We start from the raw sequence: 53,557 nt of genomic DNA on the forward strand, positions 1-53,557 counted from the left end.
GAAGCAGGTCCAGGTGATCCGCGGGGTCGGCAAACCCAGCGAGGCCCAGCGCGCGCCGCCTCTGCCCTCGTCGCCCGGCTGCGAGCCGCCGCGCGAGTTCGTCGAGCGCTAGGCAAGACAAAGGCGGGCGCCGCGAGACGCCCGCCTTCTTCATGCGATCGGACCGGCTCAGGCCTTGATGAAGGCCAGCAATTCGGGGTTCACGATGTCCGGATTGATCGTGCACAGGCCGTGGCCCAGGCCCGGATAGCTCTTCAGCGTGCTCTTCTTCAGCAGCTTGACCGAGAGCGGGGCGCTGTCGGCATAGGGGACGATCTGGTCGTCCTCGCCGTGCATCACCAGGGTCGGTACGGTGATGGCCTTCAGGTCCTCGGTGAAGTCGGTCTCCGAGAAGGCCTTGATGCAGTCGTAGTGGGCCTTGATGCCGCCGGCCATGCCCTGGCGCCACCAGTTCCAGATCACGCCCTGGTCGACCTTCGCGCCTGGCCGGTTGAAGCCGTAGAACGGGCCGGCGGGGACGTCGTAGAAGAACTGGGCGCGGTTGGCGGCCGTGGCGGCGCGGAAGCTGTCGAACACTTCGATCGGCAGGCCGCCCGGGTTCTTGTCCGACTTGACCATGATCGGCGGCACCGCGCCGATCAGGACGGCCTTGGCGACGCGGCCCGGCTTGGCGCGGGCGACGTAGCGGGCGACTTCGCCGCCGCCGGTCGAGTGGCCGATATGGACGGCGTTCTTCAGGTCCAGGTGGTCGGTCAGGGCCGCGACGTCGGCGGCGTAGGTGTCCATCTCGTTGCCGGTCTCGGTCTGGGTCGAGCGGCCGTGGCCCCGGCGGTCATGGGCGATGACGCGGAAGCCCTTGGCGTAGAAGAACATCATCTGGTTGTCCCAGTCGTCCGCGCTCAGCGGCCAGCCGTGGTGGAACACGATCGGCTGGGCGGTCTTGGGACCCCAGTCCTTGTAGTAGATCTGGACGCCGTCCTTGGTGGTGACGAAACCGCTGCTCATGGTCGAAGCTCCTGATACCGGGGCGGCCGTCGCGATGGCCGGGTTGGCAAGCAGGGGCAGGGCCGTGAGCGCGCCCAGGGTCAGGCCGCCGGCGATGACGCCGCGACGCGAGGTTCCGGTGTGGTCGTTGGCGCTCATGGTCTTGCCCCTCGTGATGACGAGGCGACCATGACGCGAACGGGCCGACGCGGCTTGGACCGCGCCCGCGCCGTTTGAACGTTCCTGAGGTTAGCGCGCCGTATCGTCCAGGAAGGCCGCGACCCAGGCCAGGGGCGCGTTCCAGTTGATGGCCACCTCGTTCTGGGTGAAGGCGCGGTAGTCGTCGACCCAGCAGGTCTGGGGCTTGCACTTGCCCTTCATGTCCTTGGCCACCGTGTCGCCCATGCTGGTCGAGTTGGGGCCGCCCGACAGCACGCCCGCCGGCGGGGCGGGATATTTGGCGTCGGCCTGTTTGGCCCAGAAGCGGTGGTGCGGGTTCCGCATCGGCCGCGCGCCGAAGCCGGTGACGTAGGAGCGGTCCAGCGGGTTGCGGCCCAGCACATAGTCCATCGCGTCGACCGCGCCGTAGCGGTAGCCGATCTCGCCGGTGAAGTCGTAGGCCACGCCCAGCACCAAGGCGTGGTTCAGCACCGAGCTGTTCGAGCCCCAGGGATAGCCTTGGGCCGCATAGGGCAGGGCATAGCCCTGGCCGATGTCGTCGGAGAGGTACTTGCCGGCCGTGGCGGTCAGGTTCTTGCGAGCCTGCTCGACCTCGGCGGGTTTCAGGCCGTTCGGCGTCAGCGCCAGGGTGATCGTGCCCAGGGCGCCGACCGAGCTCCAGCCGATGTCGCCGGTCGGCCGGATGGCCCCGACAGTGGGGGAGGCCAGGAATATCGGCGAGGCGCGCACGACCTTCTCGTACTCGGCCTCGCCCGTCGTGGCGTAGAGCTCGGCGGCGGCCCAGTAGACCTCGTCGGTCAGGTCGCCGTCGCCATAGCCGCCTGAGCCGGTGAATGGACCGATCTGGTAGATCTCGGGATTGCGCTGGGCGGCCGCGAACGCGCGACGGGCGGCGTCCAGGCACTTGGCCGAGAAGGCCGGGTCGATCGTCTTCCAGACCCGCGCGGCCTGGGCGGCGACGGCGGCCAGGTTCAGGGTCGCGCCGGTGGTCGGATAATAGAGATAGCGCACCTGCTTGTCGTCGGCCGGCGCGGTCGGCAGTCCGGTCCAGTAGCGGTCGCCGATCTTCTGGTGCGCCATGCCCGACACATCGACGGCGGTCAGGATCAGCTTTCCGTCCGAGGGCTTCTGCTTGCCGACCGGGACCTGCTGCGTCTTGCCCTGCGGGGCCTGCATGGCCAGCAGGAAGTTCAGCTCGAAGCGAGCCTCGTCCAGGATGTCGGGCACGCCGTTGCCGTTCTCCGGCAGGGCCAGAGCGCCGTCGCCCAGGGCCTTGGTCGCGGTCGGGCGCTTCAGGATGGTGGCGCGCTCCCAGGCGTTGACCAGGGTCCAGAGCGAGATGCCGCCGTTTACGACGTACTTGCCGTGGTCGCCGGCGTCGTACCAGCCATCGCTGACGTCCAGGGTATAGTCGCAGCCCGGCCAGGTCTGGCCGCGCTCGTCGGCCTGGTCGAAGCAGGTCGCCTTGTCCGGCGCGTGACCGGCGGGGCGGGCCAGGTCCTTGCGTTCGACGAAGCGGGCCTCGATCGGGACGCTGGCGCGCTGCTGGTAGAAGAACGACAGGGCCGCGCGGGTCAGCTTGCCGTCCGGCTTGCCGCGCAGGGCGAACGGCCGGCTCTCGGCCTCGCCGACCTTCAGGCGATAGCCGTCGCCGACTTTGCGGGCGCTGGAGAAGTCGATCTGGTGGACATGCTCGCCCGAGGCGGCGTCGTCGCCGAACACCGTGGTCTTGCCCTGCGCGACCGTCGCCCCTTGCGCGTCGGTCAAGATCCAGTCCAGTGGCGCCTTTGAGGGATCGGCCAGCATGGCGCGCTTGGGGCCGAGCGCTTCGACACCCGTCTGGTTCAAGCGGATCGGGCGCGGCGCCTCTTCGGCCGAGGCGGCTCCGGCCAGCACAAGGGCCGAGGCGAACGACAGGGCGGCCAGACGGATCATCGACGCTTCCTCCACGGCGCGTCTTGATAGCCTTCGCGGCGCACGCCTTGCCGGTGAAGCTAGCGGCAACGAGACAGCGTTGTCACGATATTTGTTACCGGTACCTGTGGCCTCGTCCGCGCCGCTGCCGTGAAGTCAGGCCTGGACACGAAAACGCCGCCCGGCGGGCTGGCCGGGCGGCGTTCGAAACGATCCTGGAAGGAGCGCTTAGTTGCCTTGCGGCGGAGCGCCTTCCGGCGGCGGGCCGGGGGGCGGGCCGCCTTGCTGGGCGCGACGGGCGCGCATCTGCTCGAAGCCGGTCTTCAACTCGGCCAGGGTGATCTTGCCGTCCTTGTCGGCGTCGAGCATGGCGAAGCGGTCTTCCGGACGGCCAGCGCCGGTCCATTCGGCCTTGTCGACGGCGCCGTCGCTGTTGGTGTCCCAGCGCTTGAAGATATCTTCAGGGGCCGGCATCTGGCGCGGCGGTCCGGGCGGCGGACCTTCCTGCTGAGCCAGGGCGGCCGAGGCGCCCAGGGTGGTGAGCGAAGCCAGCGCAACGAGAAGCGTGCGGCGCATAGAGGGTGTTTCCTTCCGGGGTGAATGTCCCTGGTCGGCGTGGATGAGCCTGGATTGTTGCTGGCTTATTTCGAGATTGCGGCGGTATCGGACGCGCCGCGAACGCGAAACGCCGCCCGGTCTTGCGACCGGACGGCGTCCGCTAGCCCTTCACGCACACGACTTGGCGCAGGGTATGCACGATGTCGACCAGGTCGGCCTGGGCGGCCATGACCGCGTCGATGTCCTTGTAGGCCATCGGCGTTTCGTCGATCACGTCGGCGTCCTTGCGGCACTCGACGCCGGCGGTGGCGGCCACGTGGTCTTCGATGGTGAAGCGCCGCTTGGCCTCGTTCCGGCTCATCGCCCGTCCTGCGCCGTGCGAGCACGTGCAGAACGAGTCCGGGTTGCCCTTGCCGCGCACGATGAACGACTTGGCGCCCATCGAGCCCGGGATGATGCCCAGCTCTCCGTCCTTGGCCGACACCGCGCCCTTCCGGGTCAGGTAGACGTCCTTGCCGAAGTGCTTTTCCCGCGACACGTAGTTGTGGTGGCAGTTCACCGCATGCTCGGTCACGGCCAGGTCCGGGAACGTCTTCTTCAGCACGCCCAGCACCTGGTCCATCATCACTTCCCGGTTGGCGAGCGCGTACTTCTGCGCCCAGGCCACCGCCCGGACGTAGTCGTTGAAGCCGTCACTGCCTTCGGCGAAGTAGGCCAGGTCCTCGTCCGGCAGGTTGATGAACCACCGACGCATGTCCTGCTTGGCCCGTTCGATGAAGAACGTGCCCAACCGGTTGCCCACGCCGCGCGAGCCCGAGTGCAGCATCACCCAGACGTCGCCCGCCTCGTCGAGGCACAGCTCGACGAAGTGGTTGCCGGTGCCCAGCGTGCCCAGGTGCCCATAGCCGCGCGGGTGAGCCGCCTTCGGGTTGCGCGCCACGATGTCGTCGTACCCGTCCTTCAGGCCCGCCCACTTCTCGGCGGCGATGGCCGGCGGCTCGACTTGCCAGGCGCCCTTGTCGTTGCGCCCGCCATTGTCGGTCCGGCCGTGCGGCACGGCGGCCTCGATGTCCGACCGGATGCCGAACAGGTTGTCCGGCAGGTGCTCGGCCCGAATCGAGGTGCGCACCGCCATCATGCCGCAGCCGATGTCGACGCCCACGGCGGCCGGGATGATCGCCTTGTAGGTCGGAATCACCGAGCCCACGGTCGCGCCCATCCCCCAGTGCACGTCCGGCATCACCGCCACGTGCTTGTGGATGAACGGCAAGCTGGCGACGTTGCGCAGCTGCTTCAGGGCGGAGTCCTCGATCGGGACGCCTTGGGTCCACGCCTTGATCGGCGCGCCTTCGCTTTCGATGTGTGTGAAGCCGCTCATGGGCTTCTCCTTTCCAATCCGCCCCTCCTGGCGTCTTGGTCGAAGGCTTTCCCGCACAAAAACGAAGAACCCCTCCGGCCAGGCCAGGAGGGGTTCTCTTCGTACATCCCGAGTTCAGTCGAACCCTAGACCGTGATCCCCTCCAACGCGCACGCGCCCGTGTACTCGACCTGGCGGTCGAGCATGGCGGGCAACTGCGAATTGGTCAGGGCTTTGTGCGCCATGGTCCTCATCCTTCGGGAGGCGGCCGATTACAGCGTTACGCCAAGGCGCGCCAGAGGGGTGACGCGGAAGTTGTGCCGGTGTGGCGGAAAGGCCGCGGTCAGGGCTTCGGCGTCGGGATGTCTTCGTTGACGAGCCCGACCTTGCGCCAGCCGTGGCCTTGCAGGCTGTTCAGCACGGCCATGAAGCGATCGTAGGGCACGTCCTTGGAGGCCCGGATCATGATGCGCTGATCGTCCTTGCTGGCGACATGCGACCGGGCCGTGAGGTCGGCGACCAGCGTGTCGAGGTTGGACGGCGCGCCACCGATGGCGATGCGGCCGTCGTCGGCGATATCGATATAGATCGGTGCGACCGGGGCGGCCTTGGGGGCTTCAGCCGGCGGCAGCTCGATCTGGATCTCCACCAACCTGGTGGCGAACAGCGCGACGATGCCCAGCACGACCGCGACGAAGGCGCCGAAGACGATCAGCTCCTTTCGCTTCATCCTCAGTGCTTCCCGCGGTCGCGCCCGAAGTTCGGCTCGGCGCTCTCCTGGCCCGCCGCCACGATGCCGCGGCGGATGGCCCGCGTGCGGGTGAAGTGGGCGTGCAGGGTGTCGGCGTCGCCCCAGCGGATCGCGCGGCTCATGGCCTGCAGGTCCTCGGTGAAGCGGCCCAGCATCTCCAGCACCGCGTCCTTGTTGGCCACGAAGATGTCGCGCCACATGGTCGGGTCGCTGGCGGCGATACGGGTGAAGTCGCGGAAGCCCGAGGCCGAGTACTTGATGACCTCGTTCTCGGTGACATTCTCCAGGTCCGCCGCGCTGCCGACGATCGTGTAGGCGATCAGGTGGGGCAGGTGGCTGACGACGGCCAGCACCAGGTCGTGGTGCTTTTCCTCCATCAGCTCGACCTGGGCCCCGAAGGCGCGCCAGAAGGCCGACAGCTTGGCGACGGCGGCGGCATAGTGCTCGTCGTCGCTCTCGAAGGGGGTCAGGATCGTCCAGCGGTTCTCGAACAGCTCGGCGAAGCCGGCGTCGGGACCCGATTGCTCGGTGCCGGCGATCGGGTGGCCGGGGATGGCGAAGATCTTCGAGATGTCCTGGGCGCGGAAGGCCTCGGCGACATTGGCCTTGGTCGAGCCGACATCGGTCAGGGTCGCGCCGGGCTTCATGGCCGGGATCACGACAGCGGCGAGATCCGGGATCGACAGCACCGGCGTGGCGATGACCACCAGGTCGGCGTCCTTTACAGCCTCGGCGATGTCACCGGTGACGTGGTCCGCGACACCAAGCGCGACGACGCGGGCGCGGTGGGCCTCGCTGGCGTCAGCCACGGTGACCTCGCCGACGACGCCGTGCTCACGCGCCGCGCGGATGATCGAGCCGCCGATCAGGCCAAAGCCGATGACGGTGATCTTGGAATACAGGATGCCCGGAACCGACATCTAGCGCCCCATGAACTCGGCGAGCAGGTCCACGACGGCGCGGTTCTGCTCTTCGAAGCCGATGGTGACGCGGATCGAGTCCGGCAGGTTGTAGTTGGCCACGGCGCGGACCAGGTAGCCGCGCGACGCCAGGAAGGCCTCGGCCTCGCGGGCGGTCTTGCCCGGCGTGGTCGGGAAGGTGGCCAGGACGAAGTTGGCTGCTGAGGGCGTCACTTCCAGTCCCAGACCGCCCAGCTGTTGGGCCAGCCACGGACGCCACTGCTCGACCAGAGCCAGCGACTTGGCCTGGAACTCGTCGTCGAACAGGGCCGCGACGGCCGCTTCCTGGCCGGGGATCGAGGTGTTGAACGGCGGGCGGATGCGCTCGATCGGCTCGATGATGTGGCTGGGCGCGTATCCCCAACCCACTCGAAGCGCGGCCAGGCCGTGGATCTTCGAGAAGGTCCGCGTGACGATCACGTTCTCGGCTGTGCGGGCCAGGTCCAGGCCGTCCTCGAAGCGCGGGTCGCTGCAGAACTCGGCATAGGCGCCGTCCAGCACCAGGATCACCGACGGCGGCAGTGCCGCGTGCAGGGTGCGGATCTCCTCGCCCGTCAACCAGGTGCCGGTCGGGTTGGCGGGGTTGGCGATGAAGACCAGGCGCGTGCGCTCGTCGACCTGCTTCATCACCTCGTCGACGTCGATGCGGTGATTGATTTCCTTGGCCATCCGCACCTCGCCCTGGCAGGCGCGGGCCCCGATGGCGTAGGCGGCGAAGCCGTGCTCGCCCTGTACGATATTGTCACCGGGCTCGAGATAGACCTGGTTCAGCAGGGCGAAGATCTCGTCGCTGCCGTCGCCGAAGGTCAGGCGCTCGGGCTCGAGCTTGAAGCGCTCGGCCACGGCGGCGCGCAGGATGTTGGCCTTGCCGTCCGGATAGATGTGCAGGCGGTCGACGCCGTCGCGATAGGCCTGCTTGGCCTTGTCGCTGCTGCCCAGGATGTTTTCGTTGCTCGACAGCTTCACCGGATGGGCGATGCCTTCGACCTTCGACTTGCCGCCGACATAGGCGTGGATGTCCATGATGCCGGGTTTCGGGACAGGACGGGGCGCAGCGAAGCGGTCGGTGGTCATCTGGATACTCGGTCTACGGACGGGCGTCTCTTACACGTCGAACTGTTCGGGCGCAGCCCCGATGACGCCGGTCAGCTGGCCGGGCGCGCGGGCCAGGCGCTCGTCGTCGGCCTGGAAGAAGCCCGACAGCGAGAACAGCTTCAGGCCACCGGCGTCGGCAATCAGCTCGGCGGCGACGTCGGTCTGGCTCAGGGCCTCGACGATGGCGGCGGCGCTCTTGGGCGAGTCGGTGACCCAGAAGGTCTGGTCGCCGCCGGTGGGCTCGACATCGACCTCGGCCACGGCCAGGGCGGCTTGCGGGCCCCAGGACGCCAGGCAGGGCAGGGCGGCGAAGACCTTCAGCTTGGGCTCGGCCAACAGGCGGCCCCACCAGGGCGTGTCGGCGGCCAGCGGCAGGACGGCGACGCCCCAAGGCGCGCGGGCGACGGCGAGGGCGTCCTGGGCGGTCGGCACGATGGACAGGCGCGGGGCGGTCCCAAAGCGCAGGCGGGTCAGCTCGACCGTGCGGGCTGGCTCCCGACCGCCAAAGACGCCCAAGTGATAGGGACCCTGGCGCGCTAGGTTGTCGGCCATGATCTCGCGCCAGATGCGGATGACCAGGGCGCTGGAGGCGGCTTTGCGTGGGGTCTGCAGCAGCTTGCGGACGATCTGGGCCTCTCGGCCGGGGCGCAGGCCAAAGCCCGTGTCGCCCGAGGCGCGCTTGGCCGCCGCGACGGCGCTGGCCAGGCTGGCGCGCTCGTCGAGCAGTTTCAGCAGTTCACCATCGATGGCGTCCAGTCGCCATCGGACCTCTTCGAGAGACGGTGTGGCGTCCGTCGCGTCGCTGCCCATGTTTTTCCCCGAAATTGGAGGGCGGACCATAGTCTTTGCCGCCGAACACGCAATAGCCAGCCCGCACGGGAAGAAAATTGCGTGTTTGGCGATCGTTGCTCGATCAATAAACGGTTGGCGCGGGTCCGGTGTCGATCACGCCCAGATAGGTGCGGCCCTCATGGAATTTGAGGTCCGCCTCGATCACCGGCTCCTGGCCCATGGCCTGGGCGGCGGCGGCCAGGGCCTGTTCCGGCGTCCGGATCGGCTGGCCGGGGACGGCGCGTTCCTTGAGCGCCACGTTCAGCGAGCCGGTCACCCGGCCCTGCGAGTCGACGCCCAGCACGCCGGACTTGGCCTTGCCCTCGGCGTCGCCGGCCAGGAGCTGGCTCTGCTGCACGCTGATCTCGCCGCCGGCCTCGCTCCAGCGCTTGACGGCCGCTTCCCAGTTGCGGCCGCGCAGGTAAGAGACGTGCGTCAGGCGGGTCTCCAGGATCATCGAGGCGGTCTTGTCCTGGGCCAGACGGCCCAGCAAGCCGGTGAAGGCGGTCTTGGCCCCGTCAGCCTTGAAGAAGATGGCGCCCTGGTCGTCCGGACCGGCGCGCAGGTGCAACTGCATCCGCTCGGCCGAGACCAGGGTGAAGGGCTTGGCGCCCGGCGCGGGGGCGAAGTTCAGGCCTGCGCCCTCGATCGAGACACGCGGGGGATATTCGGCGACGTGCGAGATGCTGGCCCGCAGCGCCTGGCCGGTGATGGTGACGTCGCCCGCCTCCGGCCGGGTCAGCACCACGCCGTCCGAGGCGACCAGCACCCAGTGGGTCAGGTCGTAGACCGCCGCCTCGCCCTTCAGCACCGGAATGCGCAGGGCCCAGCCCGACGGCTCGGCGACGCGCAGGTTGGCGAGGTCGACATTCATCCGGAAGGGGAAGCCGTGGAAGGTCCGGGCGCTCCACGACAGGTCATAGCCGCGCGACTTCAGATCGGCCGCCTGGGCGTCCATCCGCTGCTCGGCCTGGCCGCGCAGCCAGAACCAGCCATAGCTCCAACCGCCCGCCAGGACGGCAGCGAGGATGAAAGGCGTGAACAGACGGCTGCGCCTAGCTCTTGGGGGGACTTTTCGGGACGAGGCGGCGTCGTTATGGGTCATGTATTGGGCGCGTCCAGTCGGGAACGGTGATGAGCTTTGAGGGCGACGGTGATCGCTGGGTATTCGGGTACGGATCGCTCATGTGGCGGCCCGGGTTCCCGTTCATAGACCGAAGAACGGCCGTGCTCCACGGCCGGCGGCGGGCCTTCTGCATCTATTCGGTGCATCACCGCGGCACCTACGAGCGCCCCGGCCTGGTGCTGGGCCTGGCCCCGGGCGGCTCCGTGCGCGGCATGGCCTATCGGGTGGCGGCCAGCGAGTGGGAAGGTGTCTACGCCTATCTCCGCGAACGGGAGCAGCCGACCGAGACCTATTTCGAGACCTCACGCGAGGTGAAGATCGACGGTGATGGACGCGTCCAGGCGCTGGTCTTCCTGTCGGACATGAAGCACAGCCAGTGGGCCGGTGCGCTCACCCTGGAGCAGCAGGCGCAGCTGATCGCCGGCGCCAAGGGCCTTTCGGGCCCGAACATCGACTATCTCCGCGACCTCGTCATGCACCTGCACGAGGACGGCGTGCGCGACCACGCCATGGAGAAGCTGCTGAAGATGGTCGAGGCGATCGAGGGAGCGTGAGGGCTGAGATCCTCGTCCTTCGACAGGCTCAGGATGAGGATTTCTACTGAACCGCCGCCAGCAATAGCCCTCATCCTGAGCTTGTCGAAGGACGAGGGCGGCCGCGCGGGCGCCTAAAGCCCCTCGTCCTCCAGGGCCTTCGTCGCCGTGTCGATCTTGGTCTGAAGCTCGCGCATGAACTCGCCGCGCTTCAGGCCGGCGGGGATCGGCTCCAGATATTCGAAGACGATGGTGCCGGGCTTGCGCAGGAAGCCCTTGTTCCAGTGGCTGCCGCAGTTCAGCGCCAGGGGCGTCACGGGCATGTTCAGTTCGCGATAGAGCGCGGCGATGCCGGGCTTGTAGTCGCCGGGCTGGCCGACATCGCCCCGGGTGCCTTCCGGGAAGATCACCACCTGGCGGGTCTCCTTCATCCGTTCGACGGCGTCGCGGACCAGCTTCTTCAGCGCGGTCGAATGGCCGGCGCGGTCGACGACGATCATGCCGCCCTTCAGGCCGTGGAAGCCCAGCAGCGGCACCCACACCAGTTCCTTCTTCATCACGAAGCAGGCGTCGGGCAGCAGGGAGAACTGGCTGAAGACGTCGAACATCGACTGGTGCTTGGGGGCGACCAGGGCCGGACCCATCGGCTTGTACTGCTCGCCGCGCACTTCGACCTTGATGTCGGCCAGCACGCGCAGGCCCAGAACCAGGCCCTTGGACCAGACGCGCAGGCAGGCGCGATTGGCCGCGCGGGGCAGGGGGAAGGTCAGGATCATGAAGATCGCCGTCCCGGCCGACCACAGCCAGAAGAACGCCTGGAACAGGAATGAACGCAGATAGATCAAGACGCTTCCTTCGCCGCCGGGGCGGCCTTCTCTTTAGGTCCTAGCCCAAGGAACGCTTCGCGCCCCAGGATCGCCAGGTACTTGCAGTATTCCACGATCATCCGCCGCGCGCTCGTGCTGGTCTTCCACCAGCGATGGGCGTTGAGGTCGGTCTTGACCGGATAGGGGCTCAACGTCACGTCCGGCATGGCCGCGCGCAGCTCCAGCATCGAGCGCGGCATGTGGTAGTCGGCGGTCACCACGATCAGGCTCTTGTAGCCCTTGGACTTGGCCCAGTCGGCGGTCTCGATGGCGTTGCCGACGGTGTTGGCGGCGGCGAACCCCAGGTCCACGCAGCAGTCGTAGATCGGCTTGACCGCCTTGGTGACGGTCTGGACGTCGGCGCGGGTGGCCTCGCGGTTGACGCCCGAGATCAGCAGGCGCTGGCCCTTGCCTTCTTCCAGCAGCTTGGTGGCGGCTTCCAGGCGGACGTTCGAGGCGCCGGTCAGCACCACCACGCCGTCGGCGACGGGCGGTTCGTTGGCGGGCGTCGACTGGTCCACCCGGCCCGTAAAGGCCAGGAGGCCCAGGCCCCAGATCATCACCGCGATCAGCAGGGCGGCCAGGCTTCTCACGGCATCTCCCCCACGATGCGCGACGCGGCCAAGCGAGCCGAAAGCCCGGCGATCAGGGCGGCGACCAGCGGACAGGGCAGGGCGAGCGCCAGATCGATCCAGGCCACCGGCAGGATCGGCGCAACCCCCGCGCCGCCGCCGAAGTACCGCGCGACCGCGCCGATGATGGCCGCGCCGGTCCCGCCCAGCAAGCCCGCCACCATGCCCATGGCCGCGAAGCGGTTCTGGAACAGGCCGGCGATGAAGCCCTGCTCGGCGCCGGAGAAATGCAGCACCTCGATCACGTCGCGGCGAGCGGCCAGGCCCGCACGAGTCGCGAAAGCGATGACGGCGGCGGTCGCCGCGGCGATTAGAGCGAAGACGCCCAGGGCCGCCAGCCGCGCCAGGCGAGCGGCGTTCTCGATGTCGGCGATCCAGCGGCTGTGGTCATCGACCGTGGCGCCGACGCCGGCGGCCTTCAGGGCCTGGTCCAGGGTCCGGGCGGTCGGCGGGGCCTTGGGATCGAGCTCCAGGGTGACGAGGCGCGGGGTCGGCAGGTCGGCGACCAGCGCCTCCTTGCCGAGCCACGGTTCCAGCAGGGCCTCGGCCTTCTCGCGCGGCAGGGCCTGGGCCTCGACCACGCCCTTGAGCCCGGCCAGGGCCTCGGCGGCGCGGGCGGCGGCGCTGTCGGGGCTCTCGTTGGCGCGGGCGCGGACCACCACAGTGGCCGAGCCAGTCAGCTGCGCGGTCCAGCCGTTGGCGGCGCGGTTGGCGGCCAGGGCCGCGAAGCCGGTCAGGCAGGCCAGGAAGCACAGCACGGCGACCACGAAGATCAGCGCCCCATCGCGGGCGTCGCGCGGCGGCAGCAGCGGGCCGGGCCTCCAGCGGGCGACCTGGAAGAACTCGCTCATGAGCGGCCTCCCCCAAGTCCGCTAGCGATGTCGACCAGGCGGCCCTGATCCAGGTGCAAAGTCGGCCGCGCGGCGCGGGCCACCAGGTCCTCGTCGTGCGTGGCGATCAGGACGGTGGTGCCCAGGCGATTGAGCTCGACGAACAAGCGCAGCAGGCGCAGCGACATGGCCGGATCAACATTGCCGGTGGGCTCGTCGGCCAGCAGCACGTCAGGGCGATCGACCACGGCGCGGGCGATGGCCAGGCGCTGCTTCTCGCCGCCGGACAGCGTGGCGGGCAGGGCGTGCATGCGATCGCCCAGGCCGACCCAGGTCAACAGCTCGGCGACGTCCTCGCGATAGGTGGCGGGCTTGCGCTTCAGGATGCGCAGGGGGAGGGCGGCGTTGTCGAACACCGACAGGTGCTCCAGCAGCCGGAATTCCTGGAACACCACCCCGATCCGGCGACGCAGGAACGGCAGGTCCGAGGCGTGGGTGAGGCTGACATCGCGGCCGAAAAGCTCGACGCGACCCCGTGACGCACGGTGCGCCAGATAGACCAGCTTGAGCAGCGAACTCTTGCCCGCGCCCGAGGCGCCGGTCAGGAAATGGAACGAGCCCTGATCCAGGGAAAAGCTTATGTCCCTTAGAGTTTCCGGCGCTCGGCCGTACCGCATCGAGACACCTTCGAAGCGGACCACCGGAAGAGCGTCATCGCCCTGTTCTGTGTCGATCCGCAAGGCGCGTCACTTGGGTTTCTGGACATAAGGGTTAAAATCGGCGACCCCAATTGGATATGTGGGGAGCGTTCGATTCGCGGCCATGATACTGACCTGCCCGGAGTGCGCCAGCCGCTATTTCGTCGACGACTCCAAGGTCGGTTCGGCCGGCCGTGTCGTGCGTTGCGCCTCGTGTGGCAACCGCTGGACCGCGCGTAACGAAGAAGATCCGCTCGACCTTTTCGACGAGCCCGAACCCCCGACCCTGGCCAATCAGTTCGAGAGCGCCGAGCAGGTCCCCGAACCCGTCGCCGAGGTCGAGGAGCCGCCGGTCAGCGCCCTGCCGGGCGACGAGCTTCCCAAGGTTTTCCGCGCCCGCGCCGACGCCGAGCGTCGCCTCCGCGCCGCCACCACCACCGGCGTCATCTGGGCCGGCATGGCCGCCGCCATGGCGGTGGTCGTGGTCGCCGCCCTGATCTTCCGCATCGACGTCGTCCGTATCCTGCCGGGCTCGGCGGGCGCCTATGCCGCCGTGGGCCTGCCGGTGAACACGGTCGGCCTCGTCATCGACCGCGACAGCATCAAGGCCCAGCCCTCGATGCAGGACGGCCATGCGGTGGTGACGGTCACGGGCACGATCCGCAACATCACCGAGCATGAAGTGCTGTCGCCGCCGCTGCGCGTCGAGCTCCTGAGCAAGGACTCCAAGCGCGTCGCCGGCCAGCTGGCCGCGGCCGCCGACGCCAAGATCCCGCCGGGCGAGGTGCGTCACTTCTCGATCACCTTCCTGAACCCGCCCCGGACGGCCAAGGACCTGCAGATCGGCTTCGCCACCGAGCCGGGCGCGTCCAAGGCGGTGAAAACCGCCCTGAAGAAGCCCGAAGCCCGCGGCGCCGAACCCGAACTGGCCCTGCGCGGGGCTCAGGAAGCCCCCGCTGAGCACGAAGGCGCTGGACAGGAACCCTCGGGACATGAGAGCGGGGAGGAAACGCCTCCCCCTGCAGACTCTCACGAACCCGAACATCATGAATGACAAGACCAAACCCGAAGTCCTGATCTCGGAAACCGAGATCGCCGAGCGGGTTCAGAAGCTGGCCGAGGCCATCGCGCCGCGCATCGACGACGACACCGTCGTGATCTGCCTGCTGACGGGCGGCCTGTGGTTCGCCGCCGACTTGACCCGCGCTCTCTACAAGGCCGGTCGCGACGTGCGCTTCGACGCCCTGTGGCTGGCCTCCTATCACGACGAGCGCAAGAGCACGGGCCGTTGCGAAGTCCGCGCCGACCTGCAGCGCCCGCTGGTGGGCCGCCGCGCCCTGGTCGTCGACGACGTCTTCGACACCGGCCTGTCGCTGTCGGAAGCCGCCCGCCTGGTGAAGGACGCCGGCGCCAGCGAAGTGCTGACCGCCGTCTTCGCCCGCAAGCCCTGGCCCAAGGATCGCGGCATGGAGCCCGACTTCGTCGCCTGGGAAGCGCCCGCGCGCTACCTGGTCGGCTACGGCCTCGACGACGAGGGCAAGAGCCGGGGTCTGCCGTACATCGGCGCGCTGGACTGATAGCCGGAAAAGCAAAAGGCCCTCTCCGACGGAGAGGGCCTTTTCTCTTTGGGCGCTAGACCCAGTCCGGCACGAGGTCCCGCGCCAGTATCTCGTCATAGGTCGGCCGCTTGCGGATCACCGCGTAGCGGTCGCCGTCGACCAGGACTTCCGGCACCAGCGGCCGGGTGTTGTACTCGCTGGCCATGGCCGAGCCGTAGGCGCCGGCCGACATGAACGCCACCAGGTCCCCAGCCGCCAGCGGCGGCATGGATCGATCTCGTGTAAAGGTATCGCCCGTCTCGCAGACCGGCCCGACGACGTCATAGACCGTCTCGCCGCCGCGCTTGATCACCGGGCGGATGTCGTGGAAGGCGTCGTACATCGCCGGGCGGACCAGGTCGTTCATGGCCGCGTCGATGACCAGGAACTTGCGGCCTTCCGGACGCTCGTGGACGTGGATCACTTCCGACACCAGCACGCCGGCATTGGCGGCGATCACCCGGCCCGGCTCGAAGGCCAGCTTCACGGGCAGGCCCTTGGTGACGTCGCCGACCATGGCGGCGAACTCGGCCGGCGAGGGCGGTTCGGGGTGGTTGAAATAGGGCACGCCCAGGCCGCCGCCCAGGTCCAGGCGCTCGACCGACAGGCCTTCGCCCAGCAACTGCTCGACCAGGCCCCGCATCTTGGTGAAGGCGGCGCGCATGGGCGTCAGATCGGTGATCTGGCTGCCGATGTGGCAGGCCACGCCGATGGGCTCGAGATTGGCGTTGTTGCTGGCGTTGGCGTAGAGGCGCGCGGCCTCGGCGAACGAGACGCCGAACTTGTTCTCGGACTTGCCGGTGGCGATCTTGGCGTGACCGCCGGCCGCGACGTCCGGATTGACCCGGAACGCGACCTTGGCCTTCACACCCAGTGCGGCCGCGACGTCGGCGATCAGGTTGAGCTCGGGCTCAGACTCGACATTGATCTCAGCGACGCCCGTTTGCAGGGCGAATTCGATCTCGCGGCGGGCTTTGCCGACGCCGGAAAAGACGATGCGCTCGGGCGGAATGCCGGCGGCGAGCGCCCGGCGGACTTCGCCTTCCGAGACCGTATCGGCGCCGGCGCCCAGGTCGCCCAGCACCTTCAGCACCGCGACGTTGGAATTGGCCTTCACGGCGTAGGCGACCAGCGGGTCGACCACGCCGGCCGCCGCCAGGGCGTCGCGGAACACGGTGAAGTGCCGCTCCAGCGTGGCGCGGCTGTAGACGTAGACGGGCGTGCCGACCTCGGCCGCGATCTTGGCCAGGGGCACGCCTTCGCAGGCCAGGCCCTGGGGGCCGTATTCGAAGTGGTTCAACGCTAAGTCCTAGTTGGGCGTGGCGCCGGGGAAGCCCTTGGCCGAAGGACCGCCGAACGGGTCCTTGGTGCCGGGCAGCGGGGCGGCGCGGATCGTGCGGTTGCTGGTGGCCGGATCGCGGATTTCCTGCGTGCCGCCGGCGCGGGCCGGCTGGTTGGCCTGGGCCGAGGCGGCGCGGCGCTCGGCTTCCCAGGCGGCTTTCTTGGCCGGGTCCCACATCGGCGCGGGACGCTCCAGGACGCCTTGCTTGCCGCAGGCGGCGACCGAGACGGCCAGGGCGGTCAGGGCCAACAGGGTGGCGGGACGCCCAAAAATCTTCCCGAAAAGAGTCATGCGAGCACTTCCTTCCAACGCGCGATCTGGGCGCGGACCTGAGCGGGAGCCGTCCCGCCGTAGCTCATGCGGCTGGCCGCCGAGGCGGCCGGAGTCAGAACGGCGTAGACATCCTGGGTGATCCGCGGCTCGATCGCCTGGAACTGCTCCAGGGAAAGATCCGACAGGTCGACGCCAAGGCCTTCAGCCGTCTTCACGGCCGAACCTGTCACGTGGTGGGCGTCGCGGAAAGGCATGTTCAGCGTCCGCACCAGCCAGTCGGCCAGGTCGGTGGCGGTCGAGAAGCCCGCGCCGGCCGCCTTGGCCATGTTTTCGGTGTTCGGGGTCAGGTCGGCGACCATGCCGGCCATGGCCAGCAGGCTCAGCTCCAGCGCGTCGAAGGCCTCGAAGGTGGGGACCTTGTCCTCCTGCATGTCCTTCGAATAGGCCAGGGGCAGGCCCTTCATGACCACGGTCAGGGTGGTTAGGCTGCCCAGGATGCGGCCGACCTTGGCGCGGATCAGCTCGGCGGCGTCGGGGTTCTTCTTCTGCGGCATGATCGAGCTGCCGGTCGTGAAGGCGTCGGTCAGCTTGATGAAGCCGAACATCGGCGTCGTCCACAGCACGATCTCTTCGGCCAGGCGCGACAGGTGCGTGGCGGTGATCGAGGCGGCCGACAGGGCTTCCAGGGCGAAGTCGCGCGACGAGACGCTGTCCAGCGAGTTGGCGGTCGGGCGGTCGAAGCCCAGGGCCGTGGCCGTCTGCTGGCGGTCGATCGGGAAGGGCGAACCGGCCAGGGCCGCCGCGCCCAGCGGGCACTCGTTCATGCGGGCGCGGGCGTCGCGGAAGCGGCTGGCGTCGCGGCCGAACATCTCGACATAGGCCATCAGGTGGTGGCCGAAGGTCACCGGCTGGGCAGGCTGCAGGTGGGTGAAGCCCGGCATCAGGGCGTCGGCATAGGTCTCGGCCTGGGCCAGCAGGGCCTTCTGGAGCGCTTCCAGCTGGGCTGCAGAACGGTCGGCGGCGTCGCGGACCCACAGGCGGAAGTCGACGGCGACCTGGTCGTTGCGCGAGCGAGCGGTGTGCAGCCGGCCGGCGGTCGCGCCGATCAGCTCGCGCAGGCGCGCCTCCACGTTCATGTGGATGTCTTCGTACTCGTCGCGGAACGGGAAGGTTCCGGTGGCGATCTCGTCCTGGATCTTGGCGAGGCCGCCGAGGATTTCCTCGCCATCGCTGCTTGAAATCACGCCCTGGTTCATCAACATCCGCGCGTGGGCGCGGGAACCCGCCAGGTCTTGCGCCCAAAGGCGCTTGTCGAAGCCGATGGAGACGTTGATCGCCTGCATCAGTTCCGCCGGCTTGGCCGTGAACCGACCGCCCCACATGGCTTGACCCTGGCTGTTGGCCTTGGGCGTATCGGAGGCGTTGTCGGTCATATGAGCGAAGTCCAATCGGAGGCGGCGGCCAAGAAGCGCAATCCTGTGAGGATGGCGCTGGGCGGCGTCGTCCTCGTCGGTGTGGCGGCGGTTCTATACGTCATCGCCACCGCTTCGTTCAAACCCTCAGGTCCCGCAGACCTCACAGAATTCAAGAAGGGCACGCTGGAAAAGCTCGACGTGCCCGCCACGCCGCGCGATGCGCCGGTCACGGTGTTCACCTCGCTGGACGGCAAGCCCACGACCCTGGCCGACTTCAAGGGCCGCGTGGTGGTCATGAACCTGTGGGCCACCTGGTGCGCGCCGTGCAAGGCCGAGATGCCGACCCTGGCCAAGCTGCAGGCGGCCTACGCGACCCAGCCGGTCACTGTGCTGCCGATCAGCGTCGACCGCGACGGCGACCTGAATCTCGTCAACGAGGAGATGGCGGCCAACCCGCCACTGAAGACCTGGCGCGACCCGGGCTACAAGGTCTCGTTCGCCCTGAACCCGCGCGCCCAGGGCTATCCGACCACGATCATCTATGACCGCCAGGGCCGCGAGCGCGCCCGCATGTCGGGTCCCGCCGACTGGTCCGGTCCCGAGGCGCGGGGCATCGTCGAGAAGCTGCTGGCCGAGAAGTGATCGACCCTGCCATCCTCGAACCCTTGGCCGACGACGCCTGGCCGGCGCGCGAGCGGGCTCGTCTGGGCGGTTGGCGGCTGAACGCCTCGTCCGGCCGCTCGATGCGGATCAACGCCTGCTGGCCGCTGGAAACGCCGGACCGGGATTCCGAGGCGGCGCTCGACGCCGCCGAGGCCTGGTTCGTGGCGCGAGGCCTGCCGCCGCGCTTCAAGCTGACGGACGGGCTGACCGCGCCGGCTGACCTCGCCGACCGCCTGGCCGCTCGCGGTTACGCGTCCAGCAAGCAAACGGTGGTCATGGTCGGACCGGTGGGCGGGGAGGGCGACGTCGCGATCCGGATGACCTCGACGCCCGACGCGGCCTTCGAGGCGGTGTTCACCGCCTCGGCCGGCGATCCCGAGGACGGCCGTGAACGTCTGGAGGCCTTGAGCCGCATCCCCGCGCCGGCGCTGTTCGCCCGCCTGGACGTCGATGGCGGTCCGGCCGCGATCGGCTGCGGCGCGATCAGCAGAGGATTCGTGGGCGTCTTCGGCATGCGCACCGCGCCGGACCATCGACGCAAGGGCCTGGCGCGGCGGGTGTTGCGGGCGTTGCTCGCTGAGGCGAGGGGGCTGGGCGCCGAGCGGGCCTGGCTTCAGGTCGAGACCGACAACAGCTCCGCGATCGCGCTCTATGCAGATGAGGGGTTCGCGCCGGGGTACCAGTACCGGTACTGGACGCGCGGGTAGGGCCCAAGCCCTTCCTTCAAGCTCTATTCTCCCGCCTTCCTGGGCATCGTGCCCAGGATCCATGGCGCGGCTTGGCTCGGCCTTCGTTGAGAGGCGCCGCCAGTGTTGGCGCGCACTGGTCAGACCCGGATGTGGCTGAATCATGGGCCCTAGGCACAAGGCCTAGGGAGGCAGACGTTTGCATGGCTTTGAAAACGTTCGACTTCGCTCGTGCGCTCGCCGCTCATTCGGCAGACAAGTTTACAAAACAAACTTGTTGATGCATATTGCCGTCAACCTCGAGAAAGGGGAGCCAAATCATGCACGCGCCACTCAGCGCCACCGACCGTTCGACCGTCGCCCAGATCGGCGGGCGCAATGCGCCCATCGGCGCCCTGCGCGCCTTCGTCACCCTGCTGGTGATCGCCCACCACACGGTGCTGGCCTACACGCCGAACCCGCCGCCGATCACGGGCTTCAGCCAGGCGCCGCACCTGTGGATGGCCTTCCCGATCCGCGACCCGCAAAAGTTCGAACTGTTCGGGCTGCTGACCCTGGTCAACGACCTCTTCTTCATGTCGCTGATGTTCTTCATCTCGGGCCTGTTCGTCGCCGATGGCCTGCGGGCCAAGGGCAATGGCGGGTTCCTGGGAGGGAGAGCCACGCGCCTGGGCATCCCGTTCGTGCTCGGCGCGGGGCTGCTGGCGCCGCTGGGCTATTTTCCGGCTTGGTTGCAGGCGGGCGGGGGCTTCTCGCTTCCGGCCTTCGCTAACGCCTGGACCCACCTGCCGTTCTGGCCCAGCGGCCCGGCCTGGTTCCTGTGGGTGCTGCTGGCGTTCGGCGCCATCGCCACGGCGATCAACATCGTGGCGCCTGGCGCGATCGATGCGATGGGGCGTCTGGTGAGCGGCGCGAACCGCAAGCCCGGTCTGTTCTTCCTGGGTCTCGTGGTCGCCAGCGCCATCGCCTACATCCCGATGAGCGCGACCTTCACCTTCATGCACTGGACCCAGGTTGGGCCGTTCTCGGTCCAGACCTCGCGGGTCATCCACTACTTCGTCTACTTCCTGGCCGGCGTCGCGGTCGGCGCGGCGGGCGTGGGCCAGGGCCTGACCGATCCGGAAGGCAAGCTGGCCAAGCGCTGGTGGGCCTGGCAGGCCGCGCCGATCATCCCGATCGTCGGCGTGATCGCGGTCTTCATCATGGCCTTCTCGCCCAAGCCGCCGCCCCGGATGCTGCTCGACGTGGTTGGCGGCTGCATGTTCGCCCTGGCCTGCGCCACCCTGTCGTTCGCGGCGATAGCCACCTTCCTCCGCTTCGTCCGCAAGACCGGTGCGGTCGGCGCCAGCCTGCAGGCCAACGCCTACGGCATGTACCTGACCCACTACGTGTTCACGGCCTGGCTGGGCTGGATGCTGCTGCCGCAGCAATGGGGCGGCCTGGCCAAGGGCGTGGCGGTGACGATCGGAGCGACCGTGCTGAGCTGGATCCTGACCATGGGGCTGCGCCGCTTGCCCCTGTTGGGCCGAATCCTGTGACCGTCCATGATGCAGCGCTGAAGGGGACCGGCATGAGCAACGAACTGAAGAGCGTCCAGGACGACCTGGCCTTCCTGCGAGGCCTCGCCGACGGCAGCAACGAGCGCGGCGGCCTGGGCGTCGCCGGTGGCGCGCTGTACGGCTCGGCGGGCGTGCTCTACGGCCTCCAGACCCTGGCCTATTTCGCTCAGGAGCGGGGCGTGGTCAGCTTCGGGTTCCAGGGCAATATGGTGCTGGCCTGGGCGCCGACCCTGATCTTCCTGGTGCTGATGACCATCGTCATCATCATCGATCGCAAGAACCCCCAGCGGGGCGTGACCAACCGCGCGGTCAACGCCGCCTTCCAGGCGACCGGGGTCGCGAACCTGGCCTTGATCATCGTCTTCGCTGCGGCCGCCGCCCGCCACAAGGACTTCCACTACTGGCTCTTCCACCCGGCGGTGGTGTTCATCCTGCAAGGCGCCTGCTGGCAGGTGATCTTCGTGCTGCGCAAGCGGATGTGGATGCTGGCCGTGGCGCTGGGCTGGCTGGTGTCGGGCGTGGCCATGGGCGTGCTGATCGAGCGGGCCGACCTCTACCTGCTGATCGCCAGCTTCGGTCTCTTCGCGTTCATGGGAGCTCCCGGGTTCTACATGATGCGCCAGGCCATACGGCTGGCGGCCTGAGGCGATCGTGGCGCCCAAGTTCGACATCAGCGGGCTGGATGACGTCATCCATGGCCGAGTCCGGCTGGGGATCGTCGCCTACCTGGCCAGCGCCGAGGTGGCCGACTTCACCGAGCTGAAGGACGTCCTGGAGGTCACCCAGGGCAATCTCTCCATCCACCTGCGCAAGCTGGAGGAGGCCGGCTACGTCTCGATCGACAAGAGCTTCGTCGGCCGCAAGCCCCTGACCCGCGTGCGCTTGACCGACACCGGGAGGGCGGCCTTTTCGAACTATCTGAAGGCGATGGGGGTGTTGGTGGAGCAGGCGGGCGGCTCTTAAACTTCCGATTTCCCCGGCGAATGCCGGGGTCCAGATGGACAGGCTCTGGGGCGGGCTCCAAAGACGCGGCGCCCTTCCAATCAGCTCAAACGCCATGGGATCTGGGTCCCGGCATTCGCCGGGAAGATCGGATTCTATGAGAAGCCGAGTTCCTGTCTGAGAGCCTCGGGGCTCATCCCCGCCGCCCGCAGCTCCCGCAGGGTCTCGGCCTTGTCGCGCTTGGCATAGCGCTTGCCGTCCGGGCCCATCAGGAGGCCGTGGTGACGGTAGGTTGGCGTCGGCAGGTCCAGCAGAGCCTGCAGCAGGCGCTGGATGTGGGCCGCTTCGAACAGGTCCTGGCCGCGAACGACGTGGGTGACGCCTTGCAGCGCGTCGTCATGGACCACGGCCAGGTGATAGGCGACGCCGACGTCCTTGCGGGCCAGGACGATGTCGCCGGCGGTCTCGGGGCGGGCCTGGATCGCGCCGGTCTCGCCCTCGGGCCCCGCGCCGTCCTCGACGAAGGTCAGGGCCTCGAAGCCGCCCAGCATCTCCCGAGCCGCCGCCAGCGACAGCCGCCAGGCGAAGGCCTCGCCGCGCTCCAGGCGCTGGGCCTCCTCGTCAGCAGGCAGGGGCGCGCCGACATAGGGAGCGGCCGGCTCGTGCGGCGCGCGGCCGATGTCGATTTCCTTGCGGGTCTTGAAGCAACGATAGGCCAGGCCGAGTTCGCGCAGGGTCTCGATGGTCGCGTGGTAGTCGGCCAGGTGCTCGGACTGCCGCCGCACGGGCTGCTCCCAGGCAAGGCCCAGCCACGCCAGGTCCTCGAAGATCGCCGCGTCGTATTCGGGCCGACAGCGGGTGGCGTCGATGTCCTCGATGCGCAGCAGGAAGCGGCCGCCAGCTTCCTGAGCGGCGCGATAGGCCGTCAGCGCCGAGAAAGCGTGGCCGCGATGCAGATAGCCCGTCGGCGACGGGGCGAACCGGGTGACGAAGGTCACGCTGGGTCTCAGTTCTGGGGAGGAGAGAACTTCGCGAACATGCCCAGGTGCTCGAACACGGCGCGAAGGAAGGCCTCCTCGCCGCCCAGCAGTTCCTTCAGCGGGGCGAACTGCTTGAAGCCGATCATCTCGGCCAGGCCGTGGCCGGCGCACCAGGCGGCGATCGTGGCCAGTTCCAGGTCGATGTCGCTGACGTGGCCGCCGCCGTTCTCGTTGATGGTGTCGCGCACCTGGCAGTAGGCGCCGTCGTCCTTCAACTGGTCGGGCAGGGCGTCCTTGTCGCGCGAGCGGTCGTACATCACGCGATAGAGGGCCGGATTGTCGCGGGCGAAGCAGACATAGGCCACGCCGATATTGGTCATCCGCGCCTGACCCGCCTCGGTGGCGGCGCGGGCCTTGGACAGCGCCTCGTCCAGCTCGTGCCAGCCCTCGTGGGCCACGGCCTCGAGCAGTTCGCCCTTGTCCTTGAAGTGGTGATACGGCGCGGCGGGACTGACCCCGGCTTCGCGCGCCACGGCCCGCAGCGACAGGGCCGCGGGGCCTTCGCTCTCAAGGATCTTGCGCGCGGCGTCCACCAGCGCGCGGCTGAGGTCGCCGTGGTGATAGGGGCGGGATTCTGCGGTCGCGGTGCTCATCGTCCCTCACTGTAACAGCAACCTTCTAAATTTTCATCCTAGCACTGTAAAGATTATCTTGACGGCGTTTAGATGCGCGCTATCTAAGCATCGTCCAGATCGGTTTGCCCCAGAGAGGGCGGCCCAAAACCCATCGGGGGTTAGGACGCAAAGAGAGGGACTATCGCCATGCAACGCACGCTCAACGCCTTTGAAACCGCCTTCGACCGTCTGGCCGGTGGCTATTTCCTCGTGATCGCCCTGGGTCTGGCCGCCGCCGTCGCCGGCGTGGCGATCTAAGGACGATTGCTCGCAGTCGGCGGGCTGGCTTCCGATCCCCCGGAAGCACCCGCCGCCGCGTTCCATCTGGCCCCGCCTTGAACCTGTTCGGCGGGGGAGCTAACCAGATCAGGACGCGTTAGGCCTTCGACGCCATTCATCCGTACGCGTCACAGGCCCTTCCATGATCCAAGACATTTCCCGGCCATGAGCGTCGCCTTCACCAAGGAAGGCGACAGCGAAGCCTTCGCGGCCGATCTGCCCGATCGGCCGATCTCGACCCATCCGAATCTCGTGACGCCCGAGGGGCTGGCCCAGATCGAGGCCGAGCTCGCCGACGCGCGCGCCGCCTACAGCGCGGCCCAGAGCGCTGGCGGGGCCGCCGATGGCGACCGCACGGCCATGGCCCGCGCCACCCGCGACTTGCGCTACTGGTCCGCCCGCCGCGCCACCGCCCAGTTGATGGAGCGCGACCCGGCCAAGACCGTCGTGCAGTTCGGCGACCGCGTGACCTTCGAGCGCGAGGACGGCCGTGTGCAGACCTTCCGCATCGTCGGCGAGGACGAGGCCGATCCGACCAAGGGCTCGGTCTCCTATGTCGCGCCCATCGCCCGCGCCCTGCTGGGCAAGTCGGTCGGCGACGCCAGCCCCGCACCGGGCGGCGAGATCGAGATCACCGCCTTCGACTAGATCGAGCGGACGGTTCAGCAAGTTCCGGATTGTCATCGGCCGCGGGGCAGGGTCCCTTGCGGCCGATGTTCGTTCCGCCCAACGCCGAAGCCCTGCTCCAGGCCCGCAAGCACCTGGCCGCCATCGATCCGGCGCTGGCCGCGATGGAGGCCGTCACCCCGCCGTTCGAATGGCGGGTCAGCCTGGGTGGCTTTCCGGGCCTCCTGAAGATGGTCGTGCAGCAACAGGTCTCCCTGGCCTCGGCCGCCGCCATCTGGGCGCGGGTCGAGGCGGGACTGCCGGCTATGACGCCCGACGCGGTGATGGGACACGAGGAAGCCTATCTGCTGACCCTGGGCCTCTCGCGCCCCAAGGCCCGCTACGCCCGCGCCTTGGCGCAGGCCCATCTCACCGGCGCCTGCGACTTCGACGCGCTGCCCGGCCTGTCGGACGAGGAGGCGATCGCGGCCCTGACCGCCATCACCGGCATCGGCCGCTGGACCGCCGAGGTCTATCTGATGTTCACCCAAGGTCGCCTGGACATGTTCCCCGGCGGCGACGTGGCCCTGCAGGAAGCGATGAAGTGGGCTGATAGGGCGCAGGTCCGTCCGAACGAGAAGCAGGCCTACAAGCGCGCCGAACTGTGGCGGCCCTATCGCGGCGTCGCCGCCCATCTGCTCTGGGCCTGCTACGGCGCCGTCAAACGCCGCGAGATCGCGCCTTTTTGAAACCCGTCAACGAGATGTCTTGGTTCTGTCGCTGACTCGGACCATCCTTTCCATGCGTTCGGGAATGAATGGCGATTCCCCGAATTAGCGTAGGAAGGAGGCCCGTCTTCAGTCCTTTCGCGTACCACATCAGCCGAGGCCGACAGCGTTCCGACGCGCGCCTCGAAGGGGGGATCTGATGCAGGTCCTCACGCGCCCGCCTTCGGGCATGCCGGCCCTGGTGCTCAACGCCGACTTCAGGCCGCTCAGCTACTATCCGCTGTCCCTCTGGCCGTGGCAGGAGGTGATCAAGGCGGTGTTCCTGGATCGCGTCGACGTCGTGGCCAGCTACGACCAGGTGGTCCATTCGCCGTCGTTCGAGATGAGGCTGCCCAGCGTCGTCGCGCTGAAGCAGTACATCCCGCAAGAGCGTCCGCCGGCCTTCACCCGCTTCAACCTGTTCCTGCGGGACAGTTTCAGCTGCCAGTACTGCGGCTCGCTGGAGGACCTGACGTTCGACCACGTGATCCCCCGCTCGCGCGGCGGCCGCACGACCTGGGAGAATATCGTCACCGCCTGCGCGCCGTGTAACCTCAGCAAGGGCGGCCGCACGCCGCGCGAAGCCGGGATGCAGCCCTTCCACCAGGCCCGCCGCCCGTCGATGCACGAACTGCAGGATCGGGGACGCCGTTTCCCGCCCGGCCGACTGCATGTCAGCTGGCTGGACTATCTCTACTGGGACATCGAACTGGAGGCTTGAGAAGCGCTGCGCTTCAGACAGCAAAACGGCCCGGGCTGGCGTTTTGAGGAATGGCTGTCCCGGGCCGTCGGCTATGAGGCGGAAGGGGATCTGACCGCCAAGCTGTTCCTAGAAATGCAGGCTTAAGGCGAAGGTTCCAGACCCGGCCCGAAAAATATTTCAGTGCGGTCACATTGGGTTCGGATGATGCAACCCGAACCTCGACCGATGGGTTCTCTTCCCCGAGGCAACAGCCACGGGAGACACGCCATGAACCGATCCAGCACCGAAGGCGGCGACAAGCGCCACTTCACCCACGGCACCGCCGCGTCGACCGCCGACATGGCCGCCGAGGGCAAGATCCGTCCGGAAGACCGCCACATCGACGCTCCCCACGCCCGCGAGGCCAAGCGCCCCCTGGCGGAGGGCGAAAAGCACGACCAGCTGGCCGCCAAGGTGGCCAAGTCCGAGAGCCGTCAGGAAGCCCTGCTGGACGAGGGCCTGGAAGAGAGCTTCCCGGGCAGCGACCCGGTCAGCGTCAAGCGCATTACCTGATCGGGCTCATTACCTGATCGGGCGAGGTGGGAAGCGACGCGAGGCGCGTTCGGCGAACGTGCGCGCGCGCTCCTTCGCTTCCTGCGGCTCGGCCGCGGGCTCGAACGTTCCGGCCTGGCGATAGCTGGGCTGACGACGGTCCGCGGCGGCGATCTGGTCGAAGGTCAGGTCGCCTTGCGTCCGGGCCGTGGCGCGGATCGTCTCGGTCATGCTGACGGCGTAGACCGCGAGAATGCCGACCGCATCGGCCAGCCAGTCCATGAGGTTGGCGCTGCGGTCGCCGAACAGCTGGGCCGCCTCGATGGCGCCGCCTAGCACCAGGGCGGCGACCGTCAGGTCGGCCCTGCGCATGCGGGGGAAGGCCAGGAACGAGATCGCCAGCAGGCCGCCGAACGCGAGGGCGTGGGCGACCTTGTCGCTGAGTCCGAAGATCCGCTCGGCGCCCTGGAACGGACCCAGGGTCAGAACCGTCACGGCCAGCGAGCCGACCACCAGCGCGATCCGCGCGGCGGTGACGAAGTGGACGGGCTTGAGCATGGACGCGACCTCCGGAGGAACGTCCCTCCTAGCGGCCAAGGTCGCGCCATCGGGTAAACCGACAGGGTTAGCGAGACGTGTGTCCACAGGGAAACCGCCTCCCTAGGCGCAAGGCCCAGGAAGGCGGGAGGAGCGCTACTTCTTCTCCGCCTCCGCCTTTTTCTTGGCCTCGGCGGCGGCTTTGTCGGCATCGTCCTTGGCCTTCTTCCAGGCTTGGAAGTCCTCGAGATAGGGCTGGCGACGCAGGATCTTCGAGCCCGGATCGACGATCACCGGGGCGGTGTCGCCCACGGTCAAGCGACCGGTTCCGTCGGCCATTGGCACGGTGACGACCTTGCCGCCGACCTTGACCTCGACGGGCATCGGGAACGGCTTGCCGCTAGGGGTCTTCCAGGCCAGCACGAGATCGCCGCCCTCGCGGGTCTCTACCAGGTCGGGCAGGGCGGCCTGATAGAGATAGGCGTCGAAGAACCAGCCGTAGTCCTTGCCGGTCACATCGCCCACGATCTTCACGTAGTCCTTGGTGCCCAGGTAGCGCGGCGTGAAGTTGCCCGGCTTGGGATCGGGCGTGCCGTAGACGGCGATGCGGGTGATCTTGAAGAACGCCTCGTCGCCCAGCAGGCCGCGCAGCGTGTGCAGCACGTTGGAGGCCTTGAAGTAGATGTCGTTCCCCGGGCCGCGCTCGCCGTTGTAGACGTCGTCTTCCTTGAGCTGTTTGCCCGAGACGATCGGGAACTTGTTCTTGCTGTCGATACGCTGCTGGTTCAGGCGCGCCATGTACTCCATGTCGCCGTGCAGCCATTGCGACATCAGCGGCTGCATGTAGCTGCCGTAGCCTTCGTGCAGCCACATGTCGTCGTTGTCGGTGTCGGTCAGCTGGTTGCCGAACCATTCGTGCGCGAACTCGTGCTGCAGCAGCCAGTCGAAGCCGTAGATCTCCTTCTTGTACTGGTTGCCGTAGGCGTTGATCGTCTGGTGCTCCATGCCCAGGTGCGGGGTCTCGACCACGCCCATCTTCTCGTCGCGGAACGGGTAGGGGCCGATCATCTGCTCGTAGAAGTCCAGCATCGGCGCGAACTCGGCGAACAGGCCCTTGGCCTTCTCGGTGTTGCCCTTCAGGTGCCAGAACGACATCGGGAAGCTGTCGCCGAAGCGGCTCTTGTAGGTCGCCGTCATCTCCTCGTAGGGGCCGACATCCAGGGCGATGGCGTAGGTGTTGGGGTTCTTGGCCTGCCAGTTGTAGGTCCGCCAGCCGTCCTTCTCGGTCATGCCCTTGAAGGCGCCGTTGGCCGGGGCGACCAACGGGGCGGGGACGGTGATGTGCAGGTCCACCAGCTTGGGCTCGCCGGTCGGATAGTCGATGCAGGGCCAGAAGATGTCGCAGCCGTCGCCTTGCACGGCGGTGGCGATCCAGGGCTCGCCGGTCGGGGCCTTGCTCCAGACGAAGCCGCCGTCCCACGGCGCGCGCTTGGCCTCCAGCGGCACGCCGACATAGGTGACGGCCAGCGTGACCGTCTTACCCTTGGCGACCTTCTTGGGCAGCGTGATGGTCATCCGGCCTTCGGGATTGGTCCAGGCCGAGGGTTTCAGCGCCTTGCCGTCGATGGTCAGCTTGCTGATCGTGAAGACGCGATCGAAGTCGACGACCAGCTTGTCCAGCGGCTCCTTGGCCGTGAAGGTCAGGGTGGCCTCGCCCTCGATCGCCTTCTTGTCGGGCAGGATCTTGAGCTTCAGGTCGGCGTGGTCGAAGGCGAGGGCTTGCTGCTCGGCGGGCATCGGGCCGCCGGTGCTGAGCGAGAGTTCGCTGGTCTTGAGCGGTTCGGCGGCTTGGGCGGCGGCCATGGTCCCGACGGAAAGGGCCAGGAGCGACGCCGCGTAGGCGGCGACGGCGCGAGTATGAATGGACAAGTGGGCGACTCCCCAACACGAAGGTCTTGTTGGGGCGTATCGGTAGGCTGGCCCGGCACGGACGCCAAGCGCCGGCTTCAGATCTTCTCGCTGATCTTGATCGCGGCCCGGCAGCCGGCCTGGATCACGGCGGTCAGCAGTGGGTAGGCGGTGGCTTCGTGAGCGCCTTCCTCGATGGCCAGGTCGCGGTGCGAGAGTTCGTCATCGCGGAACTGGGTCAGCTCGGCGGCCAGGGCCGGATCGCGGTCCTTCAGCTCCTCGATCTGGCCGGCATAATGCTTCTCAATGACGTTCTCGACGGCCTCGGTGCAGGCGTGGGCGGCCTTGTCCCCGAGCAGGGCGGTGCCCGCGCCCAGGGCGAAGGCGGCCGCGCGCCAGACGGGCGACATCAGGGTCGGGCGCACATTGCGCTCGGTCAGCAGTTCGTTGAAGCGGGTCAGGTGGACCTGTTCGTGGCCCTCCATCTCCTTCAACTGATCGGCGATGCGCTCGCGGCCGGGGCTGGCGCGCATGACCGCCGCCTGGCCGCGATAGATGTGGACGGCCGCCAGTTCGCCGGCCTGGTCGACGCGCAGGATCTCGGCGAGGCGAGAGGCCAGGGCGCCTTGGCCCGGACGCGGCGGAACCGGCCGGCTCATCAAAGCGTCTCCGCCTTGCGCAGGCCCGAGAGCGCGCCCCAGATCGCCAGCTTCAGCGAGATCAGCGCGTTCCAGCCGGCCATGGACAACCCTAAGAACACCCAGGCGGCCTTGTCGCACATGGGGGGCTTCAGCTTGGTCGCGCCGTTCAGCGCGGCCTCCAGGCTGCCGAGGGTGACCGTGCCGGTCCCGGTGCAGGTGGTCGGACCGGGCCACCACTTCCACTCGACGCCGGCGTGGAAGGCCGCCAGGCCCGCGCTGTAGAGGAAGATTGCGCCCAGCAGCAGGTTGGCGGGCTGGCGCAGGCGCGACCACAGCGGCGTACGCTGCAGGATCGCGGCGATTAGGCCGACCGCACCGGCCACCCAGAACACCTCGCGCTGTTTCAGGCAGAGGTGGCAGGGCGCCAGGCCGCCGAACTTCTCGAAGCTGTGGGCGATGGCCAGCATCAGGGCGCTGGAGAGGAAGGCGATCAGCGGCCAGTGCCGCGTGACCACGTCATAGACCCGCCCGATCAAGCCGCGCTCTGCTCCCCCTTGGGCAACTTTGGTTTGTTCATTCGTCATGCGGCGCAAGCTCCACCATGTCCGCCCCCGCCGATGAGATGGCTCGCGGTCAGGCCGATGACAAGGAGGGCGATCAACAGACCGGCGAAAAGCGCCAGGCGGCGCTCGACGATTGGCAGCAGGGTGGGGCCGAACTTCTTGATGATGAAGGCGACCAGGAAGAAGCGCGCGCCGCGTGTCACGACCGAGGCGGCGATGAACACCGGGAAAGCAAAGGCGGCTAGGCCCGAGGCGATGGTCACCAGCTTGTAGGGGATGGGGGTCAGGCCCTTGGCCAGGATCACCCAGACGCCGTACTTGGCGTACCAGCACTGGAACTCCTGAAGGCCGCCCGAGTGACCGGTCGCGGCCATCATCCAGAGGCCAAAGTCGCGCAGGAAGAAGCCGATCGCATAGCCCAGGGCGCCGCCCAGCACCGAGGCGATGGTGCAGATCAGGGCGTAGCGATAGGCCTTCTCCGGCTTGGCCAGGCACATCGGGGCCAGCATCACGTCCGGCGGAATCGGGAAGAACGAGCTCTCGGCGAACGAGACCGCAAACAGGCTCTTGGAAGCGTGACGGGAAGCGGCCAGGCCCATGACCCAGTCGTAGAGGCGACGCAGCATGCGGACTCCGAGGAAACTTAAGGTCCGTTGCTAGCAGGGGGAGGGACGCTTGTCCTCCCGGATGTCGGCGCGCGCGGCTTCCCGGCCCACGCGCGCCGAAACCGGGGCGCTTCCCCAGCACGGGAAGCGCCCCGTCCGGTACCGACTAGAACTTCAGAGCCAGGGAGACGCTGTAGTTCCGGCCGGTCTGGCTGTAGGCGTCCTTGACAGTCGACGTGTCGGCCAGGCCGCGCGCGTCGCTCCACCACCAGTACTTTTCGTCGGTCAGATTGAAGACGCCGGCGCGCACGGTCACCGTGTCGGTCGCTGCCCACCAGGCGGTGGCGTCGGCCACGGTGAACGACGGCGGCAGGAAGCAGCCGCCGGTGCAGGTCACGCCCGCGCGGCTGGCCGCCTTGCGGTCCGAGTGGATGACGCTGAGATCGCCGCCGAACTTGCCCGACGGGGCGCGATAGGCGACGCCGCCGGTGAGCTTGACCGGATCGATCGACACCAGGGGCGTCTTCACGCCGTTGGTCTCGGACGAGCCCGTGGCGTACGAGGCCGCGGCGCGGGCGGTGAAGCCCTTGCCCAGCTCGAACGAAGCCTTGGCCTCGAGGCCGCTGATCTTCACGCCCGACAGGTTGATGTACTGGTAGACGGCCGGGTTGGTAGCGGTGAACGCCCCGCTGACCTGCACCTGCTCGATGAAATCGTCGTACTCGCCGGTGAAACCGGTGACGGCCACGCGCCAGCCGCCCTGGCGCAGGCGGATGCCGCCTTCGATGGTGCGGCTGGTTTCGGGCTTCAGGTCCGGGTTCGAGATCGACTTGTAGTTCGAGACCGGGTTGGCGAAGCCGGTGTTGACCTGCGACGCCGAGGGGGCCTTGAAGCCTGCCGCCGCGTTGGCGAATACGGTGACCAGGTCGCTGGCTTCCCAGACCAGACCCAGCTTGGGCGACAGGTGCGAGTCGCTCTGGCCCGAGGTTGCGGTGGTGAACAGCGGATCGGCCTTCGGGTCGAGCTTGTAGTAGTCGAAGCGGACGGCCGGATAGAGGGTCACCTTGCCGGTGGTGATCTCGTCCTGGACGTAGAGACCGGCAAGGGTGAAGTCGGTGGTCGGGAAGGCCTTGGCCGGGAAGGTCTCGCCGGCCGGCGGCACCGTGCCGTCGCGCGTGCCCTGCTGGCGGGTGACCGAGGCGTCGCCGCCCCAAACGATGTCGTGCTTCACAGAGCCCTTGTCGAAAGCGGTGTGCAGCTCGACGCCGGCGCCGAACACACGGTTGTCGAAGGTGGCGTCACGCGTGCGATCGGCGGCGGTGTAGCGGTCCTCGGCCGAGAACTGGCGCGTGGTGCTCTTCTGCCAATAGAGGGTCGTGCGGGCCGCGTTGATCAGGCCTTCGCCGCCGTCGAAGCGGTGGTCGGCGCTGACCCGGTTGCGCTTGACCTTGTCGAAGGCGGTCAGGCCGATGGCGCTGGTCGAGGCCAGCGGCGGCTTGGCGATGGCCGACAGCACCGTCCAGTCGACGTCACGGTCCAGGTGGTCGACCGTCAGGCGGAAGCGGTTCTTGTCGTTGGGGCTGTAGATCAGCTTGCCCAGGATGGCGTTGGACTGGTTGTCCTCGGGGTTGGCGGTGGTGCGGTCGGTATTGGCCGAGTCGTTGGTCCCCGCCGTCTTGGTGCCCTCGCCGTCGCGGCGGGTATAGGCCACCAGGGCCTCCCAGCGGTCCGACTTGCCGGCCAGCAGCAGGCTCTCGGTCCAGCTCTTGTCGGCCGAGGCGTAGCCGACGCGGGCGCGGCCGGCGAACGTGTCGTCGCCCTTCAGGATGTCGGACGGGTCCTTGGTGATGAAGCTGACCGAGCCGGCCAGGCCGTCGGCGCCATAGAGGGCCGAGGCGGGACCGCGCACGATCTCGACCGACTTCAGGGTGTCCAGGTCGACGTGATCGCCGCGACCCACCGACTGGGCGCCGAAGGCGAAGCCGTCGGGCACGCGCACGCCGTCGACGACGATCAGCACGCGATTGCCTTCCAGGCCGCGGATATTGAAGCCGGCGTTGCCGTCACGGCCCGTCGAGGCGCCGGCGGCGGTGAAGCGGGCAGGCGCGTTGCGGACCGAGACGCCCGGTTCGTCGCGGACCAGATCCTTGATATCCTTGACCAGGCCGTCTTCGATCTCGTCGCCCGAGATCACGGTGACGGTCGCCGGGACCTTGGTGACGGCCTTTTCCGAGCGCGTGGCGGTGACGGTGACCTTGTCGACCTCGACGGCGTCGGCATTCGCACCGTCCTCGGCATGGGCGGTCGTGGCCAACAGGACGGCGGTGGAGGCTGCGGCCAGGGCGGCCAGCTTCAGGCGAGACATCGAGATCCCCTTCGATAGCTTGCAGATGCGAATTGTTCGCAGTTGATGAGCGAGGGCCTAAGGCCGCCTCATCGACCGGTCAAGTTATTTGCAATTGATTCTCAGAACTAATCGCAATATCCCAAATTCGCCGCGACTGGAGCGGCGCCTGGGGTGCTCCCGATGATCCGTTCTCTCCGCGCCGGCCTGATGGGCGGCGCGCTCCTGCTCAGCCTCGCCGCGCCCGCCGCCCACGCTCACTCGCCCTATCTGCTGCCGACCGTGTTCGACGCCTCGGATCGCAAGATCGTCACGGTGCAGGGCTCGTTCACCGAGAGCTTCTTCGTCCCCGAGGTGGTGATGAAGTCCGACGCCTATGCCGTGATCGGCCCCGACGGCGTGCGTACCCCGCTGACCCCGACCTACACGCGCGAACTGGCGCTGGTGGAGGCCGCGACCGAGAAGCCCGGCACCTATCGCATCACCACCGGCCAGCGCGGCGGCCGCACCGCCAAGGCGGCGCTGGTGGGCGGCGAGTGGAAGTTCTTTGAAGGCGAGAAGGCTCCGGCCGACGCCATCGACATGCAGAGCCTGACCATGGCCGATGTCTATGTGACGCGCGGCGCGCCCAGCGACGCGGCCCTGGCCCCGATCGGCAAGGGCCTGGAGTTCAAGGCGATCACCCACCCCAGCAAGATCGTCACCGGCCAGGACGCCGTGTTCGAGGTGCTGTTCGATGGCAAGCCGCTGGCGGGCCAGGAGGTCACCTTCCAGGGCGCCGACGACCGCTACGCCGACACCAAGGCCGCGCCGAAGACCGTGAAGAGCGACGCCAAGGGCCGCTTCGCCGTCAAGGTCGACAAGTCGGGGATCTACCAGGCCCAGACCCGCTACCGCGTCGCCCCGGCCGCCGCCGGCCAGCCCGGCCAGAGCTTCACCTACGCCCTGACCTTCGAATCCCTCCGCTGATCGGACACCCCATGAAGACCCGCAAGATCCTCGCCGCCGCCCTGGTCGTCTCGCTCAGCGCCGGGACCGCCTTTGCCGCCTCTCACGCCCGCGACACCTTCATCAAGGAGCAGGACCAGAACGGCGACGGCGTCGTCAGCAAGGACGAGTTCGCCGCCACCCGCGCCATCCAGTTCGCCAAGACCGACGCCGACAAGAGCGGCGCGCTGTCGCAGGCCGAGTATGTCGGCGAGTTCAAGGCCCGTCTGGAGAAGAACCTCGCCGCCTCGGACCGCACGGCCGAGAAGAAGGAAGAGGAACGCATCCGCCAGATGCGCCAGGCCGAGGTCCGCTTCGGCGTGCTCGACACCGACAAGAGCGGCGCGATCACCAAGGCCGAGTTCGACTACTCCGGCTGGCGGATGTTCGTGACCCACGACACCAACAACGACGGGACCGTGTCGCCCGCCGATCCGGTCAAGGAAGACCAGCAGAACTAGGTCGAAGGCGGGGAGGCGTGTCGCCACAGTTGGATTTTCAGCGTTTCGTCGTTATCACCGCCGGCCAAGACACGGGCCGCGCGGCCCAGACCGAAAGCCGAAGACCATGAGCGACACGCCTCCCGACCGCCTCTCCGTCAACCCGGACAGCCCGTACTACGACGCCGACCTGCTGGAACGCGGCATCGGCATCCGCTTCAAGGGCGTCGAGAAGACCAACGTCGAAGAGTACTGCATCAGCGAGAAGTGGGTCCGCGTCGCCGCCGGCAAGACCGTGGACCGCAAGGGCAACGCGATGACCCTCAAGCTGCAGGGCGAGGTCGAGGCCTATTTCCGCGACACCGCCGAAGGCTGAGGCCTGTCCGGTGAGTGATCCGGTGAGCGATCCCGACCTCAAGGCGATGGCGCGCGACGAGCTTTCGCGCGCCACGACCTTGCGCTGGCAGGAGCTGAAGAGCGTCGTCCCGTGGGGCGACACCTTCGAAGGCATCTCGCCGGCTGGTCGCTATGTCGAGGTCGAGCGCAACTATATCTGGGCCTCGGAGGAGGGCGGCGACATCCTCTGTGAGGTGACCGTCTATGGCGGGCCGTCGCGCTACGACCACGGCGCGCGCGTTTCCCAACGCATTCCGCGCCCCGCCTGAGCGTCGTCCTGAACTCCGTTCCGGGCCCCGAGGCATAAGAACGCCGTTCAGGAAGGCGAGACGGCTATTCTCTGCCCAAGCGGCGTGCGAATGTTCATGTTCGTTCGAGCCAGATCGCCGCGCCGTTGAGGCCGGGGCGAGGGACGCTCACACCAAGAGTATCCGCGGGGCCGATTCTCAAGGCGGCCCCGAAATGATTTGGCGAAGGCTGCCCCTTCGAGGCGGCTGCGCCTGGGAGGACGAAAGGAAGGACATGACCGCGACGGTTTCCACGATCACGTCTGGCGCCTCCGAAACGCCTGAAGCGAACGTCAGCCTTGTCGACTACGTGCCCTATCGATTGGCCACGGCCTCGGCGGCGGTCAGTCGCCTGATCGCCCGCGCCTACGAGGATCGCTTCGGCCTGACCATCCCGCAGTGGCGGCTGATGTCGGTGCTGGCCGAGGGCGACCTGACCCAGCACACCGCCGTCACTCGCACGGCCATGGACAAGGTCCGGGTCAGCCGCGCGGCGCAGGAGCTGGTCGTCCGTCGCCTGGTGGCCCGCACCACCGTCCGCTCGGACCGCCGCTCGCACACCCTGGAGCTGACGGCCGCCGGCCGCCGCCTGTTCGCCGAGATCGCGCCGCTGGCCCTGGCCTACGAGGCGACGCTGCTGGCGGGCCTGGCCCCTAGCGAGGTGGCTCTGTTCAAGCGCCTGCTCGACCACCTGGAAACCGCCGCCATCCAACTCACCGGCGGCGAGACGATCAGCCCGCCGACGGTCGAGCCCTAGCGGCTTCATACACAGCGCGAGCGATCGCCCGCGCCACGCAGTCGGCCGCCGCCGCGCCGATCCGCGCCCGCTGCAAGCCGCGCATCGGATCGCTTCCCAGCGACACCGCCCCCGAGGCCAGGGCGAAGCAGACATCGCCGTCGAACGGCGTGTGCGAGGGCCGCACCGCCCGCGCCATGCCGTCATGCGCCATCATCGCCATGCGCTGCGCCTCGGCCGTGCTGAGGTCGGCGGTGGTCGCCACCAGGGCCAGGGTGGTGTTGGCGCCCGCCTTCAGCCGCGCGGCCAGTTTCGAGTCGTCCGGAATGGGATCGACGGTCGGCGGCAGGTCGCCCGGCCGCTTGCCGCCGAACTCGCCGTCGATCTCGAAGGGCCAGGCCCAGAACGTCTCGCCGTCGGCCATGTAGGGCGAGCCGACCGGATTGGCCGCCACCAGCGCCGCAACGATCAGGCCGCCGCCCAGGTCGATGGACGCCGAGCCCAGCCCGCCCTTGCGGGTCCCGGCCATGGCTCCGCGTCCCGCGCCGGCCGAGCCGAGCGGAAAGTCCTCGGCTGCTGCGGCCACGGCCCTCATGCCCAGCTCGCGATAGGGCGGGGTGAGCCCCCAGGCCTTGTCGCCGCCATTGGCCAGGTCGTGCAGGCACGCGCCCGGCACGATGGGAATGGCCGGCGTTCCCGGCGACAGCTTCAGACCCATCTCCCGCGCCGACATCGCCACCACCGCCCCGTCGGCCGCGCCCAGGCCGAACACCGAACCGCCCGAGAAGCAGATGGCGTGGGCCCGCGAGAAGCTGTTCTCCGGCCGCAGCGTGTCGGTCTCGCGCACCGCCGGCCCGCCGCCGCGCACGTCGACGGCGCCCGTCCAGGCCTCGGGGCAGAGGGCGACCGTCACGCCCGTCCGTACGGCTTCGTCCTCGACGCAGCCGACGAGCAGGCCCGGGATGTCGGTGATCAGGTTGCGGGGGCCGGGTTTCAGCATCGGGAATCTCTCGTTCACGGCGGATGCTAAACCCGTCGCCACGAGACTGGAATTCGCCGCCGACGCCTGCTAGGAAGACCACCCTTCGCGAAAGCGAAGCACGCGGGCGTGGTGAAACTGGTAGACGCGCCGGACTCAAAATCCGGTTCCGAAAGGAGTGTCGGTTCGACCCCGACCGCCCGCACCAACTCCTTCCAGTTCAGAACTTACGGCTGCTCCACCGCCTCGACCTTCCGCATCAGGCCGCGTAGCAGCGTCCGGCCCTTGCTCCAGGCCCCGTGCCCCGACTCCACATTGATATGCCCGGCGCGGCCCAGGTCGACGAAGTCCGAACCCCAGCCGCGCGCAAAGGCCTCGGCGCGTTCGATCTCGACATAGGGGTCGTCGCGGCTGGCCACGACCAGGCTGGGGAAGGGCAGGCGCTGGCGGGGGATGGGCGAGAAGCCGACCAGCAGGCGGCCAGCGGGACCCTCGCGGTTGACGTCGGCCGGAGCCACCAGCATGGCGCCGCCCACGCCGCGTCCGCCCGTCACCTGGGCGAAGTGGGCGACCAGGGCGCAGCCCAGGCTGTGGGCCACCAGGATCGCGCCGGGGCGCTGGCGCACGGCCTCGGCCAGGCTGATGGTCCAGTCGCCCAGCAGCGGGCGCTCCCAGTCCTGCTGGTCGACGCGTTCGGCCCCGGGCAGCTCGCGCTCCCAATGGCTCTGCCAGTGGTCGGGACCGGAATTGTAGAGGCCCGGCACGATCAGGATCGGCGGACCGTTGTCGTCGCCACGAAAGGCGCGCGCGGGCTCGAAGGCGGAGGGCGGGGGCATCATCATGCGGAACTCGAACGCTTGGATGGTCGAGCCGCAGATAGGCCCGGTCCGCGCCTTCGCTCAATTCATATCAATTCGATAGGAATTCAGAAAAGCTGGGGCGAGACCGGGATTTCAGGCTGGAACTCAGCCGATCTTGTCGCCGCGATGCAGCGGGTCGGGCAAGGGATCGCCGGCCTTCACGAACTGCAGCGACACCGAGTTGATGCAGTAGCGCAGCCGCGTCGGGGCCGGGCCGTCCGGGAAGACGTGGCCCTGGTGGCTGTCGCAGCGGGCGCAGCGGGTCTCGATGCGGACCATGCCGTACGAGGTGTCGCGCACGGCCAGCACGTGATCCTCGGCGAACGGCGCGTAGAAGCTGGGCCAGCCGGTGCCGCTCTCGAACTTGGTCTCGTGCTTGAACAGCGGCAGGCCGCACAGGCGGCAGCCATAGACGCCGGGGTTCTTCTCGCCCAGCAGGCCGCCGCAGAACGGGGCCTCGGTGCCGTGATGCAGGAGCACGCGGGCTTCTTCGGCCGTCAGGTCGGCCTCCAGGCGTTCGCGCTCGGCTTCCGTCGGCGGCGTGAGGTCGAAGCCGGCGGTTGAAAGGGTGGCGGTGTCTGTCATGAACGCCAATGTAAGCGCTCGAGCGTTGAACCGGTAGCACTTGGAGAAACTCATGACCGTCGCCGTCGCATTCCTGCAGCCGGGCTGGGCCGATTGGGAGACTGGCGGGGTCCTGGTGCTGCTGCGTCGGTACCTGAAGGTCCAGATCGAGATCGCCACCCCGACCGGCGACCCGGAGACCTCGATCGGCGGCGTGCTGGCGGCGGCGGACTATCGCTTCGACGACCCGGTGCTCAGCGACGCCGACCTCTACATCCTGATCGGCAGCGACGAATGGGCCAAGGGCGAGAACCCGGCGATCTCGGCGCTGATCCGCCAGGCCTTCGCCGACGGCAAGCCGGTGGCCGGCATCTGCGGCGCGACCACGGCCCTGGCCCATGCCGGTCTGTTCGAGGGGCGCAGGCACACCTCGAACGGCAAGGATTGGCTCGCCGAGCAGGTCCCTGGCTATGCGGGCTCGGACCACTATGTCGACACGCCCAAGGCGGTGACCGACGGCAAGGTGGTCAGCGCCTCGGGCCTGGCGCCGGTGACCTTCGCGGCGGCCGTGGCGCGATTGGTGGCGCCGGAGGCCGAGGAGATGATCGCGGGTTACGAGGCGATGTTCGCGAAGGAATTTTCTGCGGGGTAGGCTGAGGAGCCGAAAACCCCGCCCTTCGACGGGCTCAGGGTGAGGTTTTCTACTGAACGGCAATAGTCCTCACCCTGAGCCTGTCGAAGGGCGAGGACGGGCCCGCTGCGCTAGCCGTCTACTTCAGCGCCGCCGCCCCAGCCCGCGCCACCTGGCCGTCCTGGGCGCCGGTGCCGCCCGAGACGCCGATCGAGCCGACGATCTTGCCGTCGACCAGCAACAGCTCGCCGCCTTCCACGGCGGTGGCGCCGGTGAAGATCGAGTTCAGCGTGCCGGCCTTCACCGCCTCCTGGAAGTAGGAGGTCGGGCGGCGGAAGTTGGCCGAGGTGTGGGCCTTCTTCAGCGCCACCTCGTTCGAGCCGTACTGGGTGCCGTCCATCTTCTGGGCGAGCACCTGCTGGCCGTTCGACTCAAGGATCACGAAGACCATGGTCCAGCCGTTCTTGCGGGCTTCCGCCTCGGCGGCGGCGACCACGGTCTTGGCTTCGGCCAGGCTGATCACCCGGCTGGAATAGGCCGGCGCGGGCGGCGGCGCGGGCGCGGCGGCCGGAGCCGTCTGGGCCAGGGCCGAACCGCCGACCAAGGTCAGGCCGGCGGCGATCAGGGCGAACGTCTTCTTCATGGCAGCACGACCTCGTCGTTCAGGGCGGTGTTCTGGGACTGGGTGGAGACGATGCGAACCCGCAGGCCCGAGGCCTTCACGCCCGCCGGGATCTTCAGCTTCACCGAAGCGGTCTTGGGCAGCAAGTCCAGCGGAGCCTTCAGGGCCGGGATGGCGGCGCTGCCGACCACCTTGCCGGCCGTATCGACCAGTTCCAGCTTCGCGGCCTGTGCATCTTGAGCGCCCAGGCTGTGGACCTTGGCGGTGACCGCCGAGCCCTTCACCGTCACGTCGCCGCGACCGATGCCCAGGTCGGCCCGCTTGGCGGGATCATCGCCCGCCTTGGTCAGGGCCATGTCGATGATCGTGGTCTGGCGCGGCGCCAGGACGACCTTGGTCCCCAGGCTGCGTTCGAAGGCGACCGAGCGCGTCTCGCCCGCACCGTCGATCTTGTCGTCGCCGTTGGCGTCCAGGCCCTGGACCAGGCTCCATTGGCCCGGCGCGACGTTCCAGCCGGTCATGGTCGCTGTCACCGGCTTGTCGGTGGTGTTGTAGGCGATGACCTTGAAGCCGGTCTTGGTCGCGTCCTTGACCAGCAGCGCCACCTCTGTGCCGTCGGCATTGTCGAAGCGCCACGAGACGGTGTGGCCGGGTGTCATCTGGCCGCGCTTGTTGGCGATGCCGCCCAGGCGGGTGCGTTGTAGGATATCGCTCGGCAGCTCCACGCGGTCCGACCACCAGTGGCCTTCGGTGTGCATGTACATGTGCTGAGCGTTCCACTGGATCTCGTCGGCATAGAGATCCTCGAGGAACGTCTTGTCGCCGGTCAGGGTCCAGGCGCTGTAGCGCTCGATCGCGCCGCCCCGCTTGGCGGCGCTGACGATGAGATCCTTGTTGGCCGCGCCCAGGTTCATCTCGGCCAGGGCGTTTTCGTTGATGCTGGCCAGCGAGCGGATGCTGTTCTTGCCGATCCGCCAGGTGATCGGGGTCAGGTACTTCTTGTCGCCGGTGATGCGGTAGGCCGACCAGAACACCTGGAACGGACCGTCAGCACCCGAGCCCTGCAGCACCGTGCCGCCGCGCTCGGCGTCGCTGCGCCAGTTGATCTCGTTGGGGTACGAGCCGTCCTTCTTGTTGACGTGGGCCAGGTAGCCGTCGGCCAGGCCGACGACGGTGGCCTTGGCGGTCGCATCGCCATTGTAGTCGGCGATCAGGATCGACGGGTGGGTGACGCCGAACGAATACGGCTTCTGCCACTCCCACGGCCCCTCGCGGTACGAGATCTTGCCGCTGTACCAGTTGGTGTTGAAGTGGACGTGGCCGGCCGGGTTCTTGTCAACGACGCGCGGCAGGGCCTTCACGGTCGTGAACAGGCGCTCCACGGTCAGCGGGTCGCCGTAGTTGACGTACATCGCCTCGGAGTTGGAGTTGATGCCCTCTTCGTAGGCGTGCAACTCGTCGGTCACGATGGTCGAGAGACCGTCGGTGAACATGCCGTTCTTGTAGACGGCGTCGGCCATGCGGTTCAGCGAGTGGGTGATCTTGTCCGGCTGGACGCCCATCAGCGCCACGCCCGGCCACTGCTGCAGCAGGTCGCTGTCGTCCGACAGGCCGCCGCCGAAGTCGCCGAAGTCGGCCTGACGCTCGTCGATCCACCAGTTGATGAACTTGGAGACCAGCTTCAGGTCTTCGGTCTGGCGGAAGGCCCACAGCGGCGTGCCGTCGGTCGGCTTGGGCTGATCGAAGGCCGGCCAGCCCTGGCTGCCATAGGTGATGTCGCCCCAGTACTCGCGGCCGATCTGGTTGTCGGGATCGACGCGCAGCAGGTCGGAGATGTCGGCATAGAGACGGCGATAGAGGCCCTGGCGCTTGGAGGTCGTGTGCTCCTCGACCAGGAAGGCCCAGTTGTCCTTCACCTGGTTCAGGCGGTCGGCGATGTGCTCGGCCTTGGCCTTGTCCCGGTCCTTCAGCACCAGGCGGATCTTGGCGCCGTCCAGGGCCTTGGGGCCGAAGTCCGTACTGTCGGCGGCGATGGTCAGGTACAGGCTGTCGGCGGTCAGAATGCGGTCGCGCATATCGAGCCAGAGGGTGCGGGCCTCGCCAGCCTTCACCGAGACGCTGACGTCGATCATGTTGCGGCCCGGCCAGATCGGGTCCTTGACCTGGATGTTCAGCGGGATCGTCGTTCCGCCCGGACCGGGCAGGGCGGGGATGTCGATGGCCACGCCGTCCAGGCCGTCGCGAGCGTTCTCCCAGCCATAGGCCCAGTTGCGGGCCAGCGGCTTGGCGGCCGGCGCATCGCCGAAGCCCGACGGGATCAGCACGTGGACGATCGGCAGGCCCTTGGCGGTCAGGTCGCCGGCTGGACGCGGTCGGGTCGGCGCCGCGTCCGGGATGGCCACGACCGAGGCGCGCTCGCCGACTGGGTGGCGGCCGGTGATGTAGGCGTTGAGGTCGGCCAGGTTCAGATAGTCCGGCGCCACGTCGGCGCGGACCGTGTAGCTCATCTTGAACGCGTCCTTCGGCTCGGCCCCGGCCGAGACGTTGTAGGCCCAGATCTCCTGGATCGGGGTCTCCTGGGCCACGTTGGTGAAGGTTAGGACGCCGCCCTTCAGCGGTTGGGCCAGGGTGTTCAGCGAGCGCATCTGGTCCTTGGCGACCGTCCCGACCGCCGCGCCCTTGTCGCCGGCCTTGGCGGCCCACGACAGACCGCCATAGGCCGGACCCTGGATCTCGATGCGGTTGATCGGCTCGTCCGGCAGCGCCAGCGTCAGAGCCTTGCCGCCGTCGACATAGACGTTCCAGTCCGGCAGCTGGAAGTAGTCGTCACGGCCGGGCAGGCGCGAGCGGTTGTAGACGCCGGGCCAGGTGGTTTCGGAGATGCCGTCCGTGCCCTTCCACATCCACTCCTTGATGTCCTTGACGTCCTTGAACTCGACCTTGCGGATCGTGGTCTTGTCGTCGGTCAGCAGGGGCGGCGTGGCCAGGGCCCAGCCGTAGCGCTGCTTCCAGGCGGCGTGGATGGCCGGATCGTCCAGCGTGGCGACCGGCGCCGCGGCGGGCGGGGCCTCGTTGCGGGCGAGAGCCGCGATGGCGTCGGCGGCCAGCGGGCGGTCGTAGACGCGCAGTTCGTCGAGGTCGCCGCCGCGGGTGAAGTTGTAGCGGCTCTGCACCTGGTGCGGCGCGACCACGCGGCCGGCGACGCCGAACTGGTCGAGACCGGCGTCATAGACCGCCTTGGTCTCGGTCTTGGCCGCCAGCTTGCCGTCGACGAAGAGCTGGACGCCCGTCGTCTCGTCCCAGGTGAAGGCCAGGTGGGTCCAGGCGTCCGGCGCGGGGTTCTTCGGAACCTTGAACGACACACGCGTACGCGCCAGGCCGTTGTCGGTCACGAAGGCGTCGAAGCCCTCGCCGTTCCAGTCGACGCGCAGGAACGCCATGTCCCAGCTCGAATGGTCCGCATAGCCGACGCGGAAGATCACGAACGGCGCGACCCCAACCGGATAGCCCGAGCGCCAGAAGAACGAGAGGGTCCCGCGCTGGGCCTGGATGTTGCTGGGCGCGTTCCACGAGACGACGCCGTCGTCCTCGGCGTGGAAGCCCTTGCCGGCCTTGCCGTTGTCGATCGAGGTGACCTTGTCGGCGAAGTTGGGGGTCGGGTCGCCGGCCGCGATGTCGGCCACCAGGCCCTTGTCGCCCGAGACCTTGAACAGCAGCGCCGGCTCGGAGCTCTGCGCGGCGGCGGCCGCATGGGCCAGGATCAGCGCACAGGCCGACCCAAGGAAAATCGCCTTCATAGGAACCGTCTCCTCCCGATGGCGGACATCTCGGACCTTACTGTTGGTAACCGGTGTCATGCCTGGGTGCTGGTGTAGCGCCGTAAGGGCATGCTTGCAAACCCGACGAGGCCTGATAGGCCATGCTGCAAAGCACAAAAATCTGCGGGCGGAAGTAACTGATGTTCACGAAGATCCTGATCGCCAATCGTGGCGAGATCGCAGTCCGGGTGATCAAGACCTGCCGTCGGCTGGGGATCAAGACGGTGGTCGTCTACTCCGACGCCGACGCCGGCAGCCTGGCCGTCGAGATGGCCGACGAGACTGTCCACATCGGCGCCTCGCCCGCCAATCAGAGCTATCTCGTCGCCGACAAGATCATCGCCGCCTGCAAGCAGACCGGCGCCCAGGCCGTGCATCCGGGCTTTGGCTTCCTGTCCGAGAATGCCGGCTTCGCCCAACGCTGCGCCGACGAGGGGATCGTGTTCATCGGTCCCAACCCCGGCGCCATCAGCGCCATGGGCGACAAGATCGAGAGCAAGAAGTTCGCCCAGGCCGCCGGCGTCTCCTGCGTGCCCGGCCACATCGGCGAGATCGCCGACACCGCCGAGGCCGTGACGATCTCCGAGCAGATCGGCTATCCGGTGATGATCAAGGCGTCGGCCGGCGGCGGCGGCAAGGGCATCCGCGTGGCCTGGAACCGCAAGGACGTCGAGGAAGGCTTCCCGGCCGTTCGCGCCGAGGCCAAGGCCAGCTTCGGCGACGACCGGATCTTCATCGAGAAGTTCATCGAGAGCCCGCGCCACATCGAGATCCAGGTGCTGGGCGACAAGCACGGCAATGTCGTCCATCTGTTCGAGCGCGAATGCTCGATCCAGCGCCGGAACCAGAAGGTCATCGAGGAAGCACCGTCGCCGCTGCTGGACGAGGCGACCCGCGCGGCCATGGGCGCCCAGGCCGTCGCCCTGGCCAAGGCCGTGAACTACGACTCGGCCGGCACGGTCGAGTTCGTGGCCGGCCAGGACAAGAGCTTCTTCTTCCTGGAGATGAACACCCGCCTGCAGGTCGAGCACCCGGTCACCGAGCTGATCACGGGCCTTGATCTGGTCGAACAGATGATCCGCTCGGCCTACGGGGAGAAGATGGCGTTCAGCCAGGCTGACCTGAAGATCAACGGCTGGGCCATCGAGAGCCGCATCTACGCCGAGGATCCGTACCGCAAGTTCCTGCCGTCGATCGGCCGTCTCGTGCGCTACGACCCGCCGGCGGAAGGCGACAAAGACGGTTACAAGATCCGCAACGACGCCGGCGTCCGCGAGGGCGACGAGATCTCGATGTTCTACGACCCGATGATCTCCAAGCTCTGCACCTGGGCCCCGACCCGCATCGCCGCCGTCGAGGGCATGGGTCGCGCGCTCGAGGACTTCCACATCGAGGGCCTTGGCCAGAACATTCCGTTCCTGGCCGCCGTCATGGACCAGGAGCGGTTCCGGTCCGGCAAGTTGTCGACCAACTACATCAAGGACGAGTTCCCGGACGGCTTCGCCGGCACGGAGCCGACCGCCGAACAGATCGACATCCTGACCGCCGTCGGCGCGGCGATGCAGCGGGTCTACGCCGCCCGCGCCTGGTCGTACGCCTCGGGCCTGATCGGCGCGCCGCGCGACGAGTGGGTCGTCGCCGTCGGCCACGCCAAGCGCCGCGTCAAGGTCAGCGGCGATGGCGATATCGCCGTAAACCTGCTCGACGAGAACCGCACCCTGGTGCTGACCGACATCGACTGGCGTCCGGGCAAGCCGGTGTTCAAGGCCGCCCTGGGCGGCAAGGCCTTCACGGTCCAGGTCGCTCCGGCCGCCGAGGGCTTCACGATCCGCCACCGCGCCGCCAAGGCCCGGGTGCTGGTCCTGACCCCGCGCTCGGCCGAGCTGCACGACAAGCTGCCCGAGAAGCAGGCCGCCGACACCTCGAAGCTCGTGCTGTCGCCCATGCCGGGCCTGGTGGTCTCGATGGACGTCGCCGCTGGCCAGACCGTCCGCGAGGGCGAGGTCGTCTGCGTGCTCGAGGCCATGAAGATGCAGAACATCATCCGCGCCGAGCGCGACGGCGTGGTCAAAGCCGTCAACGCCAAGGGCGGTGACCCGGTCGCGGCCGACGAGGTGCTGGTGGAGTTCGCCTAGAGGTAAGGCCTTGCGACCTCCGGTAGAGTCGCTAGCTTCGCGCCATGGCGAACAAGACTCATCCTCTGATCCACGGCCTTTTCAGCTTCGACGGTCGCATGCGGCGGTCGGAGTATTGGATCACCAGTTTCGGCCTGGGCATCTTCAAGGCGGTCCTCACGATGGTCCTGGCCGCCGTGACCGGTCAGATCGAGACCAAGGACGGCGGCTGGGCCAGCGGGGTCATCGAACTGCTGTTCCTGTGGCCCACCCTGGCGGTGCTGGTGAAGCGCGGTCATGACCGCAATCGCCCGGCGTTGTTCAGCATCGCGCTGCTGATCGGCGTCGTTGTGGCGACCGTGGCCATGGCCATGGCTCAGGCCTTCAACGCCAACGGCGCGATGATCGCCTGCGGCCTGGTGATCCTGGGCGGCGTCGGCTTCCTCGGCATCGACTACGGCTTCATCGACGGCACGCAGGGACCCAACCGCTACGGCCCCTCGCCCAAGGGGCTCGGGCCGCAGCACCGGCAGCAGGATATCGCGACCGTCTTCGAATAGGTCTGGCGAGGGCTCGCCGTGGCGTTCAAGACCAGCTCCCTGATCCACGCCCTGTTCGGCTTCAAAGGCCGCGCCAAGCGCCTCGACTACTGGCTGATCGTGGTCGGCGTGGCGGTGGCGCGCATGTTCGCGCTGAGCTTTGGCCTGGCGTGGACCCATATGCCGATGAGCATTCCGGAGGCGCTTCCGCTGCGCCTGGGTCTGGACCTGCTGTTCTTCTGGCCTAGCGCGGCGATCGTCGTGCGGCGCGGACACGACCGGAACCGTCCGGCCCTCTACAGCGCCATCGTGGTCGGCGTGCTCTATGGGGTGGGCGTTGCGATGGGCCTGCTGATGGACGCCGAGGCCAGCAACATCGCGGCGGGGTTCCTGCTCGTCCAGGCGGTCGGCTCGTTCTATATGCTGATCGACTACGGCCTGATGGAGGGAACCAAGGGCCGCAACCGCTATGGCCCTTCGCCCAAGGGCTATTCGGACGGCGTGGGGACGGACCTGGCCGAGGTCTTCGATTGACGACCTTTGCTCGAATGCGGCGCAGGCTCTAGATTGCCCGCGTCGGCCGATTGCCGACTCGAAGAGGCGGGCATGAGCGGACGTAGCGAATGGGCGGAACTGTTCCTGTCGTCGAACGGCAGGCTGTCGCGCACCCCGTTCCTGATCGCCGCCGGCGTGCTGATCGGCGTGGCGGTGCTGTATGAGGCCATTGCCGGCTACACTTTGCACTGGTTGACCGGCTGGCTGGTCTATCCGGCCTTGCTGTTCTCCGGCGCCTGCGTGCTGTCCAAGCGCCTGCATGACCGGGGCCGCTCGGGCTGGTGGTCGCTGCTGATCCTGGTGGCCGTGATCGCGGTCTGGCCGCAGCCCGAGCACTTCCTGGACTTCATGTTCTGCCTGGTGATCGTCTGGGCGGTGGTCGAGCTGGGCGTCATGGGCGGCGAGCAGGGCGCGAACCGCTATGGGGTGAACCCGCTGAAGGCGGCTTCGGTCTAGACCGGCGCGTCAGCGTCCTCGACGGGCCCGAACACCCTCGTGAAGCTGGTCTTCAGCGCTGCGTCGGCCTCGTCCATGGTCACCGGCAGACCCAGGTCCACCAGGCTGGTCACACCATGCTCGGTCTGGCCGCACGGCACGATGCCGGAGAAGTGGTCCAGCTCCGGCTCCACGTTCAGGCTGATTCCGTGGAAGCTGACCCATTTGCGCAGCTTCACGCCGATGGCGGCGATCTTGTCCTCGCGGCTCCAGCCCACGCCCTTGCGTTCGACCCAGACGCCGACGCGACCGTCGCGCAGCTCGCCGATGACGTTGAAGGCGGCCAGGGCGTCGATGATCCAGGCCTCCAGCGCCGCGACGAAGGCGCGCACGTCGCGGCCGCGCTTCGTCAGGTCCAGCATCACATAGGCCACCCGCTGGCCAGGGCCGTGATAGGTGAACTGCCCGCCGCGCCCGCTCTCGAACACCGGGAAGCGGTCCGGCTCGATCAGGTCGCCGCCCTTGGCCGAGACCCCGGCGGTGTAGAGGGGCGGATGCTCCAGCAGCCAGATCAGCTCGCCCGCCGTCCCGTCGGCGATGGCGGCCGCGCGGGCCTCCATGGCGGCCACGGCTGCCGGGTAGGGGACCTGCCCGGTCGAAACTGCCCACCCCACCGGCGCCGCGTCATCGCGCCCCATGGTCGGAAGCCCAGTGTTTTCGGGGTTTAACGGGAGAGAAAGCATGCGGCCTTAATCTTGCAATCGTGACGCGGCGGCCAGTCAGGTCGTGCGTGTCAGTTCAAGGGTCTTACTTCGTGAGCCAGGTCAACGCCGTCAATGTCGAGATCTCGGTCCTGCTGGGGCGCTCGATCCTGCCTATGCAGCAACTGCTGCGCATGGGCCGTGGCGCCGTGATCCCGCTGGACGCCAAGACCAATGACGAAGTCTGGATCCTGGCCAACAATCACCCGATCGCCCGTGGCGAAATCCAGATCAGCGACGACCGCATCGCCATCCAGGTGACCCGCGCGGCCGACGTCTACGACTACATGGCCGGCGGCGCGTAACCTTCGGTTGCATTCGCGCGAGAGCATGCCAACATGACGGCCCAACGGAGGCGTCATGCGGTATCGACACGCGGTCCTGATCCTGGCCGGCGTTCTGCTGGCGACCAGCGCCTTGGCGGCAAGTCCTTCGCGTAGCGGCTTCTTCGATTCCGTCCGGGTTTCGGCCGAGACTGGCGATGAGGGCGGCATCCGAATCCAGGTCAATGACGGCCCGTCGCCGACGGTGGATTTCGCGCTGTGTGAGGGCGCATGCCACGAACCGCTCCGGTTCCCGGCCAAGATCGAAGGCGACCGGCTGAGCTTCCTGTTCGTCGAGCCGCAGTTCCACCGGAACGGCGCTAAGGTTGGCGAGACCAGGGCCAAGGTCGACGGCCGTTTCGTCGCGAAAGGCCTTTTGCTGAAGATGGATTTCCTCGCCTTTCCCGACGACGACAAGAACCCATACGAACTGATCCCGCGCCGCAAGCGCCGTCCGTGAGCCGCTAGTTCCGCGACATATCAACTCCGCTCTTCCCAAAGCCGATTCAGTTTGCTACCTGCCGCCCCTCACCACGAGCGGTCGTGGCGGAATTGGTAGACGCGCAGCGTTGAGGTCGCTGTGGGGCAACCCGTGGAAGTTCGAGTCTTCTCGACCGCACCAGTGGTGAAACAAGAGTAGAGCGTGCTTGGCGAAATCGGTTTCCGACTCGCTGGGCGCGCTCTAATCGTTTCAGGCCCTGATTTCGCCTCAGGGTCGCTTCATCGGACCAATCAGCCACGAACCCAGCGCTCTAAGAGCTCAGGAGGCCCCCATGACCCGGGAACCCGCCGAACTGACCGACGACGTGCTGGACGACATTCCGCTGGCGAAGTCCGAGACCCCCGAGGAGCTGGAAGATCTCGCCCTAGGCGACGACTACGCCCTCAATCCCGAATACGTCGAGATGGTGATCGACGCCGCCGACAGCGGCGACACCAAGCGTCTGCGCGAGCTGGTGACGGCCCTGGAGCCGGCCGACGTCGCCGATCTGATGGGCTTTCTCACAGCCGACTACCGCGAAGAGGTGATCCCGCTGCTGGATCCCGAGGCGCTGGGCGAGATCATCTCGGAGATGGACGAGAACATCCGGGAAGAGGTCCTCGACGCCACGCCGTCGGTCACCCTGGCCCGGGCGCTGGAGGAACTGGACACCGACGACGCCGCCGACGTCATCGACGACCTGGACGACACCAAGCGCTTCCAGGTGCTGGCCGCCATGGGCGAGACCGACCGCGCCGCCATCGAGACGACCCTGTCGTACGAGGACGAGACCGCCGGTCGCCTGATGCAGCGCGAATTCCTGGCCGCGCCGGAATTCTGGACCGTCGGCCAGACCATCGACCATGTCCGCGAGGCCGGCGACCAGCTGCCCGAGCTGTTCTTCGACGTCTATGTGGTCGATCCGACCTACAAGCCGGTGGGCGCCATCCCGATCAGCATCCTGCTGCGCAGCCGCCGCGAGACGCCGCTGGCCGAGTTGATGGAGGCGGTGACCGAAATCGATGTGGCGATGGACCAGGAAGAGGTCGCCTACATCTTCGACAAGTACCACCTGATCAGCGCTCCGGTGATCGAGCCGGGCGGGCGGCTGGTGGGCCAGATCACCGTCGACGACATCGTCGAGGTCATCCGCGACGAGGCCGAGGAAGACATCCTGGCCCTGGCCGGTGTGTCCGACGCCGGCCGTGACGCCTCGGTGATCGAGATCGTCAAGTCGCGCCTGCCGTGGCTGATGTTGAACCTGGCGACCGCCACCCTGGCCGTCAGCGGCGTGGCCATCTTCCAGGCCGAGATCGCCCAGCTGGTGGCCCTGGCCATCCTGATGCCGATCGTCTCGTCCTTGGGCGGCAACGCCGGCACCCAGACCCTGGCCGTCGCCGTGCGCGCCCTGGCCAGCAAGGAGCTGACCACGGCCAACGCTCGCCGGATCGTGGCGCGGGAACTGCTGGTCGGCCTCGTCAACGGCGTCAGCCTGGCCTTGGTCATGGGGGCTGCGACCTACATGTTCTTCGGTCCCTCGGAGCACCACGGCAAGCTGGCGATCATCGTCGGCTCGGCCCTGATCGCCAACATCTTCACGGCGGCCCTGGGCGGCATCCTGATGCCCCTAGCGCTGGAGAAGATGGGACGCGACCCGGCGGTCTCGTCGTCGATCTTCGTGACCTTCCTGACCGACTTCACCGGTTTCTTCGCCGTGCTGCTGATCGCTTCGCTGCTGCTGCACTGACACGCATTTCTCTTAGATAGGGAAAACTGGCGCCGACCTTGCGCCGAGACAGGCGAACGCATCCGCGTATGTCTCAAACTGGGTCAATCTAGGCGATGAAACCGCGTCACCAGGTCTCCCGCGCCGCCGTCGATCTCATCAAGAGATTCGAAGGCTACCGTCAGAAGGCAGCCCAGCTCCCCGATAGGCGCTGGACGGTCGGCTACGGCCATACCTTGACCGCCCGCGAAGGCGCCTCCGTCTCCGAAAAGGACGCCGAGGCCCTGCTGCTGTACGACCTGATCTCGGTATCCCACGCGGTCAACGAGCACACCTATGCGCCGCTGAACCAGAACCAGTTCGACGCCCTGGTCTGCTTCGCCTTCAATATCGGTCTCGACAACTTCCTCCGCTCGGGCGTGCTGCGTCGGATCAACGAAGGCTCGCTGCTGCAAGCCGCGTGCGCCATGGAGATGTGGCGCAAGGCCGACTTTGAGGGCGAGCGGATCGTCATCGACGCCCTGGTCCGCCGCCGCTCGGCCGAAAAGAACCTGTTCCTCACCCCGGCCAACGGCGAATGGGTGCCCGCGCCCAGCCCCGTGCTGCGTCCCAAGGTCGACTACGACGCCAGCTGCGCCATCCCGAAACAGACCCCGGCCGCCGTCAACGCGCGCACCGAGGGCGACCGGGTCATGGCCCAGCGCGAGGACGGTCTGCCGCTGAGCATCGTCGTCCCGGAAGAGGACGGCCCGACGGCCACCGAACAATCGGCCGCCGCCGTCAGCGCGCGCCTCGAAGCCATCCTGGCCGAAGAGACCGCGCCGCCGGCCAAGCCCGCGCCGCGCCAGGATGATCTGGGCCTGCCGGAGCCGCCGGCTCCGACCGTGGCCGCCGTCGCCGAGCCCGAGCCTGCCCTGTTCAAGGAAGAGCCCGCGCCCGCGCCGGCTCCGGTCGAGCCCGCTCCGGCTCCGGCCGCTCCGGTCGAGTTCACGCCGTTCCGCCTGACGCCGCAGCCGGCCGTCGAAGAGGTCGAAAAGCCGGCCCCGGTCGAGCGCCTCGAGCCGTCGACCCCGTACCCGGCGGAGCCGACCCTGTTCGGCGCTCGGATCGGTGGTCCGTCGGTGTTCAATCTGGATGGCTTCTCGACCAGCGACGAAGTCTCGCTGGGCACCATGGACGTCCCGCTGGTCGAATCCGAGCAGCCGCGCTTCGGCAATATGAGCCTGCTGGTCAGCCTGGGCATCCTGGGCCTGGCCCTGTTCGGCGGCGGCGTCCTGTGGATCCTGACCGTCGGCTCGGCCTCGGACAGCGGCGTGAAGCTGTTCGGCTATGGCGCCAGCATGGTCGGCGCTATCTGCTTCGTCGTTTCGGCGTATCTTCTGCTCCGCCGCCTTGCCGGCCCCGACACGAGCGACGAAGAATAGTTTTCTTTGCTTCCCTCGGGGAACTTGAGCAAGAACGCCCGCAGGCCTCACTGGCCGGCGGGCGTTTATGCTGTGGGAGGAGCTAACATGACGAATTTCGCACCCTCGATGGATTTCGCGCTGGGCGAGACGGCCGACGCGATCCGTGAAACCACGGCCCGCTTCGCCGCCGACAAGATCGCGCCGCTGGCCGCCAGCATCGACGAGACCAACGAATTCCCGCGCGGCCTGTGGGTCCCGATGGGCGACCTTGGCTTGCACGGCATCACCGTCGAGGAAGAGTTCGGCGGCCTGGGCCTGGGCTATCTTGAGCACGTCATCGCGATGGAGGAGATCTCCCGCGCCTCGGCCTCGGTGGGCCTCAGCTACGGCGCCCACTCGAACCTCTGCGTCAACCAGATCCGCCGCTGGGCCACGCCCGACCAGAAGCAGCGCTACCTGCCCAAGCTGATCAGCGGCGAGCACGTCGGCTCGCTGGCCATGAGCGAGGCCGGTTCGGGTTCCGACGTCGTCTCGATGAAGCTGCGCGCCGAGCAACGCGGCGATCGCTACGTCCTGAACGGCACCAAGTTCTGGATCACCAACGCCCCGCACGCCGACACGCTCGTCGTCTACGCCAAGACCGACGAACGTCGGATCACCGCCTTCATCGTCGAGAAGGGCATGAAGGGCTTCAGCGTTTCCAAGAAGCTGGACAAGATGGGCATGCGCGGATCGGACACCGCCGAGCTGGTGTTCGAGGACTGCGAGATCCCGGAAGAGAACGTCATGGGCCCGGTCGGCGGCGGCGTCGGGGTGCTGATGAGCGGCCTCGACTATGAGCGCGCCGTGCTGAGCGCTGGTCCGTTGGGCATCATGCAGGCCTGCCTGGACATCGTCCTGCCCTATGTCCGCGACCGCAAGCAGTTCGGCCAGGCCATCGGCTCGTTCCAGCTGATGCAGGGCAAGATCGCTGACATGTACGTGGCCCTGAACTCGGCCCGGGCCTACGTCTACGCTGTGGCGCGGGCCTGCGATGCGGGCAAGACCACCCGCTTCGACGCGGCCGGCGCGATCCTGATGGCGTCCGAGAATGCGGTGAAGGTGTCGCTTGAGGCTATCCAGGCCCTGGGCGGCGCGGGCTACACCAAGGAGTGGCCAGCTGAGCGCCTGCTGCGCGACGCCAAGCTCTACGACATCGGCGCCGGCACTAACGAGATCCGCCGCTTCCTGATCGGCCGCGAGCTGATCGGGGCGTAGGTTTTCGGTGCGTGATCCTCGCCCTTCGACAAGCTCAGGATGAGGGTCAATGCTGAGGCCGCAATAGAAACCTCACCCTGAGCCTGTCGAAGGGCGGGGTTTCGGCCCCTCAGTATGCAATTGAAAAGGGCCGCCCCGATTGCTCGGGACGGCCCTCCATCGTCGTAGCCGCTTGCGCAGCACGTGACTTAAAACCTCAGGCGTTCAACGCGCCTTAGGCGGAGACCTCATTCAAAAGGCTCCAGGTCACGACTTGCGACCGCGGTTGGAGACAATGAGACACTGGTCACCTCCTTTCAGTTGGTTGAACAACACAAGACGAATATGGACCCGTTTTCGTCGTAGGGAAGGGGTCATTGCGCGCGGCGCGACGTCGCGGCCTCAAAAAGCGAAACAGCCTTCCAAACAGACTGAACGGCGCCACCATTCGCGCCGCGCCTTTTCCGAGGGATTCGCATGGCCAGCTGGGATCCGGACGTCTACGCCCTCTACCGCCGCTATCGCGAGCGACCGGCCATCGACCTGCTGACGGCCATCCCCCGCGACCTCGATCCGAGCGAGATCTGGGACCTGGGCTGCGGCCTCGGCGAACAGGCGGCGCTGCTGGCGATGCGACATCCGCAGGCGCGGGTGAGGGGCCTCGATTCCAGTCCCGAAATGCTGGAGCGCGCCAAGGCCCTGTCGACCCGCGTCGAGTGGGTGCTGGGCGA

General features: G+C 67.9%; 60 protein-coding genes, 2 tRNA genes and 3 pseudogenes (2 of these 65 running past the window's edge). 33 read left to right on the forward strand and 32 right to left on the reverse strand.

Annotated features, from left to right (window positions below):
* Positions 1 to 112, forward strand: the 3' portion of a protein-coding gene (locus tag AC07NN_RS21620; RefSeq protein WP_494645662.1) for a winged helix-turn-helix domain-containing protein. The gene continues 506 nt to the left of window position 1, outside the view; the window shows 112 of its 618 coding nt (coding positions 507-618); the start codon falls outside the window, past its left edge; the stop codon is at positions 110 to 112.
* A 56-nt stretch (positions 113 to 168) separates the two neighbouring features.
* Here AC07NN_RS21620 and AC07NN_RS21625 read toward each other — a convergent pair whose 3' ends face one another.
* The 9 genes from AC07NN_RS21625 to AC07NN_RS21665 all read right to left on the reverse strand — a co-directional run bounded on the left by AC07NN_RS21625 (position 169) and on the right by AC07NN_RS21665 (position 9,734).
* A complete protein-coding gene (locus AC07NN_RS21625) occupies positions 169 to 1,005 on the reverse strand; it encodes an alpha/beta fold hydrolase (RefSeq protein WP_494645934.1) in 837 nt (278 codons plus the stop codon).
* A gap of 228 nt (positions 1,006 to 1,233) precedes the next feature.
* Positions 1,234 to 3,114 (reverse strand): glycoside hydrolase family 9 protein, encoded by a 1,881-nt coding sequence (locus AC07NN_RS21630; protein WP_494645663.1) that lies wholly within the window; start codon positions 3,112 to 3,114, stop codon positions 1,234 to 1,236.
* A gap of 192 nt (positions 3,115 to 3,306) precedes the next feature.
* The gene (locus tag AC07NN_RS21635) at positions 3,307 to 3,654 is read right to left on the reverse strand and encodes an EF-hand domain-containing protein (protein ID WP_494645665.1); all 348 of its coding nucleotides are present in this window, start codon (positions 3,652 to 3,654) and stop codon (positions 3,307 to 3,309) included.
* Between the two features lie 142 nt (positions 3,655 to 3,796).
* Positions 3,797 to 5,014 (reverse strand): RtcB family protein, encoded by a 1,218-nt coding sequence (locus AC07NN_RS21640; RefSeq protein WP_494645667.1) that lies wholly within the window; start codon positions 5,012 to 5,014, stop codon positions 3,797 to 3,799.
* Between the two features lie 322 nt (positions 5,015 to 5,336).
* Positions 5,337 to 5,723, reverse strand: coding sequence for an ExbD/TolR family protein (locus tag AC07NN_RS21645; protein ID WP_494645669.1), 387 nt, complete (start codon positions 5,721 to 5,723; stop codon positions 5,337 to 5,339).
* A 2-nt stretch (positions 5,724 to 5,725) separates the two neighbouring features.
* Entirely contained in the window at positions 5,726 to 6,664 is a 939-nt protein-coding gene (locus AC07NN_RS21650) for a prephenate/arogenate dehydrogenase family protein (protein WP_494645671.1), read from the reverse strand.
* On the reverse strand, positions 6,665 to 7,777 hold the full coding sequence (gene hisC, locus AC07NN_RS21655; RefSeq protein ID WP_494645673.1) for a histidinol-phosphate transaminase: 1,113 nt from the start codon (positions 7,775 to 7,777) through the stop codon (positions 6,665 to 6,667).
* Between the two features lie 30 nt (positions 7,778 to 7,807).
* Positions 7,808 to 8,608 (reverse strand): chorismate mutase, encoded by an 801-nt coding sequence (locus AC07NN_RS21660; RefSeq protein ID WP_494645674.1) that lies wholly within the window; start codon positions 8,606 to 8,608, stop codon positions 7,808 to 7,810.
* A gap of 103 nt (positions 8,609 to 8,711) precedes the next feature.
* Entirely contained in the window at positions 8,712 to 9,734 is a 1,023-nt protein-coding gene (locus tag AC07NN_RS21665; RefSeq protein ID WP_494645676.1) for a DUF2125 domain-containing protein, read from the reverse strand.
* 29 nt (positions 9,735 to 9,763) lie between these two features.
* Here AC07NN_RS21665 and AC07NN_RS21670 point away from each other — a divergent pair, with 29 nt between their 5' ends.
* Entirely contained in the window at positions 9,764 to 10,309 is a 546-nt protein-coding gene (locus AC07NN_RS21670; RefSeq protein ID WP_494645678.1) for a gamma-glutamylcyclotransferase, read from the forward strand.
* Positions 10,306 to 10,410, forward strand: a pseudogene (locus AC07NN_RS21675) (hypothetical protein); the annotation flags it as partial. The gene AC07NN_RS21670 and the pseudogene AC07NN_RS21675, both read left to right, overlap by 4 nt.
* Positions 10,411 to 10,422: 12 nt before the next feature.
* Here the strand turns inward: AC07NN_RS21675 and AC07NN_RS21680 are convergent.
* The 4 genes from AC07NN_RS21680 to ftsE are packed head-to-tail and all read right to left on the reverse strand — an operon-like array spanning position 10,423 to position 13,356.
* A complete protein-coding gene (locus AC07NN_RS21680; RefSeq protein WP_494645680.1) occupies positions 10,423 to 11,133 on the reverse strand; it encodes a lysophospholipid acyltransferase family protein in 711 nt (236 codons plus the stop codon).
* Positions 11,130 to 11,747 carry a YdcF family protein gene (locus tag AC07NN_RS21685; protein WP_494645682.1) on the reverse strand — a complete coding sequence of 206 codons (618 nt, stop codon included), beginning with the start codon at positions 11,745 to 11,747 and terminating at the stop codon, positions 11,130 to 11,132. The genes AC07NN_RS21680 and AC07NN_RS21685 overlap by 4 nt, the downstream gene beginning before the upstream one ends.
* Entirely contained in the window at positions 11,744 to 12,637 is an 894-nt protein-coding gene (locus AC07NN_RS21690) for a cell division protein FtsX (protein WP_494645684.1), read from the reverse strand. Before AC07NN_RS21690 ends, AC07NN_RS21685 begins: the two co-directional genes overlap by 4 nt.
* On the reverse strand, positions 12,634 to 13,356 hold the full coding sequence (gene ftsE, locus AC07NN_RS21695; protein WP_494645686.1) for a cell division ATP-binding protein FtsE: 723 nt from the start codon (positions 13,354 to 13,356) through the stop codon (positions 12,634 to 12,636). The genes AC07NN_RS21690 and ftsE overlap by 4 nt, the downstream gene beginning before the upstream one ends.
* A gap of 58 nt (positions 13,357 to 13,414) precedes the next feature.
* On the opposite strand from ftsE, the gene AC07NN_RS21700 reads away from it, so the two are divergent.
* The gene (locus AC07NN_RS21700) at positions 13,415 to 14,368 is read left to right on the forward strand and encodes an MJ0042-type zinc finger domain-containing protein (protein WP_494645688.1); all 954 of its coding nucleotides are present in this window, start codon (positions 13,415 to 13,417) and stop codon (positions 14,366 to 14,368) included.
* A complete protein-coding gene (locus tag AC07NN_RS21705; RefSeq protein WP_494645690.1) occupies positions 14,307 to 14,891 on the forward strand; it encodes a phosphoribosyltransferase in 585 nt (194 codons plus the stop codon). The genes AC07NN_RS21700 and AC07NN_RS21705 overlap by 62 nt, the downstream gene beginning before the upstream one ends.
* Positions 14,892 to 14,946: 55 nt before the next feature.
* On the opposite strand, the gene lysA is transcribed toward AC07NN_RS21705, so the two are convergent.
* Genes lysA through argH form a run of 3 tightly spaced genes read right to left on the reverse strand, consistent with a single transcriptional unit; the run spans position 14,947 to position 17,960 of the window.
* Positions 14,947 to 16,212 (reverse strand): diaminopimelate decarboxylase, encoded by a 1,266-nt coding sequence (gene lysA, locus AC07NN_RS21710; protein WP_494645692.1) that lies wholly within the window; start codon positions 16,210 to 16,212, stop codon positions 14,947 to 14,949.
* A 9-nt stretch (positions 16,213 to 16,221) separates the two neighbouring features.
* A complete protein-coding gene (locus AC07NN_RS21715; RefSeq protein WP_494645694.1) occupies positions 16,222 to 16,545 on the reverse strand; it encodes a hypothetical protein in 324 nt (107 codons plus the stop codon).
* On the reverse strand, positions 16,542 to 17,960 hold the full coding sequence (gene argH / locus AC07NN_RS21720) for an argininosuccinate lyase (RefSeq protein ID WP_494645696.1): 1,419 nt from the start codon (positions 17,958 to 17,960) through the stop codon (positions 16,542 to 16,544). The genes AC07NN_RS21715 and argH overlap by 4 nt, the downstream gene beginning before the upstream one ends.
* Between argH and AC07NN_RS21725 the strand changes: the two genes are divergently transcribed.
* The 5 genes from AC07NN_RS21725 to AC07NN_RS21745 all read left to right on the forward strand — a co-directional run bounded on the left by AC07NN_RS21725 (position 17,961) and on the right by AC07NN_RS21745 (position 21,813).
* Positions 17,961 to 18,584 carry a TlpA family protein disulfide reductase gene (locus AC07NN_RS21725; protein WP_494645698.1) on the forward strand — a complete coding sequence of 208 codons (624 nt, stop codon included), beginning with the start codon at positions 17,961 to 17,963 and terminating at the stop codon, positions 18,582 to 18,584.
* The gene (locus AC07NN_RS21730; protein WP_494645700.1) at positions 18,581 to 19,312 is read left to right on the forward strand and encodes a GNAT family N-acetyltransferase; all 732 of its coding nucleotides are present in this window, start codon (positions 18,581 to 18,583) and stop codon (positions 19,310 to 19,312) included. The genes AC07NN_RS21725 and AC07NN_RS21730 overlap by 4 nt, the downstream gene beginning before the upstream one ends.
* Positions 19,313 to 19,611: 299 nt before the next feature.
* Positions 19,612 to 20,829, forward strand: coding sequence for an acyltransferase family protein (locus AC07NN_RS21735; RefSeq protein WP_494645702.1), 1,218 nt, complete (start codon positions 19,612 to 19,614; stop codon positions 20,827 to 20,829).
* Between the two features lie 17 nt (positions 20,830 to 20,846).
* On the forward strand, positions 20,847 to 21,494 hold the full coding sequence (locus AC07NN_RS21740; protein WP_494645936.1) for a hypothetical protein: 648 nt from the start codon (positions 20,847 to 20,849) through the stop codon (positions 21,492 to 21,494).
* A gap of 7 nt (positions 21,495 to 21,501) precedes the next feature.
* Entirely contained in the window at positions 21,502 to 21,813 is a 312-nt protein-coding gene (locus AC07NN_RS21745) for a winged helix-turn-helix domain-containing protein (protein WP_494645705.1), read from the forward strand.
* A gap of 134 nt (positions 21,814 to 21,947) precedes the next feature.
* Here the strand turns inward: AC07NN_RS21745 and gluQRS are convergent, their stop codons facing one another.
* Both gluQRS and AC07NN_RS21755 read right to left on the reverse strand, forming a co-directional pair.
* Positions 21,948 to 22,790, reverse strand: coding sequence for a tRNA glutamyl-Q(34) synthetase GluQRS (gluQRS, locus tag AC07NN_RS21750; RefSeq protein WP_494645709.1), 843 nt, complete (start codon positions 22,788 to 22,790; stop codon positions 21,948 to 21,950).
* Between the two features lie 8 nt (positions 22,791 to 22,798).
* Positions 22,799 to 23,425 carry a TetR/AcrR family transcriptional regulator gene (locus AC07NN_RS21755; protein ID WP_494645715.1) on the reverse strand — a complete coding sequence of 209 codons (627 nt, stop codon included), beginning with the start codon at positions 23,423 to 23,425 and terminating at the stop codon, positions 22,799 to 22,801.
* A gap of 168 nt (positions 23,426 to 23,593) precedes the next feature.
* Here AC07NN_RS21755 and AC07NN_RS21760 point away from each other — a divergent pair, with 168 nt between their 5' ends.
* The 5 genes from AC07NN_RS21760 (at position 23,594) to AC07NN_RS21780 (ending at position 26,353) form a co-directional block, all read left to right on the forward strand.
* On the forward strand, positions 23,594 to 23,704 hold the full coding sequence (locus AC07NN_RS21760) for a hypothetical protein (protein ID WP_494645719.1): 111 nt from the start codon (positions 23,594 to 23,596) through the stop codon (positions 23,702 to 23,704).
* Positions 23,705 to 23,890: 186 nt separating this feature from the next.
* Positions 23,891 to 24,373: a transcription elongation factor GreA gene (greA, locus tag AC07NN_RS21765; RefSeq protein ID WP_494645721.1), complete on the forward strand. Its 483-nt coding sequence runs from the start codon at positions 23,891 to 23,893 to the stop codon at positions 24,371 to 24,373.
* 65 nt (positions 24,374 to 24,438) lie between these two features.
* Entirely contained in the window at positions 24,439 to 25,080 is a 642-nt protein-coding gene (locus AC07NN_RS21770) for a DNA-3-methyladenine glycosylase family protein (RefSeq protein WP_494645723.1), read from the forward strand.
* 175 nt (positions 25,081 to 25,255) lie between these two features.
* Positions 25,256 to 25,819, forward strand: a complete 564-nt coding sequence (locus AC07NN_RS21775) for an HNH endonuclease (RefSeq protein WP_494645938.1) — start codon at positions 25,256 to 25,258, stop codon at positions 25,817 to 25,819.
* A 249-nt stretch (positions 25,820 to 26,068) separates the two neighbouring features.
* Positions 26,069 to 26,353 carry a hypothetical protein gene (locus AC07NN_RS21780; protein ID WP_494645726.1) on the forward strand — a complete coding sequence of 95 codons (285 nt, stop codon included), beginning with the start codon at positions 26,069 to 26,071 and terminating at the stop codon, positions 26,351 to 26,353.
* A gap of 9 nt (positions 26,354 to 26,362) precedes the next feature.
* Here AC07NN_RS21780 and AC07NN_RS21785 read toward each other — a convergent pair whose 3' ends face one another.
* From AC07NN_RS21785 to AC07NN_RS21810, 6 genes are all read right to left on the reverse strand, one after another.
* Entirely contained in the window at positions 26,363 to 26,890 is a 528-nt protein-coding gene (locus tag AC07NN_RS21785) for a VanZ family protein (RefSeq protein WP_494645728.1), read from the reverse strand.
* A 135-nt stretch (positions 26,891 to 27,025) separates the two neighbouring features.
* Positions 27,026 to 28,732: a M1 family metallopeptidase gene (locus AC07NN_RS21790; RefSeq protein WP_494645940.1), complete on the reverse strand. Its 1,707-nt coding sequence runs from the start codon at positions 28,730 to 28,732 to the stop codon at positions 27,026 to 27,028.
* Between the two features lie 143 nt (positions 28,733 to 28,875).
* On the reverse strand, positions 28,876 to 29,436 hold the full coding sequence (locus AC07NN_RS21795) for a demethoxyubiquinone hydroxylase family protein (RefSeq protein WP_494645730.1): 561 nt from the start codon (positions 29,434 to 29,436) through the stop codon (positions 28,876 to 28,878).
* Entirely contained in the window at positions 29,436 to 30,002 is a 567-nt protein-coding gene (locus AC07NN_RS21800; RefSeq protein WP_494645733.1) for a disulfide bond formation protein B, read from the reverse strand. Before AC07NN_RS21800 ends, AC07NN_RS21795 begins: the two co-directional genes overlap by 1 nt.
* On the reverse strand, positions 29,999 to 30,607 hold the full coding sequence (locus tag AC07NN_RS21805; protein WP_494645735.1) for a YqaA family protein: 609 nt from the start codon (positions 30,605 to 30,607) through the stop codon (positions 29,999 to 30,001). Before AC07NN_RS21805 ends, AC07NN_RS21800 begins: the two co-directional genes overlap by 4 nt.
* 145 nt (positions 30,608 to 30,752) lie before the next feature.
* Positions 30,753 to 32,951, reverse strand: coding sequence for a TonB-dependent hemoglobin/transferrin/lactoferrin family receptor (locus AC07NN_RS21810; RefSeq protein ID WP_494645737.1), 2,199 nt, complete (start codon positions 32,949 to 32,951; stop codon positions 30,753 to 30,755).
* Between the two features lie 162 nt (positions 32,952 to 33,113).
* Here AC07NN_RS21810 and AC07NN_RS21815 point away from each other — a divergent pair, with 162 nt between their 5' ends.
* From AC07NN_RS21815 to AC07NN_RS21835, 5 genes are all read left to right on the forward strand, one after another.
* On the forward strand, positions 33,114 to 33,899 hold the full coding sequence (locus AC07NN_RS21815) for a DUF4198 domain-containing protein (protein WP_494645739.1): 786 nt from the start codon (positions 33,114 to 33,116) through the stop codon (positions 33,897 to 33,899).
* A gap of 11 nt (positions 33,900 to 33,910) precedes the next feature.
* Positions 33,911 to 34,378, forward strand: a complete 468-nt coding sequence (locus tag AC07NN_RS21820; RefSeq protein ID WP_494645741.1) for an EF-hand domain-containing protein — start codon at positions 33,911 to 33,913, stop codon at positions 34,376 to 34,378.
* A gap of 106 nt (positions 34,379 to 34,484) precedes the next feature.
* Entirely contained in the window at positions 34,485 to 34,733 is a 249-nt protein-coding gene (locus AC07NN_RS21825; RefSeq protein WP_492812284.1) for a DUF3297 family protein, read from the forward strand.
* A gap of 46 nt (positions 34,734 to 34,779) precedes the next feature.
* Positions 34,780 to 35,022 carry a hypothetical protein gene (locus tag AC07NN_RS21830; protein WP_494645942.1) on the forward strand — a complete coding sequence of 81 codons (243 nt, stop codon included), beginning with the start codon at positions 34,780 to 34,782 and terminating at the stop codon, positions 35,020 to 35,022.
* Between the two features lie 253 nt (positions 35,023 to 35,275).
* Positions 35,276 to 35,797, forward strand: a complete 522-nt coding sequence (locus AC07NN_RS21835; protein ID WP_494645743.1) for a MarR family winged helix-turn-helix transcriptional regulator — start codon at positions 35,276 to 35,278, stop codon at positions 35,795 to 35,797.
* On the opposite strand, the gene AC07NN_RS21840 is transcribed toward AC07NN_RS21835, so the two are convergent.
* Positions 35,772 to 36,776, reverse strand: coding sequence for a P1 family peptidase (locus AC07NN_RS21840; protein WP_494645745.1), 1,005 nt, complete (start codon positions 36,774 to 36,776; stop codon positions 35,772 to 35,774). The genes AC07NN_RS21835 and AC07NN_RS21840 overlap by 26 nt on opposite strands.
* A gap of 102 nt (positions 36,777 to 36,878) precedes the next feature.
* Between AC07NN_RS21840 and AC07NN_RS21845 the strand changes: the two genes are divergently transcribed.
* Positions 36,879 to 36,963, forward strand: a tRNA-Leu gene (locus AC07NN_RS21845).
* Positions 36,964 to 36,982: 19 nt separating this feature from the next.
* On the opposite strand, the gene AC07NN_RS21850 is transcribed toward AC07NN_RS21845, so the two are convergent.
* Entirely contained in the window at positions 36,983 to 37,591 is a 609-nt protein-coding gene (locus AC07NN_RS21850; RefSeq protein ID WP_494645944.1) for an alpha/beta hydrolase, read from the reverse strand.
* A gap of 129 nt (positions 37,592 to 37,720) precedes the next feature.
* Positions 37,721 to 38,200, reverse strand: a complete 480-nt coding sequence (gene msrB / locus AC07NN_RS21855; protein WP_494645747.1) for a peptide-methionine (R)-S-oxide reductase MsrB — start codon at positions 38,198 to 38,200, stop codon at positions 37,721 to 37,723.
* Positions 38,201 to 38,252: 52 nt separating this feature from the next.
* Here msrB and AC07NN_RS21860 point away from each other — a divergent pair, with 52 nt between their 5' ends.
* On the forward strand, positions 38,253 to 38,831 hold the full coding sequence (locus tag AC07NN_RS21860; protein ID WP_494645749.1) for a type 1 glutamine amidotransferase family protein: 579 nt from the start codon (positions 38,253 to 38,255) through the stop codon (positions 38,829 to 38,831).
* Positions 38,832 to 38,843: 12 nt separating this feature from the next.
* Here AC07NN_RS21860 and AC07NN_RS21865 read toward each other — a convergent pair.
* From AC07NN_RS21865 to AC07NN_RS21875, 3 genes and pseudogenes are all read right to left on the reverse strand, one after another.
* A pseudogene (locus AC07NN_RS21865) lies at positions 38,844 to 38,935 on the reverse strand (hypothetical protein); the annotation flags it as partial.
* A gap of 14 nt (positions 38,936 to 38,949) precedes the next feature.
* Positions 38,950 to 39,453 carry a GlcG/HbpS family heme-binding protein gene (locus tag AC07NN_RS21870; protein ID WP_494645751.1) on the reverse strand — a complete coding sequence of 168 codons (504 nt, stop codon included), beginning with the start codon at positions 39,451 to 39,453 and terminating at the stop codon, positions 38,950 to 38,952.
* Positions 39,450 to 43,367 (reverse strand): LamG-like jellyroll fold domain-containing protein, encoded by a 3,918-nt coding sequence (locus tag AC07NN_RS21875; protein WP_494645753.1) that lies wholly within the window; start codon positions 43,365 to 43,367, stop codon positions 39,450 to 39,452. The genes AC07NN_RS21870 and AC07NN_RS21875 overlap by 4 nt, the downstream gene beginning before the upstream one ends.
* A 23-nt stretch (positions 43,368 to 43,390) precedes the next feature.
* Here AC07NN_RS21875 and AC07NN_RS21880 point away from each other — a divergent pair, with 23 nt between their 5' ends.
* The 4 genes from AC07NN_RS21880 (at position 43,391) to AC07NN_RS21895 (ending at position 46,914) form a co-directional block, all read left to right on the forward strand.
* Positions 43,391 to 45,385, forward strand: coding sequence for an acetyl-CoA carboxylase biotin carboxylase subunit (locus tag AC07NN_RS21880; protein ID WP_494645755.1), 1,995 nt, complete (start codon positions 43,391 to 43,393; stop codon positions 45,383 to 45,385).
* A 44-nt stretch (positions 45,386 to 45,429) separates the two neighbouring features.
* The gene (locus AC07NN_RS21885) at positions 45,430 to 45,924 is read left to right on the forward strand and encodes a DUF805 domain-containing protein (RefSeq protein WP_494645757.1); all 495 of its coding nucleotides are present in this window, start codon (positions 45,430 to 45,432) and stop codon (positions 45,922 to 45,924) included.
* Positions 45,925 to 45,942: 18 nt separating this feature from the next.
* A complete protein-coding gene (locus AC07NN_RS21890) occupies positions 45,943 to 46,437 on the forward strand; it encodes a DUF805 domain-containing protein (RefSeq protein WP_494645759.1) in 495 nt (164 codons plus the stop codon).
* 72 nt (positions 46,438 to 46,509) lie between these two features.
* The gene (locus tag AC07NN_RS21895) at positions 46,510 to 46,914 is read left to right on the forward strand and encodes a DUF805 domain-containing protein (protein WP_494645760.1); all 405 of its coding nucleotides are present in this window, start codon (positions 46,510 to 46,512) and stop codon (positions 46,912 to 46,914) included.
* Here AC07NN_RS21895 and lipB read toward each other — a convergent pair.
* Entirely contained in the window at positions 46,911 to 47,636 is a 726-nt protein-coding gene (lipB, locus tag AC07NN_RS21900) for a lipoyl(octanoyl) transferase LipB (RefSeq protein WP_494645762.1), read from the reverse strand. The genes AC07NN_RS21895 and lipB overlap by 4 nt on opposite strands.
* A 17-nt stretch (positions 47,637 to 47,653) precedes the next feature.
* Between lipB and AC07NN_RS21905 the strand changes: the two genes are divergently transcribed.
* The 6 genes from AC07NN_RS21905 to AC07NN_RS21930 all read left to right on the forward strand — a co-directional run bounded on the left by AC07NN_RS21905 (position 47,654) and on the right by AC07NN_RS21930 (position 52,847).
* Positions 47,654 to 47,959: a FliM/FliN family flagellar motor switch protein gene (locus tag AC07NN_RS21905; RefSeq protein WP_494645946.1), complete on the forward strand. Its 306-nt coding sequence runs from the start codon at positions 47,654 to 47,656 to the stop codon at positions 47,957 to 47,959.
* Between the two features lie 55 nt (positions 47,960 to 48,014).
* Positions 48,015 to 48,437 (forward strand): hypothetical protein, encoded by a 423-nt coding sequence (locus tag AC07NN_RS21910; RefSeq protein ID WP_494645764.1) that lies wholly within the window; start codon positions 48,015 to 48,017, stop codon positions 48,435 to 48,437.
* A 77-nt stretch (positions 48,438 to 48,514) separates the two neighbouring features.
* Positions 48,515 to 48,599, forward strand: a tRNA-Leu gene (locus AC07NN_RS21915).
* 151 nt (positions 48,600 to 48,750) lie between these two features.
* The gene (gene mgtE / locus AC07NN_RS21920) at positions 48,751 to 50,205 is read left to right on the forward strand and encodes a magnesium transporter (protein WP_494645766.1); all 1,455 of its coding nucleotides are present in this window, start codon (positions 48,751 to 48,753) and stop codon (positions 50,203 to 50,205) included.
* Between the two features lie 95 nt (positions 50,206 to 50,300).
* Positions 50,301 to 51,608, forward strand: coding sequence for a lysozyme-family localization factor SpmX (gene spmX, locus AC07NN_RS21925; protein WP_494645768.1), 1,308 nt, complete (start codon positions 50,301 to 50,303; stop codon positions 51,606 to 51,608).
* 87 nt (positions 51,609 to 51,695) lie between these two features.
* The gene (locus tag AC07NN_RS21930; protein ID WP_494645770.1) at positions 51,696 to 52,847 is read left to right on the forward strand and encodes an isovaleryl-CoA dehydrogenase; all 1,152 of its coding nucleotides are present in this window, start codon (positions 51,696 to 51,698) and stop codon (positions 52,845 to 52,847) included.
* Positions 52,848 to 53,061: 214 nt separating this feature from the next.
* Here AC07NN_RS21930 and AC07NN_RS21935 read toward each other — a convergent pair.
* A pseudogene (locus AC07NN_RS21935) lies at positions 53,062 to 53,147 on the reverse strand (hypothetical protein).
* Between the two features lie 156 nt (positions 53,148 to 53,303).
* Between AC07NN_RS21935 and AC07NN_RS21940 the strand changes: the two are divergent.
* Positions 53,304 to 53,557, forward strand: partial view of a methyltransferase domain-containing protein gene (locus AC07NN_RS21940; protein ID WP_494645772.1) — the 5' portion only. The gene runs 520 nt beyond the window's last position; only the first 254 of its 774 coding nucleotides appear in the window; it begins with the start codon at positions 53,304 to 53,306; the stop codon falls past the right edge of the window.

This window comes from Caulobacter sp. GW821-FHT09H08 (assembly GCF_059415885.1).

Coding starts and splice junctions, on each gene's coding strand:
- AC07NN_RS21625 (WP_494645934.1), bottom strand. CDS start 1,005: ATGAGCAGCGGTTTCGTCACCACCAAGGACGGCGTCCAGATCTACTAC.
- AC07NN_RS21635 (WP_494645665.1), bottom strand. CDS start 3,654: ATGCGCCGCACGCTTCTCGTTGCGCTGGCTTCGCTCACCACCCTGGGC.
- AC07NN_RS21640 (WP_494645667.1), bottom strand. CDS start 5,014: ATGAGCGGCTTCACACACATCGAAAGCGAAGGCGCGCCGATCAAGGCG.
- AC07NN_RS21645 (WP_494645669.1), bottom strand. CDS start 5,723: ATGAAGCGAAAGGAGCTGATCGTCTTCGGCGCCTTCGTCGCGGTCGTG.
- AC07NN_RS21650 (WP_494645671.1), bottom strand. CDS start 6,664: ATGTCGGTTCCGGGCATCCTGTATTCCAAGATCACCGTCATCGGCTTT.
- hisC (WP_494645673.1), bottom strand. CDS start 7,777: ATGACCACCGACCGCTTCGCTGCGCCCCGTCCTGTCCCGAAACCCGGC.
- AC07NN_RS21660 (WP_494645674.1), bottom strand. CDS start 8,608: ATGGGCAGCGACGCGACGGACGCCACACCGTCTCTCGAAGAGGTCCGA.
- AC07NN_RS21665 (WP_494645676.1), bottom strand. CDS start 9,734: ATGACCCATAACGACGCCGCCTCGTCCCGAAAAGTCCCCCCAAGAGCT.
- AC07NN_RS21670 (WP_494645678.1), top strand. CDS start 9,764: ATGAGCTTTGAGGGCGACGGTGATCGCTGGGTATTCGGGTACGGATCG.
- AC07NN_RS21690 (WP_494645684.1), bottom strand. CDS start 12,637: ATGAGCGAGTTCTTCCAGGTCGCCCGCTGGAGGCCCGGCCCGCTGCTG.
- AC07NN_RS21705 (WP_494645690.1), top strand. CDS start 14,307: ATGAGAGCGGGGAGGAAACGCCTCCCCCTGCAGACTCTCACGAACCCG.
- AC07NN_RS21715 (WP_494645694.1), bottom strand. CDS start 16,545: ATGACTCTTTTCGGGAAGATTTTTGGGCGTCCCGCCACCCTGTTGGCC.
- argH (WP_494645696.1), bottom strand. CDS start 17,960: ATGACCGACAACGCCTCCGATACGCCCAAGGCCAACAGCCAGGGTCAA.
- AC07NN_RS21725 (WP_494645698.1), top strand. CDS start 17,961: ATGAGCGAAGTCCAATCGGAGGCGGCGGCCAAGAAGCGCAATCCTGTG.
- AC07NN_RS21735 (WP_494645702.1), top strand. CDS start 19,612: ATGCACGCGCCACTCAGCGCCACCGACCGTTCGACCGTCGCCCAGATC.
- AC07NN_RS21755 (WP_494645715.1), bottom strand. CDS start 23,425: ATGAGCACCGCGACCGCAGAATCCCGCCCCTATCACCACGGCGACCTC.
- AC07NN_RS21760 (WP_494645719.1), top strand. CDS start 23,594: ATGCAACGCACGCTCAACGCCTTTGAAACCGCCTTCGACCGTCTGGCC.
- greA (WP_494645721.1), top strand. CDS start 23,891: ATGAGCGTCGCCTTCACCAAGGAAGGCGACAGCGAAGCCTTCGCGGCC.
- AC07NN_RS21770 (WP_494645723.1), top strand. CDS start 24,439: ATGTTCGTTCCGCCCAACGCCGAAGCCCTGCTCCAGGCCCGCAAGCAC.
- AC07NN_RS21780 (WP_494645726.1), top strand. CDS start 26,069: ATGAACCGATCCAGCACCGAAGGCGGCGACAAGCGCCACTTCACCCAC.
- AC07NN_RS21785 (WP_494645728.1), bottom strand. CDS start 26,890: ATGCTCAAGCCCGTCCACTTCGTCACCGCCGCGCGGATCGCGCTGGTG.
- AC07NN_RS21790 (WP_494645940.1), bottom strand. CDS start 28,732: ATGGCCGCCGCCCAAGCCGCCGAACCGCTCAAGACCAGCGAACTCTCG.
- AC07NN_RS21795 (WP_494645730.1), bottom strand. CDS start 29,436: ATGAGCCGGCCGGTTCCGCCGCGTCCGGGCCAAGGCGCCCTGGCCTCT.
- AC07NN_RS21800 (WP_494645733.1), bottom strand. CDS start 30,002: ATGACGAATGAACAAACCAAAGTTGCCCAAGGGGGAGCAGAGCGCGGC.
- AC07NN_RS21805 (WP_494645735.1), bottom strand. CDS start 30,607: ATGCTGCGTCGCCTCTACGACTGGGTCATGGGCCTGGCCGCTTCCCGT.
- AC07NN_RS21810 (WP_494645737.1), bottom strand. CDS start 32,951: ATGTCTCGCCTGAAGCTGGCCGCCCTGGCCGCAGCCTCCACCGCCGTC.
- AC07NN_RS21815 (WP_494645739.1), top strand. CDS start 33,114: ATGATCCGTTCTCTCCGCGCCGGCCTGATGGGCGGCGCGCTCCTGCTC.
- AC07NN_RS21820 (WP_494645741.1), top strand. CDS start 33,911: ATGAAGACCCGCAAGATCCTCGCCGCCGCCCTGGTCGTCTCGCTCAGC.
- AC07NN_RS21825 (WP_492812284.1), top strand. CDS start 34,485: ATGAGCGACACGCCTCCCGACCGCCTCTCCGTCAACCCGGACAGCCCG.
- AC07NN_RS21830 (WP_494645942.1), top strand. CDS start 34,780: ATGGCGCGCGACGAGCTTTCGCGCGCCACGACCTTGCGCTGGCAGGAG.
- AC07NN_RS21835 (WP_494645743.1), top strand. CDS start 35,276: ATGACCGCGACGGTTTCCACGATCACGTCTGGCGCCTCCGAAACGCCT.
- AC07NN_RS21840 (WP_494645745.1), bottom strand. CDS start 36,776: ATGCTGAAACCCGGCCCCCGCAACCTGATCACCGACATCCCGGGCCTG.
- AC07NN_RS21850 (WP_494645944.1), bottom strand. CDS start 37,591: ATGCCCCCGCCCTCCGCCTTCGAGCCCGCGCGCGCCTTTCGTGGCGAC.
- msrB (WP_494645747.1), bottom strand. CDS start 38,200: ATGACAGACACCGCCACCCTTTCAACCGCCGGCTTCGACCTCACGCCG.
- AC07NN_RS21860 (WP_494645749.1), top strand. CDS start 38,253: ATGACCGTCGCCGTCGCATTCCTGCAGCCGGGCTGGGCCGATTGGGAG.
- AC07NN_RS21870 (WP_494645751.1), bottom strand. CDS start 39,453: ATGAAGAAGACGTTCGCCCTGATCGCCGCCGGCCTGACCTTGGTCGGC.
- AC07NN_RS21880 (WP_494645755.1), top strand. CDS start 43,391: ATGTTCACGAAGATCCTGATCGCCAATCGTGGCGAGATCGCAGTCCGG.
- AC07NN_RS21885 (WP_494645757.1), top strand. CDS start 45,430: ATGGCGAACAAGACTCATCCTCTGATCCACGGCCTTTTCAGCTTCGAC.
- AC07NN_RS21895 (WP_494645760.1), top strand. CDS start 46,510: ATGAGCGGACGTAGCGAATGGGCGGAACTGTTCCTGTCGTCGAACGGC.
- lipB (WP_494645762.1), bottom strand. CDS start 47,636: ATGCTTTCTCTCCCGTTAAACCCCGAAAACACTGGGCTTCCGACCATG.
- AC07NN_RS21910 (WP_494645764.1), top strand. CDS start 48,015: ATGCGGTATCGACACGCGGTCCTGATCCTGGCCGGCGTTCTGCTGGCG.
- mgtE (WP_494645766.1), top strand. CDS start 48,751: ATGACCCGGGAACCCGCCGAACTGACCGACGACGTGCTGGACGACATT.
- spmX (WP_494645768.1), top strand. CDS start 50,301: ATGAAACCGCGTCACCAGGTCTCCCGCGCCGCCGTCGATCTCATCAAG.
- AC07NN_RS21930 (WP_494645770.1), top strand. CDS start 51,696: ATGACGAATTTCGCACCCTCGATGGATTTCGCGCTGGGCGAGACGGCC.